General features: G+C 40.6%; 58 protein-coding genes, 2 tRNA genes and 1 pseudogene (2 of these 61 only partly in view). 54 read left to right on the top strand and 7 right to left on the bottom strand.

Annotated features, from left to right (window positions below):
- From F0Q01_RS05665 to F0Q01_RS05590, 18 genes are all read left to right on the top strand, one after another.
- Nucleotides 1-522 carry the final stretch of a DUF5692 family protein gene (locus tag F0Q01_RS05665; protein WP_090149224.1) on the top strand. Its footprint begins 591 nt before the window's first position, so only the last 522 of its 1113 coding nucleotides appear in the window; its start codon lies beyond the left edge, outside the window; the stop codon is at nt 520-522.
- A gap of 92 nt (nt 523-614) precedes the next feature.
- Nucleotides 615-1376, top strand: coding sequence for an MBL fold metallo-hydrolase (locus F0Q01_RS05660; protein ID WP_090487110.1), 762 nt, complete (start codon nt 615-617; stop codon nt 1374-1376).
- Nucleotide 1377: 1 nt separating this feature from the next.
- Nucleotides 1378-2217 carry a DNA-3-methyladenine glycosylase 2 gene (locus tag F0Q01_RS05655; protein ID WP_090487107.1) on the top strand — a complete coding sequence of 280 codons (840 nt, stop codon included), beginning with the start codon at nt 1378-1380 and terminating at the stop codon, nt 2215-2217.
- Nucleotides 2218-2219: 2 nt separating this feature from the next.
- Nucleotides 2220-2939 carry an adenosylcobinamide-GDP ribazoletransferase gene (locus tag F0Q01_RS05650; protein ID WP_090149232.1) on the top strand — a complete coding sequence of 240 codons (720 nt, stop codon included), beginning with the start codon at nt 2220-2222 and terminating at the stop codon, nt 2937-2939.
- A 17-nt stretch (nt 2940-2956) separates the two neighbouring features.
- Nucleotides 2957-3871 (top strand): cobalamin biosynthesis protein CobD/CbiB, encoded by a 915-nt coding sequence (locus F0Q01_RS05645; protein WP_090487104.1) that lies wholly within the window; start codon nt 2957-2959, stop codon nt 3869-3871.
- 82 nt (nt 3872-3953) lie between these two features.
- Complete coding sequence (locus F0Q01_RS13775) at nt 3954-4109, top strand: hypothetical protein (protein WP_177209271.1); 156 nt, start codon at nt 3954-3956, stop codon at nt 4107-4109.
- A gap of 19 nt (nt 4110-4128) precedes the next feature.
- Nucleotides 4129-6780, top strand: coding sequence for an alanine--tRNA ligase (alaS, locus tag F0Q01_RS05640; RefSeq protein ID WP_090487100.1), 2652 nt, complete (start codon nt 4129-4131; stop codon nt 6778-6780).
- Between the two features lie 35 nt (nt 6781-6815).
- Entirely contained in the window at nt 6816-6938 is a 123-nt protein-coding gene (locus F0Q01_RS13920; protein WP_279279509.1) for a hypothetical protein, read from the top strand.
- Between the two features lie 107 nt (nt 6939-7045).
- Nucleotides 7046-7219 (top strand): 30S ribosomal protein S21, encoded by a 174-nt coding sequence (gene rpsU / locus F0Q01_RS05635; RefSeq protein WP_015549455.1) that lies wholly within the window; start codon nt 7046-7048, stop codon nt 7217-7219.
- Nucleotides 7220-7442: 223 nt separating this feature from the next.
- Nucleotides 7443-9032, top strand: a complete 1590-nt coding sequence (locus F0Q01_RS05630) for a peptide chain release factor 3 (RefSeq protein WP_090149243.1) — start codon at nt 7443-7445, stop codon at nt 9030-9032.
- A gap of 172 nt (nt 9033-9204) precedes the next feature.
- Nucleotides 9205-10260: a recombinase RecA gene (gene recA / locus F0Q01_RS05625; RefSeq protein WP_090487098.1), complete on the top strand. Its 1056-nt coding sequence runs from the start codon at nt 9205-9207 to the stop codon at nt 10258-10260.
- Nucleotides 10261-10262: 2 nt separating this feature from the next.
- Complete coding sequence (locus F0Q01_RS05620) at nt 10263-10856, top strand: regulatory protein RecX (RefSeq protein ID WP_090487096.1); 594 nt, start codon at nt 10263-10265, stop codon at nt 10854-10856.
- Nucleotides 10857-11061: 205 nt separating this feature from the next.
- Nucleotides 11062-12612: a ribonuclease Y gene (rny, locus tag F0Q01_RS05615; RefSeq protein ID WP_330386029.1), complete on the top strand. Its 1551-nt coding sequence runs from the start codon at nt 11062-11064 to the stop codon at nt 12610-12612.
- 655 nt (nt 12613-13267) lie between these two features.
- Nucleotides 13268-15601 carry a DUF2339 domain-containing protein gene (locus F0Q01_RS05610; RefSeq protein WP_143096637.1) on the top strand — a complete coding sequence of 778 codons (2334 nt, stop codon included), beginning with the start codon at nt 13268-13270 and terminating at the stop codon, nt 15599-15601.
- A 28-nt stretch (nt 15602-15629) separates the two neighbouring features.
- Nucleotides 15630-16166 (top strand): NUDIX hydrolase, encoded by a 537-nt coding sequence (locus F0Q01_RS05605; RefSeq protein WP_090487092.1) that lies wholly within the window; start codon nt 15630-15632, stop codon nt 16164-16166.
- 15 nt (nt 16167-16181) lie between these two features.
- Nucleotides 16182-16541: a hypothetical protein gene (locus F0Q01_RS05600; RefSeq protein ID WP_090487090.1), complete on the top strand. Its 360-nt coding sequence runs from the start codon at nt 16182-16184 to the stop codon at nt 16539-16541.
- A gap of 12 nt (nt 16542-16553) precedes the next feature.
- On the top strand, nt 16554-17171 hold the full coding sequence (locus tag F0Q01_RS05595; protein ID WP_090487088.1) for a prolipoprotein diacylglyceryl transferase family protein: 618 nt from the start codon (nt 16554-16556) through the stop codon (nt 17169-17171).
- Nucleotides 17172-17177: 6 nt separating this feature from the next.
- Nucleotides 17178-17543, top strand: coding sequence for a hypothetical protein (locus tag F0Q01_RS05590; protein ID WP_090487086.1), 366 nt, complete (start codon nt 17178-17180; stop codon nt 17541-17543).
- A gap of 63 nt (nt 17544-17606) precedes the next feature.
- Here the strand turns inward: F0Q01_RS05590 and F0Q01_RS05585 are convergent, their stop codons facing one another.
- On the bottom strand, nt 17607-18638 hold the full coding sequence (locus F0Q01_RS05585) for a 3-deoxy-7-phosphoheptulonate synthase (protein ID WP_090487081.1): 1032 nt from the start codon (nt 18636-18638) through the stop codon (nt 17607-17609).
- A gap of 1 nt (nt 18639) precedes the next feature.
- Nucleotides 18640-19500, bottom strand: coding sequence for a shikimate dehydrogenase (locus F0Q01_RS05580; protein ID WP_090487078.1), 861 nt, complete (start codon nt 19498-19500; stop codon nt 18640-18642).
- A 145-nt stretch (nt 19501-19645) separates the two neighbouring features.
- Between F0Q01_RS05580 and aroD the strand changes: the two genes are divergently transcribed.
- From aroD to F0Q01_RS05410, 31 genes and pseudogenes are all read left to right on the top strand, one after another.
- Nucleotides 19646-20401, top strand: a complete 756-nt coding sequence (gene aroD, locus F0Q01_RS05575; RefSeq protein ID WP_090487075.1) for a type I 3-dehydroquinate dehydratase — start codon at nt 19646-19648, stop codon at nt 20399-20401.
- Between the two features lie 13 nt (nt 20402-20414).
- The gene (locus F0Q01_RS05570; RefSeq protein ID WP_090487072.1) at nt 20415-20933 is read left to right on the top strand and encodes a shikimate kinase; all 519 of its coding nucleotides are present in this window, start codon (nt 20415-20417) and stop codon (nt 20931-20933) included.
- A gap of 43 nt (nt 20934-20976) precedes the next feature.
- Nucleotides 20977-21050: transfer RNA gene (locus F0Q01_RS05565), tRNA-Arg, on the top strand.
- A 21-nt stretch (nt 21051-21071) separates the two neighbouring features.
- On the top strand, nt 21072-22349 hold the full coding sequence (locus F0Q01_RS05560; RefSeq protein WP_163927158.1) for an SH3 domain-containing protein: 1278 nt from the start codon (nt 21072-21074) through the stop codon (nt 22347-22349).
- Nucleotides 22350-22419: 70 nt separating this feature from the next.
- Nucleotides 22420-23142, top strand: coding sequence for a pseudouridine synthase (locus F0Q01_RS05555; protein ID WP_090487066.1), 723 nt, complete (start codon nt 22420-22422; stop codon nt 23140-23142).
- Between the two features lie 37 nt (nt 23143-23179).
- On the top strand, nt 23180-25183 hold the full coding sequence (gene ligA / locus F0Q01_RS05550) for an NAD-dependent DNA ligase LigA (RefSeq protein WP_090487063.1): 2004 nt from the start codon (nt 23180-23182) through the stop codon (nt 25181-25183).
- Nucleotides 25184-25220: 37 nt separating this feature from the next.
- Nucleotides 25221-26144 (top strand): homoserine O-acetyltransferase MetA, encoded by a 924-nt coding sequence (gene metA, locus F0Q01_RS05545; RefSeq protein ID WP_090487057.1) that lies wholly within the window; start codon nt 25221-25223, stop codon nt 26142-26144.
- Nucleotides 26145-26613: 469 nt separating this feature from the next.
- Nucleotides 26614-27043: pseudogene (locus F0Q01_RS05540) on the top strand (TraM recognition domain-containing protein); the annotation flags it as partial.
- 92 nt (nt 27044-27135) lie between these two features.
- Nucleotides 27136-28689: an AAA family ATPase gene (locus F0Q01_RS05535; RefSeq protein ID WP_163927156.1), complete on the top strand. Its 1554-nt coding sequence runs from the start codon at nt 27136-27138 to the stop codon at nt 28687-28689.
- Nucleotides 28686-29510, top strand: a complete 825-nt coding sequence (locus F0Q01_RS05530; protein WP_090487052.1) for an HNH endonuclease — start codon at nt 28686-28688, stop codon at nt 29508-29510. Before F0Q01_RS05535 ends, F0Q01_RS05530 begins: the two co-directional genes overlap by 4 nt.
- 186 nt (nt 29511-29696) lie before the next feature.
- A complete protein-coding gene (locus tag F0Q01_RS05525; protein ID WP_090487048.1) occupies nt 29697-29837 on the top strand; it encodes a Maff2 family mobile element protein in 141 nt (46 codons plus the stop codon).
- A 640-nt stretch (nt 29838-30477) separates the two neighbouring features.
- Complete coding sequence (tet(W), locus tag F0Q01_RS05520) at nt 30478-32397, top strand: tetracycline resistance ribosomal protection protein Tet(W) (protein WP_002586627.1); 1920 nt, start codon at nt 30478-30480, stop codon at nt 32395-32397.
- Nucleotides 32398-32447: 50 nt separating this feature from the next.
- Nucleotides 32448-33215 carry a class I SAM-dependent methyltransferase gene (locus tag F0Q01_RS05515; protein ID WP_002586626.1) on the top strand — a complete coding sequence of 256 codons (768 nt, stop codon included), beginning with the start codon at nt 32448-32450 and terminating at the stop codon, nt 33213-33215.
- A gap of 171 nt (nt 33216-33386) precedes the next feature.
- On the top strand, nt 33387-33809 hold the full coding sequence (locus F0Q01_RS05505; protein WP_002586616.1) for a sigma-70 family RNA polymerase sigma factor: 423 nt from the start codon (nt 33387-33389) through the stop codon (nt 33807-33809).
- Nucleotides 33802-34014, top strand: coding sequence for a helix-turn-helix domain-containing protein (locus F0Q01_RS05500; protein ID WP_002586615.1), 213 nt, complete (start codon nt 33802-33804; stop codon nt 34012-34014). The genes F0Q01_RS05505 and F0Q01_RS05500 overlap by 8 nt, the downstream gene beginning before the upstream one ends.
- A 521-nt stretch (nt 34015-34535) precedes the next feature.
- A complete protein-coding gene (locus F0Q01_RS05490; RefSeq protein WP_002584975.1) occupies nt 34536-34934 on the top strand; it encodes a plasmid mobilization protein in 399 nt (132 codons plus the stop codon).
- Entirely contained in the window at nt 34906-36531 is a 1626-nt protein-coding gene (locus F0Q01_RS05485; RefSeq protein ID WP_002584974.1) for a relaxase/mobilization nuclease domain-containing protein, read from the top strand. The genes F0Q01_RS05490 and F0Q01_RS05485 overlap by 29 nt, the downstream gene beginning before the upstream one ends.
- Entirely contained in the window at nt 36521-36907 is a 387-nt protein-coding gene (locus F0Q01_RS05480) for a cysteine-rich VLP domain-containing protein (RefSeq protein ID WP_090487044.1), read from the top strand. The genes F0Q01_RS05485 and F0Q01_RS05480 overlap by 11 nt, the downstream gene beginning before the upstream one ends.
- 112 nt (nt 36908-37019) lie before the next feature.
- On the top strand, nt 37020-37772 hold the full coding sequence (locus F0Q01_RS05470) for a phage replisome organizer N-terminal domain-containing protein (RefSeq protein WP_074754406.1): 753 nt from the start codon (nt 37020-37022) through the stop codon (nt 37770-37772).
- Nucleotides 37769-38611, top strand: a complete 843-nt coding sequence (locus tag F0Q01_RS05465; protein WP_074754404.1) for an ATP-binding protein — start codon at nt 37769-37771, stop codon at nt 38609-38611. Before F0Q01_RS05470 ends, F0Q01_RS05465 begins: the two co-directional genes overlap by 4 nt.
- A gap of 14 nt (nt 38612-38625) precedes the next feature.
- The gene (locus tag F0Q01_RS05460; protein WP_020995296.1) at nt 38626-38814 is read left to right on the top strand and encodes a transposon-encoded TnpW family protein; all 189 of its coding nucleotides are present in this window, start codon (nt 38626-38628) and stop codon (nt 38812-38814) included.
- A gap of 111 nt (nt 38815-38925) precedes the next feature.
- On the top strand, nt 38926-40545 hold the full coding sequence (locus F0Q01_RS05455; protein ID WP_074754402.1) for a recombinase family protein: 1620 nt from the start codon (nt 38926-38928) through the stop codon (nt 40543-40545).
- A 497-nt stretch (nt 40546-41042) separates the two neighbouring features.
- Nucleotides 41043-41717, top strand: a complete 675-nt coding sequence (locus F0Q01_RS05450; protein ID WP_090487041.1) for a DUF3800 domain-containing protein — start codon at nt 41043-41045, stop codon at nt 41715-41717.
- 282 nt (nt 41718-41999) lie between these two features.
- Complete coding sequence (locus tag F0Q01_RS05445) at nt 42000-42617, top strand: DUF6434 domain-containing protein (RefSeq protein WP_330584275.1); 618 nt, start codon at nt 42000-42002, stop codon at nt 42615-42617.
- A gap of 238 nt (nt 42618-42855) precedes the next feature.
- Nucleotides 42856-43218, top strand: a complete 363-nt coding sequence (locus tag F0Q01_RS05440) for a RidA family protein (RefSeq protein ID WP_090149284.1) — start codon at nt 42856-42858, stop codon at nt 43216-43218.
- Between the two features lie 278 nt (nt 43219-43496).
- The gene (locus F0Q01_RS05435) at nt 43497-44123 is read left to right on the top strand and encodes a GNAT family N-acetyltransferase (protein ID WP_090487034.1); all 627 of its coding nucleotides are present in this window, start codon (nt 43497-43499) and stop codon (nt 44121-44123) included.
- Nucleotides 44124-44349: 226 nt separating this feature from the next.
- Nucleotides 44350-44646: a hypothetical protein gene (locus F0Q01_RS05430; protein WP_090487031.1), complete on the top strand. Its 297-nt coding sequence runs from the start codon at nt 44350-44352 to the stop codon at nt 44644-44646.
- Nucleotides 44647-44653: 7 nt separating this feature from the next.
- Entirely contained in the window at nt 44654-45376 is a 723-nt protein-coding gene (locus F0Q01_RS05425) for a hypothetical protein (RefSeq protein WP_090487028.1), read from the top strand.
- 51 nt (nt 45377-45427) lie between these two features.
- On the top strand, nt 45428-46210 hold the full coding sequence (locus F0Q01_RS05420) for a hypothetical protein (RefSeq protein ID WP_090487025.1): 783 nt from the start codon (nt 45428-45430) through the stop codon (nt 46208-46210).
- A gap of 202 nt (nt 46211-46412) precedes the next feature.
- The gene (locus F0Q01_RS05415; RefSeq protein WP_090487022.1) at nt 46413-46595 is read left to right on the top strand and encodes a hypothetical protein; all 183 of its coding nucleotides are present in this window, start codon (nt 46413-46415) and stop codon (nt 46593-46595) included.
- A 100-nt stretch (nt 46596-46695) separates the two neighbouring features.
- Complete coding sequence (locus tag F0Q01_RS05410) at nt 46696-47166, top strand: flavin reductase (protein WP_090487017.1); 471 nt, start codon at nt 46696-46698, stop codon at nt 47164-47166.
- Between the two features lie 47 nt (nt 47167-47213).
- Here F0Q01_RS05410 and F0Q01_RS05405 read toward each other — a convergent pair whose 3' ends face one another.
- The 5 genes from F0Q01_RS05405 to F0Q01_RS05385 all read right to left on the bottom strand — a co-directional run bounded on the left by F0Q01_RS05405 (nt 47214) and on the right by F0Q01_RS05385 (nt 51086).
- Nucleotides 47214-48281 (bottom strand): ABC transporter substrate-binding protein, encoded by a 1068-nt coding sequence (locus F0Q01_RS05405; protein WP_090487014.1) that lies wholly within the window; start codon nt 48279-48281, stop codon nt 47214-47216.
- Complete coding sequence (locus tag F0Q01_RS05400; protein ID WP_090487011.1) at nt 48281-49069, bottom strand: ABC transporter permease; 789 nt, start codon at nt 49067-49069, stop codon at nt 48281-48283. Before F0Q01_RS05400 ends, F0Q01_RS05405 begins: the two co-directional genes overlap by 1 nt.
- Nucleotides 49066-49893 carry an ABC transporter permease gene (locus F0Q01_RS05395; RefSeq protein ID WP_090487008.1) on the bottom strand — a complete coding sequence of 276 codons (828 nt, stop codon included), beginning with the start codon at nt 49891-49893 and terminating at the stop codon, nt 49066-49068. Before F0Q01_RS05395 ends, F0Q01_RS05400 begins: the two co-directional genes overlap by 4 nt.
- Nucleotides 49886-50953, bottom strand: a complete 1068-nt coding sequence (locus tag F0Q01_RS05390; RefSeq protein ID WP_205467953.1) for an ABC transporter ATP-binding protein — start codon at nt 50951-50953, stop codon at nt 49886-49888. Before F0Q01_RS05390 ends, F0Q01_RS05395 begins: the two co-directional genes overlap by 8 nt.
- A 60-nt stretch (nt 50954-51013) precedes the next feature.
- Nucleotides 51014-51086, bottom strand: a tRNA-Thr gene (locus F0Q01_RS05385).
- Between the two features lie 201 nt (nt 51087-51287).
- Between F0Q01_RS05385 and F0Q01_RS05380 the strand changes: the two genes are divergently transcribed.
- From F0Q01_RS05380 to F0Q01_RS05360, 5 genes are all read left to right on the top strand, one after another.
- Complete coding sequence (locus F0Q01_RS05380; RefSeq protein WP_090487002.1) at nt 51288-51635, top strand: hypothetical protein; 348 nt, start codon at nt 51288-51290, stop codon at nt 51633-51635.
- Complete coding sequence (locus F0Q01_RS05375; protein WP_090486999.1) at nt 51635-52279, top strand: epoxyqueuosine reductase QueH; 645 nt, start codon at nt 51635-51637, stop codon at nt 52277-52279. Before F0Q01_RS05380 ends, F0Q01_RS05375 begins: the two co-directional genes overlap by 1 nt.
- Nucleotides 52280-52281: 2 nt before the next feature.
- Nucleotides 52282-53655: an argininosuccinate lyase gene (argH, locus tag F0Q01_RS05370; RefSeq protein WP_090149324.1), complete on the top strand. Its 1374-nt coding sequence runs from the start codon at nt 52282-52284 to the stop codon at nt 53653-53655.
- A gap of 157 nt (nt 53656-53812) precedes the next feature.
- A complete protein-coding gene (asd, locus tag F0Q01_RS05365) occupies nt 53813-54898 on the top strand; it encodes an aspartate-semialdehyde dehydrogenase (RefSeq protein WP_090149329.1) in 1086 nt (361 codons plus the stop codon).
- Between the two features lie 116 nt (nt 54899-55014).
- Nucleotides 55015-57671, top strand: the 5' portion of a protein-coding gene (locus F0Q01_RS05360) for a response regulator (RefSeq protein WP_242941831.1). Its footprint extends 313 nt past the window's final position; only the first 2657 of its 2970 coding nucleotides appear in the window; its start codon is at nt 55015-55017; its stop codon lies beyond the right edge, outside the window.

Genomic DNA, 57671 nt, shown 5'->3' with positions numbered 1-57671 from the left:
GCATATGATGTATGGAATTTCGAGTACACATACCTTAACCTTCCAACACATACATGGTACTGTGGTGTTGCACTTCTTCTTGCTCCTACATTTGCTAATGCACTTTGGAACAAGGGTGCTTGGATTCAGAACCGTGCAAATACACTTGCTATTTGGTGCATGTGGGCACAGGTAGTACCTCTTTTCCAGTTAAAGGGAACATTTGCAGCTGTTCTTCCTCGTGTATACGGTGGAGCAACAGAGGCTGGTATCACAACTATGGATCTCTATGAGAAGGCTATCGCTCTTTACAATGCTGGTCAGGGTAAGACAGCAGCTGCAGGCGATGCAATTGCAGCAATGGGTATCACAGCTGATCCTACAATGCAGGGCTTCGTTGCTATGGCAGCTCTTGCAGCTAACGTAATTTGTATTTCAGTAATTATCAGAAATGCAATCAGAATCGGTGGCAATCCATACTCTAACGAAGTATTCGTTGGAACAAGAGATTACGAAGAGGCACTTGCACGTGCAGCTAAATAGTCTATATTAGATTTTTATTGCTCAGGCAGTTTAACTGCCTGGGCTTTTTTGTTAAACTAGAACTATACAATATATAGTATGGGGATAGAATAATGATCAAAGTATATTACATAATGCATAGCTGCTTCATGGTGGAGCTGGATGATAGATACTTGCTTTTTGATTATTTTGATAAGAGTGTAGTAAGTGATGTGGTGGAGTTCTCTGGATGCTTGCCAGAGCTTGATCCAAATAAATATCTGTATGTATTCGCCAGCCACAGTCACAAGGACCACTGGTGTCTGGAGAATCTCAGGTGGGCTGATTCAAGAGATAATATTAAGTACATTTTGTCAAAGGATATTCGTCTTGGAAGAAATTATCTTATTCGAAATGGATTTGATTTATCTATAAAGAACAAAATTCAATTCGTTGGCTCTATGAAGACCTATAAGGTAGATGATATGGTAATTGAGACATTGCGTTCTACTGATGCAGGTGTGGCTTTTATTGTGCAGGTTAATGGACTTAATATTTACCATGCAGGAGATTTGAACTGGTGGAATGCAGAGGGCAAAGGCGAGCTTTATGGCGAGGTTTACGGAAGAGAGTACAAGAGAATGCTTAAGCCTATTATGAATCGTCATTTTGATTTAGGTTTTGTGGTAATGGATGCCAGAATGGGTGAGGATGGATATTTCCTTGGCATGGAATTTTTCGTTAAGAATATCGAATGTGACCACATTTTCCCAATGCATATGTGGGGTCAATATCAGTGGATTGAGAGATTTAAAAAGCGTCCTGGCATTGCCAATTTAAGAGATAGAATTATAGATATTGATAGAGAAAATGTTATTTTTGAAATAGAGGACTAAAATGGTTTTTAGCAAAAGCCTTTCGGCAGAAGAGTTTAACCCAGAGGTTATTATGAATTCTGGACAGGTTTTCAGAATGAAAAGAGAGACACCTGGGGCCCATGGCATGCCTGATACTTACAGCGCATGTTCTGGTGATAATGACGTATATTTTTATTTAAATAAAGATAATGACACTTGGGACTTTGTATGCGAAGATGCCCAGTGGGATTTCTGGCAGAGATATTTTGACTTTGAGACAGATTATGTTTCATTTAACGATAGTGTAAGGGCAAGCAGTGACAAGTTCCTGAAAGAGTCTCTAATGGACTCATTTGGCATGAGGATTTTGAGACAGGATTTGTGGGAAGTATTCATTTCTTACATTATTTCTCAAAACAATAATATTCCTAAGATTAAAAAGTCTATTCAGGTGCTTTGTGATAGATATTCGGATGGTATTCATTTTCCAAAGCAAGAGGTGCTGGCCTTTATACCAGAGGCTGAATTGATGGATGGTACAGCCCTTGGATACAGAGCTGATTATATTATTGGAGTTTCAAAAGGTGTACTAGATGGTTCCATTGATTTAGAGAAAATATCATCTCTTCCATATGACGAGGCTTACAATGCACTGATTAAGATAAAGGGAATTGGCCCCAAGGTGGCCAACTGTATCATGCTTTATGGCTTTCATTTTATGGAGAGTTATCCTATTGATACATGGATGAAAAAGATTATAACTGAGGACTATAGTTCATACTCTAAGGATGAGTATTTGAATTATATAAACGAAAGCTATAGTGGCTTTCAGGGGTATATTCAGCAGCTTCAATTCTATCATAAGAGAAAGAAGAAATAGGTATGATTAATTTTTTTAAGTCATTTGTAAATGCTTTTTCAGCTCATTCCTTTATTCCTCTTCCTTACTATGAGGATGAGGGGGATAAATACAAGGCGGCATTTGTGCCTTTAATTGGAGTGATTATTTACCATTTGCTTTATTGGTGGTCCATGCTTAGCTGGTACCGTTTTTATAATGACGTAGTAGAAGCCCTTGGTATGATTCTCATTGTGATAATTGTTACAGGGGGCAGACAGGCTCTTGGTTTTATTTCTTATGTGGATAGCATTCCTACCTACAAATATAGATTTAGAAGTTGGAGCGAGAGTAGAGATAGAGGGGTCCTTAGATTTCTTTTGGTGATAATCGTCTGGACCATCGCTATGGCTAATACCTACGATTATATTTTCCCACTTGTATGGTTTGGATTTATTGCTTCGAGAATTACAGTGGGGCTTCTTTCATCAATCTTTAATGAGAATTCTAACCAATCAAAGGTTACTATTGGGATTCTTGTGGTTGAATTTATTTACCTTGTTTACTACGTGTGTGATGAATATGAGACCCTTGCGATTTGTCCAATTATAGCAACAGTGATATTATTTTTATTGTTCATGAATAATTTCAGGAGAAGTACAGCAGAGAATCTTGATTTATTAGAGGATGATTATGTTGTTTCATTTGAGACGGCTTGGATTATGTCGGTAGCTATAATAAGTCTTATTAGGTCTATTGGATAAGGGAGCGTTTGAGAATAATGTTTAGATATCATATGATAGCACTTCTTTTGGCCACAATATTAGAAGTGTTTATTGGAAGGATTTATAGCATATGGAGTCCATTTGATTCGGTGAAAAAATGGATTAAGCATCTAGATAGAGCTCTACTGGGGGATGAATTGATTCTCCTAGAGCCTGCCAAGCAAAAGAGTTTTGGTATGTGGCTGGTTGTTTTGGTGCTTACACCGGTTTTTGTGCTTATTGTATTTTTTACTGTGCTAGCCTATGATATTTCTCCAATTATCGGAGTTATATTTGAGATAATTTGCAGCTACTTATGTTTAGATGCAAATTACAATTATTACACTTCAAGAGAGATAGTTTCTGCTTATTATGGAGATGGAATAGAAGAGGCTAGAAAAGAAGCTTCTACATTTTCAGGGGTGGATGCAAGCGATATGGATGAGAAGGAACTGTCAGAGCTTGTGACAACAAAAGTTGCAAACGAGGCGGCGGATTCATCTGTTTCCCCACTTTTTGTTATGTTCTTGTTTGGTCCTGTAGGAGGATTTTTGTATAGGACTATTGATTTGATGGATTCTATTGTGGGACATCACGACAAGAGATACGAGTATTTTGGATATTATCCAGCTAGGTTAAATCAGATAGTGGATTATATTCCTGGCAGATTTTCTGGAATGGTTGCTCTGTTTTGCGCACGTCATACATTTGGCGGATTTAATGGAAGAAATGCCAGATACATACATCTTAGAGATAAGTATAAGGCGATATCAGCTTTTGCTGGTGCGTTAGAAGTTTCTTTGAAAAATGGGACTATTGGAGACGATGATAAGACTATTGAGCCAAAGGATATTAAAAAGGCCGCTTGTCTCCATAGAAATATGTTCATAACTTGCCAAATTATTTTCATTATTTTATTAGTATTTTTCTGAAATACTGGTGGAATTTGGTTGGGCTTTGGATTATAATTTAAGCAAGTATGCAATAAAAATTTGGAAATTAGGAGGAATTGCCATGTCTGCATTTTTATCTAGTTTTGCAAGTTATTTAGTAAAGATGATCATACTCGTTGCCTTAGGCATCATGGGAGGCTTCATCGGAGTTAAGCTTCGTCAATCTAAGAACAGAAAAGAAGCTGATTCTGCATCAGAGGTTTCTTCCGAGGAATAATATTTGGAGGAATTTTGTTTTGAATAACGGTGTTAATGATTTAAGACGCGCCTACTTGGAGTTCTTTGAGAGCAAAGACCATCTTTGTCTCAACAGTTTTTCTCTTGTACCACACAATGATAACAGCTTATTGCTTATCAATGCTGGTATGGCACCATTAAAGCCATACTTCACAGGACAGGAGATTCCACCAAGAAAGCGCGTTACTACATGTCAAAAATGTGTTAGAACAGGTGATATTGATAATGTAGGTAAGACAGCTCGTCATCTTACATTCTTTGAGATGTTAGGTAACTTCTCATTTGGTGACTATTTCAAGCACGAGGCAATTGCATGGTCTTGGGAGTTCTTAACAGAAGTTCTTGGATTAGATCCTGATCGTCTTTATCCATCTATTTACGGTGAGGATGAAGAGGCATTTGAAATCTGGACTAAGGAAGTTGGAGTTGCGCCTGAGCGCATCACTAGATTCTACAGAGATCCAGAGACAGGTGAGTGTGATAATTTCTGGGAGCATGGTGCAGGTCCTTGCGGTCCTTGCTCTGAGATTTACTATGACCGTGGTGAAAAATATGGCTGTGGCAAGCCAGACTGTAAGGTAGGCTGTGATTGCGACCGTTACATGGAGGTTTGGAACAACGTATTTACTCAGTTCAATGGCGATGGTCATGGCGGTTATGAGGAGCTTGCTCAGAAGAATATCGATACAGGTATGGGACTTGAGCGTCTTGCTGTAGTTATGCAGGATGTGGACTCTGTATTTGATATTGATACTATGAAGGCTATTCGTGACAAGATTTGTGAGATGTCTGGTAAGCAGTATCAGGTTGATGCTCTTGATGATGTTTCTATTCGTCTTATCACTGATCATATTCGTTCATCTACTTTCCTTGTATCTGATGGTGTTACACCTTCTAACGAGGGTAGAGGATATGTTCTTCGTCGTCTTATTCGTCGTGCTGCTAAGCATGGTCGTGCACTTGGAATTAAGGGCACATTTATGGCTAAGCTTTCTGAGACAGTTATTAACGAATGTAAGGACGGCTATCCAGAGCTTTGGGAGAAGAGAGAGTTTATCTTCAAGACTCTCACAGCAGAGGAAGAGCAGTTTAACAAGACAATCGATAAGGGACTTGAGATTCTTGCAAAGATGGAAGAGGAGCTTGTGGCATCTGGTGCTAAGGAGCTTTCAGGCGAGAATACATTCAAGCTTTATGATACTTACGGATTCCCTGTTGATCTTACAGCAGAGATTCTTGAGGAAAAAGGATTCGGTTATGACGCTGAGGGCTTTGAGGCTTGCATGGAGAAGCAGCGTCAGACAGCACGTGCAGCTCGTAAAGAGACTAACTACATGGGTGCTGATGCATCAGTATATGATGACATCGATTTAGCTGTTACATCTGAGTTTGTTGGATATGACAAGACTACATCTGAGTCTACTGTTACTGTTCTTACAACAGAGACTGAGATAGTTGATACACTTGCTGAGGGCATGATTGGTACAATCATCGTTCCAGAGACTCCATTCTACGCTACTATGGGTGGTCAGATTGGTGATACAGGTGTGATTTCTACTGCTAATGGAGAGTTTGAGGTTAAGGATACAATCAAGCTTAAGGGTGGCAAGATTGGCCATGTTGGACAGATGGTATCTGGCATGATCAAGGTAGGAGAGAAAGTTACTCTTACTGTTGATGCTGCACGCAGAAGTCGTATCTGCAAGAACCACTCAGCTACTCACCTTATGCAGAAGGCTCTTCGCGAGGTACTTGGTACACACGTAGAGCAGAAGGGTTCATATCAGGATGCTGATAGAACACGTTTTGACTTTTCTCATTTCTCAGCAATGACTGCAGAGGAAATTGCTAAGGTTGAGAAGATGGTTAATGACAAGATTGCTGAGGGACTTGCAGTAGAGACAGCTATCATGTCAATTGACGAGGCTAAGAAGTCTGGAGCTATGGCTCTCTTCGGTGAGAAATATGGCGAGACAGTTCGCGTAGTTAAGATGGGAGATTTCTCAGTAGAGCTTTGTGGTGGTACTCACGTATCAAATACTTCTGAGATTTCTGCATTCAAGATTTTATCTGAGTCTGGTGTAGCTGCTGGTACACGTCGTATCGAGGCTATCACAGGACAGGCAGTATTTGAGTATTACGCAGATATAGAAGCTAAGCTTAATGCTGCAGCTGCTGCACTTAAGTGCCAGCCAGCTGATGTTGAAGAGAAGATCGCACATCTTCAGAAGCAGCTTAAGGAAGCTAACTCTGAGCTTGATTCATTAAAGGCTAAGGCAGCTCAGGCAGCCGTTGGTGATGTTATGGATTCAGTTGTAGAGGTTAAGGGCGTTAAGCTCCTTGCTACTTCAGTTGCTGGTGTAGATATGAATGGCCTTCGTGATCTTGGCGATGATCTTAAGGGCAAGCTCGGTGAGGGCGTTATTGTTCTTGCATCTGACTGCGATGGCAAGGTTAACCTTGTTGTTATGGCAACAGATGATGCTCAGGCTAAGGGCGCACACGCAGGTAATCTTGTTAAGGCTATCGCACCAAAGGTTGGCGGTGGCGGCGGCGGTCGTCCAAATATGGCTCAGGCCGGCGGCAAGAACCCAGCAGGTATTGCTGATGCATTAGCAGAAGCTAAGATAGTTCTCGAGGGAATGTTATAAGATATTTAAGCCTTAAAGCATAGCTTTAGGGCTTTTTGTTTAAACATATTTATTTTGAATGTAAAGATGGTGGAAAGACCTTATCGTTCAAGGTTTCTAATCCAGGTATTGCTATGCCGGGAGATAATTACGAATATATTGCTAGTTTTGAATTTTAATTAAATAGAAAGTAGTTGACAAATATTGATTATATGCTAAAATACACGTTAGTGCTTTTAGATTAATGAGTACAAGTCCCCAAATGGAGGGAGGTTAGGATTAGACTATGTCATATGTTACAGTTAAAGAAAACGAGTCATTAGACAGCGCTCTTCGTAGATTTAAGAGAAACTGTGCTAAGGCTGGCATCCAGCAGGAGATTCGTAAGCGTGAGCACTATGAGAAGCCTTCAGTAAAGCGTAAGAAGAAGTCTGAGGCTGCTAGAAAGCGTAAATACTAATCAGTTTTACAGCTTACAAACTATGAAGTTATGGCCTATATCGTCGCGGCGATATAGGCTATTTTTCGGTTTGTATGTGATAAATTTATTTTTGCATCTTAAAGTATTTTAATGAGCTTGTAACTATCAAACTCTGAGTGTTGCGGAAGTTCACATTTAGTGAACGTAAGCAATATCAGGCTTGAGAGTGTAACAAGCGGACTTAGGTTGTTTGGAGGTATAGATGGCTTATACAGTTGAGCAAGAGATAAAGAGACGTCGTACATTTGCGATTATTTCCCATCCCGATGCTGGTAAGACTACTCTTACAGAGAAGTTCCTATTGTACGGTGGACAGATTAATTTGGCTGGTTCTGTTAAGGGTAAGGCCACAGCTAGACATGCAGTTTCTGACTGGATGGAAATCGAGAAGGAGAGAGGTATTTCTGTTACTTCTTCGGTTCTTCAGTTTGAATATGACGGTTATTGCATCAATATTCTTGATACACCTGGACATCAGGATTTCTCAGAGGATACATATCGTACACTTATGGCTGCAGATTCTGCAGTAATGGTTATTGATGCATCTAAGGGTGTTGAGGCACAGACTAGAAAGCTTTTCAAGGTCTGCGTTATGAGACATATTCCTATTTTTACATTTATCAACAAGATGGATAGAGATGCTAATGATACATTTGAGCTTCTTGATGATATTGAAAATGAGCTTGGTATTGCTACTGTGCCTGTTAACTGGCCAATTGGTTCCGGCAAGGAATTCAAGGGTGTATACGACAGAAATGAGCGTACAGTTCGCATGTTCTCTGACACTCAGAAGGGTACAAAGCAGGGCGAAGAGCGTATCCTTTCAATCGATGATCCTGCTCTTAAGGAAGAAATCGGTGATGAGAAATACGAACAGTTAATGGAAGAGCTTGAGCTTTTAGATGGTGCTGGAGCTGAGTTTAATCAGGACCTTGTTACTAAGGGTGAGCTTTCACCTGTATTCTTTGGTTCGGCCCTTACTAACTTTGGTGTAGAGACTTTCCTTGAACATTTCCTTAAGATGACATATAGCCCACTTCCTCGTATGAGTGATGCAGGTGAGATTAGTCCATTTTCTGAGGATTTCTCTGCATTTGTATTTAAGATTCAGGCTAATATGAACAAGGCACACAGAGATAGAGTGGCATTTTTACGTATTTGTTCCGGTACATTTGATGCTACTAAGGAATACACTCATGTGCAGGGAGGCCGTAAGTCTAAGCTTTCTGCTCCACAGCAGATGATGGCTGATGAGCGCAAGATAGTAGACAAGGCTTATGCGGGAGATATTATTGGTGTGTTTGATCCAGGTCTTTACAGCATTGGTGATACATTTACTTCTGCTAAAAAGACATTCAAGTTCGAAGGAATTCCTACATTCGCTCCTGAGCATTTTGCACGTGTTCGACAGATTGATACTATGAAGCGTAAGCAGTTCATGAAGGGAATTACACAGATTGCACAGGAAGGTGCTATCCAGATTTTCCAAGAGTACAATACAGGTATGGAAGAGATTATTGTAGGTGTTGTTGGTGTGCTTCAGTTTGATGTGCTTAAGTACCGTCTTAACAATGAATACAATGTAGAGATAGGTCTTGAGAATCTTCCTTATGAGCATATTAGATGGATTGAGGGAGACTATGATATCAACAAGATTTCTGGTACCTCAGACATGAAGAAGATTAAAGATCTAAAGGATAGACCACTTCTTTTGTTTGTTAATTCTTGGTCAGTTGGTATGGTTCAGGATAGAAATGAAGGACTTGTTCTTTCTGAGTTTGGTCGAGACTAATTTAGACTTGACGATATTGATAATCACATGTATATTAATGGGCAGTGGCAGTCGCCACTGTCTTTTTTGTTTTTTTCTTATTTTTCCCAAAATTGTTGTTGACTTTTATTATGTGTTTATCTATTATTATATTTAAAGAACGAACAGTTGTTCCGAACGGAGGTTTTATAAAATGGCAAACGAAGATAAATTAAGAGCATTAGATGCGGCTATTTCACAGATTGAGAAGCAGTACGGTAAGGGTTCAGTTATGAAGCTCGGTGAGGGAGCTAATATTCAGGTAGAGACAGTTCCTACTGGTTCTATCAGCCTTGATATTGCTCTTGGTCAGGGTGGATTCCCTAAGGGCCGTATTATTGAGATATATGGACCAGAATCATCTGGTAAGACTACACTTGCACTTCATGCAGTAGCAGAGGTTCAGAAGGCAGGCGGTATTGCAGGTTTCATCGATGCTGAGCATGCCCTTGATCCTAAATACGCTAAGGCAATTGGTGTTAATATTGACGACTTATACATTTCACAGCCTGATAATGGTGAGCAGGCTCTTGAGATTACAGAGACTATGGTTCGTTCAGGAGCTATGGATATTATCGTAGTCGACTCAGTTGCAGCCCTTGTACCAAAGGCAGAGATTGATGGCGATATGGGTGATTCTCATGTTGGTCTTCATGCACGTCTTATGTCTCAGGCTATGAGAAAGCTTACAGGTATTGTAGCTAAGACTAACTGCGTAGTTATCTTTATCAACCAGCTTCGTGAGAAGGTAGGCGTTATGTTTGGTAATCCAGAGACTACAACTGGTGGTCGTGCTCTTAAGTTCTATGCTTCAGTACGTATCGATGTTCGTCGTATCGAGGCATTAAAGCAGGGTGGCGAGGTTATCGGTAATAGAACTCGTGCAAAGATTGTAAAGAACAAGATCGCACCTCCTTTCAGAGAGGCAGAGTTTGATATTATGTTTGGTGAGGGTATCTCTCGTGAGGGTGATATTCTTGATGTAGCTACTAATTTGGATATCGTTCAGAAGTCTGGCGCTTGGTATGCTTACCTTGGTGAGAAGATTGGCCAGGGCCGTGAGAATGCTAAGCTTTATCTCAAGCAGAATCCAGATGTATGCGAGGAGATTGCATCTGCTATTCGCGATCATTATGCTGAGGCAGATGAGACTGAAATCGGTTTAGTTGGTGGAGAAAAGGAAGATATTCCAGCAGAGGTTATTGAATAATCATGTATGTTAAGTCTCTTGTTAAGTTAACAAAGGGAAGAGCGAAAATCTGTCTCGATAGCGGGACAGATTTTGTTCTATATAAAAAAGAATATGAAAGTTATGGTATAGAGGAGGGGGCAGAGTTATCTTCATCAGATTATCAGCAGATATGTGCGGATATTTTGATACCTCGTTGTAAAAAGAGGGCTCTTCATCTTTTGGAAAAGCAGGATCGCTCTGAGAAGAACCTAAGAGACAAGCTGAGAGAGGGCGGATATCCTTCGGATATAATTGATATTGCCATAGCCTACATAGATGATTATGGCTATTTAGATGACTATAGGATGGCATGTAGTCATATTCGTTTTTATATGGATTCTCGCAGTAAGCGGCGTATACAGCAGGACTTGATGAATAAGGGCATTAAATCTGATGTAATAGAGCGGGCTCTTGAAGACGAATATACCTGTGATGAGACCGACCAGATTCAGCGCCTACTAGAGAAAAAGGAATACAATCCTGATGAGGCTACCTATGAACAGAAGGCAAAGATGTATCGCTTTTTAGCAGGACGAGGATACTCATCGGAGGCTATAAATAGAGCTTTAAATTAACTGTTGCTTTATGGACAAATACCCATAGTATATTACTTATTGTATGAAAGTATTGTAAAGCCCTTGCCTGACTACTATATCTAGTATACTAGTCTTGACAGACGTACTTTAGACAGTTAAACTAAATATGTTGAAGTTTATAAATGAGAGCATTATAGCTTTTATTTTATATTCCAATTAGAAAATTAAATAAGGAGGTGCTCCTGTGGACGTAGTAACGATTATTGTTGCAATTGTCGTTGCTGTTGTAGCAGTTGTGGGTACTCTTATTGTTTCTAATAATATTCACGAGAAACAAGGCCAAAGAAAGATTGGCTCGGCTGAGGAAAAGGCTCGTGAGATTATTGATGAGGCAGTTAAGAGCGCGGAGGCTAAAAAGAGAGAGGCCATGCTTGAGGCAAAAGAAGATGCCATGAGACAGAAGAACGATCTCGATAAGGAAATCCGTGAGCGCCGAGCAGAGATTCAGAGAAGTGAGCATAGAATTTCACAGAAGGAAGATAACCTTGAAAAGAAATTAGATGCATGCGAGAAAAAGGAAGCTGAATTTGCTCGTCAGGAACAGCAGCTTAACAAGCAGCGTGAAGAGGTTGCTAAGCTTAATCAACAGCGTATACAGGAACTAGAGAGAATCTCAGGACTTACCTCCGAACAAGCAAAAGAACAACTTTTAAAATCTGTAGAAGAAGACGTCAAATTAGACGCAGCAAAGCTTATTAAGGAAAGCCTTGCACAGGCAAAAGATGAAGCTGATAAAAAGGCACGTGACATTGTTGTTAGTGCTATTCAGAAATGTTCAGCAGATCATGTTGCAGAGACTACAATCTCTGTTGTGCAGCTTCCTAATGATGAGATGAAGGGACGTATCATTGGTCGTGAGGGACGAAATATTCGTACTTTAGAGACAATGACAGGTGTAGAGCTTATCATTGATGATACTCCTGAGGCAGTTATTTTATCAGCATTTGATCCAGTGAGACGTGAGATTGCACGTATCGCACTTGAAAAGCTCATTGTAGACGGACGAATTCATCCAGCTAGAATCGAGGAGACAGTAGAGAAGGCTAAGAAAGAAGTTGAGCAGCAAATTAGAGAAGAAGGCGATGCAGCCGCTCTTGAGGTTGGTGTTCAGGGTATTCACCCAGAGCTTCTTAGACTTTTAGGTAAGATGAAATTTAGAACCAGCTACGGACAGAATGTACTTAAGCATTCTATCGAGGTTGCTCAATTATCAGGCTTACTTGCAGCTGAGCTTGGACTTGATGTCCGCATGGCTAAGCGCGCCGGATTACTCCATGATATCGGTAAGGCTGTAGATAGAGAGCAAGAGGGTACTCATGTACAGCTTGGTGCTGATTTATGTCGCAAGTATAAGGAGTCACAGACAGTTATTAACGCTGTTGAGGCACATCATGGTGATGTTGAGCCAGAGACACTTATTGCTTGTATTGTACAGGCAGCTGATACTATTAGCGCAGCTAGACCTGGTGCTCGTCGCGAGGCGATGGAGACATATACTAACAGATTAAAAGAACTTGAAGAAATTTCAAACGGATTTAAGGGTGTTGAGAAATCTTTTGCTATTCAGGCAGGTAGAGAGATTCGAATCATGGTTGTTCCTGAACAGGTAACAGATGCCGATATGGTAATCATGGCTAGAGATATTTCAAAGCAGATTGAGTCACAGCTTGAATATCCTGGACAGATTAAGGTTAATGTTATTCGTGAGTCACGAGTTACTGATTACGCAAAGTAAAATTTAGCGGGTGGTTATCCACCCGCTTTTTTTGAACCCATTTTTAGGGAATTTTTACTGAGGCGGGCAAGTTTTTAGGAATGCTACTGCCTGTAAAGGATTTTTGGATTTAGGCAGTAGGGGAATCTGGGGAGGCTACTGCCTGAAATGAAATATGTGATATAGGCAGTAGTAAATTTGAGAAATGATACTGCTTAAATAGGAATACTCGATTTAAGCAGTAGGGATATTGGAAAATAATACTGCCTGAGCTGAAATATGTGATATAAGCAGTAGTAAACTTAAGAAATGTTACTGCTTAAATAGGATTGCTCGATTTAAGCAGTAGGGATATTGGAAAATAATACTGCCTGAGCTGAAATATGTGATATAGGCAGTAGAAAATTTAAAAAATGGTACTGCCTTATTTGGATTATTTAATATAAGCAGTAGTAGGCTATGACAATACTACTGCCTAGAGATAGATTTTAGTAATAAGCAGTAGAAATATTAAATATGGGTACTGCCAAATTTAGAAATAGTGAATTAAGCAGTAGTTAGAGGGGAGTTGAGACGGTTGTTGGTGGTTTTTAAGAAAGGACTTGCAATATAGCAATAGGAGTAGTAGAATACTACTTATATGAACGGTTGCATATAGTAAGAAAAGGGAGAAGCTATGATGGAACAGGTTAATCAGAGATTGGATGAAATGGAAGAAAGGATAGACGCTATTGTTAGAACGCTTTCTTCTGCAAGTATTGAGCTTTCAAATCTCAAGCAAGATATCAAGGTTATGAAAGCTAATGAGATAGAACGTTCAATTGATAATTCGTTAATAGAATCCAAAGAGGTTGAGCAATCAATTGCTAATTCGGATGATATGGCATTCACTAGTACGATAGCTGATAATACATTGAATCAAGCAATATCAGTTGAAGAACAGTTGGATGCACAGTCTCAGGTATTTACTTCAAATCCAAGTATTTCTCAGCCGGAAGTTAACAATGATGACCAGAATACAGTAGAATATAAAGCTGTAGATTCAACACAGAATGAAGAGGAGGTTTTTGATAATGCTGTAAATATGCATGAGTCAATTTCTCCTATCATACAGCAGGGGACAATTAAAATAGAGACAGTTGGTCAAGAACAGAAGGTTGTTGAGCCTGTTGTTAGTAAGAATCAGCAGCAGACTGGCAAGTTGGAGAGATTCATAGGTAAGAACACTATGGCTGCCGGAGCATCTGTTTTGATTTTTATTGCTCTTGCTATGTTTGCGACAGTTATTGTACCTGTGCTTACAGATGAGATTAAAATGGTAGCAATGTTCCTATTTAGTTTTGGGCTTATAGGAGTTGGAGAAAAGTTCACTGGTAAAAATAAAGGATTTATTGCACTGACTGCCTGCGGTGTTGGCTCACTTTTGATTTCTGCAATTATTTCCTATTCGTATTTTGAATTCTATAATTTCATAGTACTTTATATTCTTTTATTACTATGGGATATTTTTGTAAGTTATCTTGGCATTAAAAGATCCCTTATCTTTTCTGCTATAGGTCAAATAGGTATCTTAGTGTCTATGTGTCTTACAATCGATTTTCTGGGAAGCGACTTTAATTTAACTTTTATGATGATTCTGTTTCTGTTAACGGAATTGCCTTTTATCATTGCAAATTTTGTAAAAAAGCAGTATTACGGCTATTTTATTATGTGGTGTGGAGGAGTAGTTATTACTTCGATAATTACATTGTATGCTTTGATTGTTTATAAATTTTCTAATCTTGAATATTATCCAATGGGAATTGATTGGATTGGATTTATCCTTGCAATTTTCTTTGTTGTTTTCACTGGGGTGGTTGCAGATAGATTTGTTAAGACTGATAATGAAAAAGCTTTTTCGTTTGTGCAGTTACTGATTACAACATTTGTTGTAAATCATGTTTTATTAGCGCAGATTATTTGTAGGCATGAAGGTTTTCACCTGATGAAGGAAATGTGGATTCTTTCTATAGCTATAGATGTTTTTGCTATTGCGTTATTTGAAAAATATCTTCTGAGTTATAGTGATAAAACAATGGGGATAATTTTCCAGGTATTTTGTGTAGTAAGTATTTTGGGAACAATATTAATTAATAGCACTATAGAAGGATTTATTTTGGTTCCACTTATAGCGGCTGGATTATTATATTATGGTCGCAAATTACAGCATGTTCATTTTAGAATATTGGCCGGGGTTCTTGCATTGTACCCAGTTGTTAATTTTGATCGAGATTCTTGGCTTAGAATAATTTGTGAATTAGTATGTTATGGATTATTATTGGCGGATGTCATTTTTGAAAACAAGAAGGCTAAGGCAGTTAAGTACAATAATGTAGCCTATGCTATTGGATATCTTGTGTTAATTGATTTTATTAATGTTATAGATAGTAATGTTTGGTTGAATTATGATATTAAAAATATAATTATTCTTGGAATCAGTTTGGTGATTCAGCTGGTTGTTTTAAATAAAAAATGGACTAGTATTGATGAAGAGGATAATGTAGTTTTTTGGATTATAAATTCACTTTTGATGGTTGGAGCAATAGCTGCGCTTGGTGTTGCAGATGGCGCTGTTGAAACTACATTGTTATCTCTGATTCTGTTGGGTTTATTTGGAGTAAATACTACAAATCTTGTGAGAATAAATCCAGGTTTTGGATTGTATATTGTAATTAAATATACAGTGGCAGCGATTATAATTCTTGGAGTATGTTCGGCACCTGGATTTGTATTCTCCATTACATATTTATTGATTGCTATTACGTCAATTGTTATAGGCTTCAAAAAAGAAAATAAACCAATTCGTATATACGGGCTGGTGTTATCAATGTTTAGTATTGTAAAGCTTATCCTTTGGGATATTAGTTACAACAGCCTGCCTATTAGAGCCCTTGGCTTTTTGGTCTGTGGTATGCTTTGCTTTGCAATTAGTTTTATATATCACAAGCTGGATGTGAGTGATAAAGCATAAAATAAATAGAAGACGAGGAGAAAAGGACTTGAAAGAAATTAAAAGAATTAATAGGGAGCTAATCCATTCTGGAAATATTCTTGATATTTATGAGGATACTATGCAGCTTCCAAATGGAAAGACAGAAAAGTGGGATTTTGTAAGCCACAGAATGGGGGCGGCGTGTGTGCTCGCTGTCAAGCCTAATGGCAAAATCCTTATGGTACGTCAGTACAGAAATGCAATCGACAGGGAGACTTTAGAGGTACCTGCCGGTAAGCGAGATTCAGTGGATGAAGATACTAGAATTTGCGCAGAGCGCGAACTTGAGGAGGAGACAGGATATAGAGCAGGAAAGCTTGAAAAACTCTTATCTTTAAAATCTACAGTTGCTTTCTGTAATGAGTTCATTGATGTTTATTTGGCTACAGAGCTTGAAAAAGTAGGTGAGCAGCACCTGGATGAATCAGAAGAAATTGACATTGAAGAATGGGATTTAAAGGATCTTATGGATATGTGCTATGAAGGAAAGCTTCAGGATTCAAAGACAGTAGCTGCTATTATGGCTTACGCAGCTAGAAGATAAAAGGGAGGTATAACGATGTTAGAGGATAAAATGAAAAGTTCAAAGAGATGTTCAATTATTTCACTTGTTTTGTTAGTGGCGAATATAATTGGAATGGGTGTTATTTCGGGGATTCGGAACTCTTCAGGAATTCCTGAATCATTAAATGGATTGATAGGATTTATTTGGTTTGGATTATTTATTGCAGGTATAGTAACTATGATTATTGCCATGGTTTATAATCCTAAGAATCCAATTGCTATTGTAGCACTGGTTTTATATTCATTAATAGTATTATTGTTTATTATCGGGCTTCTTTATGCTATTTATATTATGCATATGATGGTAAGCACGTTAAATCAATGTGCGAGCGCGGGTGTGATGCTGTTATTTTAATTTAGGAAATTTATGTATTTATTATTAATTATTATTTCGTTATTAGTTGGATACATAGTCGTTGCAGTTGATTTGATATTGCACAAAGTAAAGGTAGAATATGTAATATATTTTCTAATGATCTTATTTATTTTGGTTCCTTGTGTAAGTCTAGGAATTCCTTTGGTGAAATCTGGATTTAAATCTATGGGATTTTATTCCCTTGGAGGTGTGTTAGGGGGCTATATCGCCTATGTGACAATGGGAAAAATAACACCAGAATACAAAAGAGAGTATTTAGAATCTATTGTAATAGCAGCACCAATTATGTATGGAATTGGTAAAATAGGATGTTCCATTGGAGGGTGCTGTGGTGGTAGATTAATTCATGGTGCTATTTTTCCAATTCAGAAGGTGGAAGCTGTATGTTTTATCATAGCTTTTTTAATATCTTGCATGTTTAGAATTAAAAATAAATATGATTTGTATGTGGCAATCATCGTATATACTTTATTGAAAATAGTATTGGATTTCTTTAGATTTACCCATAATGATAGCTTGATATCAATGAATCAAATATTGTGCGGGGTAATTATCGTAATTACGATGGCTTTCAGTAATATTAGATTTAAGAATACACGGAGTATGTAAAAAGTTATGGAAAATAATCAGATGAATGATTTAGAGAACGATTTGAACAACATGGGCACGTGCAAAGAACGAAAAATAATAAGTGTAAAAAACATTTTACTATTTGTGGGGATTGCAATTCTAGCATTAGGCATACTTACGGGCGATAATGTGGGGGATAATTTGACAATTGCTTGTATGATTGGATTGATTGTCATAACATTTAAACTTATGACAAAAAGTATGAGATGGGGTGCGCATAATACTTTTGGGAATAAGGTTTTAAGCATAGTTATTACAATATTTTTGTTTGTTATAAATATTTTTATGATAGCAATGGTAGCTATGTATTTTGTAATAGAATCAGTTTGTGGCAGTTTTGGCATCTTATAAAAGGTTATAAGATAAAAAATCCTCGAGCTTTGGGAAGCTCCCCAAAGCTCGAGGATTTTTGTATTAGTTTCGCTCTGCAATTGTGTAGAGTAAGTGTCTGGTATCTTCCCAACCAAGGCATGGATCTGTGATTGACTGACCGTATGTCTGGTGGTCTGAAATAGGCTGATTGCCCTCCACTAAGTAACTCTCTATCATGACACCCTTAACAAGGTTTTTGATATCGTCTGAATGGTTTCTGTTGTGCATTACCTCTTTTACGATTCGAATTTGTTCCTTGAACTGCTTGTTTGAATTTGAGTGGTTAGCATCGATGATGCAAGCTGGATTAACAAGGTCCATTTCCTCGTACATGTTATGAAGGCGAATAAGGTCCTCGTAGTGGTAGTTCTGAGTGCTGTTGCCGTGCTTTGAAACAGCGCCACGAAGAATAGTGTGAGCCAGTGGGTTACCGCTGGTCTTAACCTCGTAGCCAGAAAAAGTGAAGTGGTGTGGATGCTGAGCCGCATATACGGAATTAAGCATTACACTGAAATCTCCTGAAGTAGGATTCTTCATACCTGATGCAACATCAAATCCTGAAACTGTAAGGCGGTGATGCTGATCCTCAACAGAACGAGCACCAATTGCTACATATGAAAGTAAATCATCTACATAGCCCCAGTTCTCTGGGTAGAGCATCTCGTCAGCAGGTGTAAGCTCAGATTCAGTCATAGCGCGGATATGCATTTTTCTCATGGCAATAAGTCCTGCAACCATATCAGGTGCCTCGTTTGGATCTGGCTGAGAAGCAATGCCCTTATAGCCGCTGCCTGTAGTACGTGGCTTGTTAGTGTATATTCTAGGTACTACTAATACCTTATCTTTTATATCCTCGGCAACACGAGAAAGCTTATTGATATATTCGCATACAGCATCTTCATTGTCAGCTGAACAAGGTCCGATGATACATAAAAATCTGTCATCCTTTCCAGTGATGATATCAGCGATTTCCTTGTCGCGCTGCTTTTTAATCTCTTGAATCTTTTCAGAAACAGGAAGCTGTTCTTTGATTTCCTCAGGTGTTGGCATTTTCTTTAAGTAATTGAAGCTCATTTTATTCCTCCGCGAAGCATTTTTCTTTAATTAGGTCAATTGGCATGTCTTTTTGGGTCCAAAGCTTGAAAGCAGCAGCACCTTGATATAAAAGCATGTATTTTCCATTCATAACCTTGCATCCAACTTTTTGAGCGTCCTGTAATAGACGGGTGTAAGCTGGATGATAAATAACATCAGTAACAATTAATTCCTTGTAAAGGAACTCAGGTGGAATGAGAGAAGAGTCGTCATCACCCATTCCTACATTAGTGGCATTAATAAGAATGTCACTTTCTTGTAAGCAAAACTCAAGTGTGGTCATGTCTGCAATATCGAATACGAATACATCACAATCAGTAGCTCTAGTAATTCTGTCTGCAAAATCTACTACCTTGTCAAATGATGCATTTTTTCTCTTGAAAATATTGATTTTGCTAACACCGTCAATGGCAGCTTGAACAATGATAGATGTGGCAGCTCCACCTGCTCCAAGAACAGTAAGAACTTTTTCTTTATATTCAATTCCGCTGTCTATCATGGCTTGCAAAAATCCAATACCATCTGTGGTATGTCCAATTAATTTGCCATCTTCGATTACGCAGGTATTAACAGAGTGAGATAATCTAGCTGCCTCTGACATCTCATCCAAATATGGAATGACTGCAGTTTTTAAAGGCATAGTAAGATTAAAGCCTCTGCAATTGAAAAGGCGTAGTCCATCAACTGCTGTTTTAATATTTTCCTCAGAAACATCAAATACCATGTAGGTGTAATCTAGGCCTAGGGCATCAAATGCTGTATTGTGCATTGCAGGGGAAATACTATGGCTGACTGGACTGCCAAGAAGACATGTGAGTCGAGTAGTACCTGAAGGATTCATAACATTTTCCTCCTACTAAATAGTATGAAAACTTTGTATTATTGTATTTAATTAGAACGCTTTAGTCAACTAAACTATTGCTTATAATTTCCCCTTGAATTATACTTTTATATGTTAGTTTTTATGTTTTAACTGGGAGATTATAATGTCTAAAGAACTTATCATAAAGACACAGGAGCTTTCATCGCAGAAAGTTAGTATCTGTGTACCGGTGGTTGCATCCACTGTAGATTCAGTCCTTCAGCAAGTTAATAACTGTGTGGAGGCTAGTGTTCCAATGATTGAGCTTCGAGCTGATTATTTCGATTTCTTAGAAGATAGGGATGTGCTTGAAGACACTCTTAGGAGAGTAGCCGAGATTACAGATTCTACAATGGTTCTGTTTACTATCAGAACAGATGTAGAGGGTGGAGAGATAGCTATTGCAGAGGAACTATACCGTGATATTATTTCTTTTGTATCAACTACAGGATATGTTGATATAATTGATTTGGAGATTTCTCATGTTGATGATGCGGCGGATTTCATCAATATACTTCATAATAATGGAGCCTATGTATTGGCTTCTCATCATGATTTCCATGAGACACCAGAGCTTCTTGATATGATTGATTTATATGGTCAGATGCATAATACAGGAGCGGATATTTTAAAACTAGCGGTTATGCCAAATACTAGAGATGACGTGGTTCGTTCTTTGCAGGCGGCTAACATGGTTAATGAAGAGATTGAGGACGCTCTTATCTGTTCTATTTCCATGGGCTCCCTTGGCAAGGTTTCTAGAATTGCTGGTTCTTTGGTTGGGTCATGTATTTCATTTGCGGCTTTGGATGCTGCATCTGCACCAGGGCAGCTTAGCTATGATGATATGAATACTATCATCAAAATTTTAGAGAAATAATGGAGAATAATTTATGAATAACATATATTTGATTGGCTTCATGGGCACAGGTAAGTCCACTGTGGCAAAGAAGCTTCAGAGATTTTTAACTTTTCAGGTGGTAGAAATGGATGAAGCTATCGAGAGAGTTGAGGCTATGAGTATCCCTGAGATTTTTGAAAAAAAGGGAGAAGATGGCTTTAGAAATGCAGAAAGCCAGTTGTTATCAATAATAGCCAAGGAAAACAATCAAATCATTTCCTGTGGTGGTGGAATAGTTCTTCGGCAGGAGAATGTAGATACAATGAAAAATAGTGGCACCGTAGTTAGATTAGATGCGACTCCAGAGGTGATTTTCGATAGGGTCAACAGAAATGATAAGCGGCCACTGGTTAAGGGAAAGACTCTAGAGGATATTAAAAAGATGATTTCCGATAGAGAAGAAGCATATAAAAACGCAGCAGATATTACAGTTGATGCAAGCACTTTAAATGTGGATGAAGTTACTTCAGAAATCGTTAAACAGCTTGCTTTAGCGGGTCGCTTAAATTGACTTATTGCCGCGCCTTTGTTACAATAATTCGGCAAGTTAATTAGTAGGCGTAGCGTAGCTGGATAACGCATCGGACTCCGACTCCGAAGATCGCCGGTTCGAATCCGGCCGTCTACAGTAATTAAGTTTGGAGGGCACATGAATTTTCAAGATTTAAAAACAAAATTTAAAAATATAGTAGATATTTGCGTAGAGTTCGTAATTAAAAATAAAAGATATTTCTTGGCAGGTTGTATTTTTATAGCAATGGCATTGGTGTTATTTTTAGGAACTAGCCCATATACAGGCGATAACGGGACATCAGGTGTTTACAAGAAGTCCAAATCAAACAAGAATACAGAGCTAGATAAATTAATCAACGATTACTACACAGCTTTTGCTAGTGGTGATTTAGATACACTTAAGGCTATAGCAGTTCCTATGAGCGACAAGGAAGTTAGCTACACAGCATTGTATAGTCAGTACATTGATAGTTTCAATGATGTTAAGATTTACACTAAGCCAGGACTTACAAAGGACTCATATTTAGTTACTACTGAGGTCTCTTTGAAATATACCAATATCGATACACTTGTACCTGGACTTGATTTCTTCTATGTAGAGAAGAATGATCAAGGTAAGCTTTATATTAACAACACATACGGTACATTCAACCGCAACAACAATATATATGAGCTTGATCCAAAAGTTTCTGAGTTATATGAGCTTTACATCCGTCAGGATGATTTGCGAGATATGAGAAATGATGTCCAGGATAGCTATGATGAGGCTCTTAAAAAGGATCCTGCTCTTGCAACTCTTATGAATGAGACACTTCACGAGGCAATTGTTCAGTGGAACAAGGATTACGATGAGCAGGCCGCAGCAGCGGCAGAAGCTGAGGCACAGGCTGAGCAGGAAGCAGCAGAGGCCGCAGCAGCAGAAGCTGAGGAAGCAGAGGTTGAGGCAGCTGAAGAGGAAGCTCCAGCAGAGGAAGAGGCTAGCACATCTACAGGTAGAACAAATGCTAGAGCAAATGTTAGAGCAGAGGCTGATAAAGACAGCGAAAAGCTTGGTTCAGTAGAACAAGGTACAACAGTTACTATTTACGGTGAAGAGGGTGACTTCTACAAGTTCGATTACAACGGAACTCAGGCATATATCACAAAGTCAGCTATTGATCTTGATTCTGAAGCAGGTACTGATGATTCTGCTGATGAAGAGACTACAACAGGCGGAAGTGTTGCTGAGGGTACAGTTATTACTCTTACTTCTACTACTAATATTCGTGCTCAGATGGATCAGTCATCATCAAAGGTTGCAGTTGCTTATTCAGGTGAAAAGGTAACAGTTATTATGAGTTATGCTGAGGGCTGGACAAAGGTTAAATATGGCAACAAGGAAGGCTATATCAGAACTGATTTGTTACAGCAATAGAATAGATTTAATATGAGCTTTATGGAGACCATGTATTTGGTCTCCATTGTAGTATAAATGGAGGCTTTTTGTGGAAGAGCTTTATAGATTAAACAAGTATTTGTCTGACGCGGGAGTGTGTAGCCGTAGGGCTGCAGATGCTGCTATAGAGGCTGGAGAAGTGACAGTTAATGGAGAGCCGGCTGTCATGGGCATGAAAGTCACTGTGTCAGATGAGGTCCGCTACAAGGGGCAGATAGTTTCAAATGTTGGCAAAAAAAATATTCTTCTAGCATACAACAAGCCTGCAGGTATCGTATGTACTGCTGAGAAGCGTGAGAAGAATAATATTATAGAACATATCAATTATCCTGAGAGGATTTATCCAATTGGAAGGTTGGATAAGGACAGCACAGGACTTATCCTTTTGACTAATCAAGGTGATTTGGTTAACAAGATTATGAAGGCGGTAAACGCCCATGAAAAAGAATATATTGTCACTGTAGATAAGGATATTACAGCGGATTTTATCAAAGACATGTCTAGTGGTGTCTACCTAGAAGAGTTAGATGTGACCACTAGGAAATGTAGAGTGACTAAAACTGGACCCAGAGAGTTTAGGATTGTTTTGACCCAAGGGTTGAATCGCCAGATTCGACGTATGTGTCAGACTTTTGGATATAGGGTTAGGACGTTAAAAAGAGTTCGCATTATGAATATTGAATTAGGCAACCTTAAAGAGGATACCTATCGAGATGTAAATTCAAAAGAAATAAAAGAACTTATGAAGATGTTAGAAGGTTCTAAGAACTAGAATTTTTTTTATGAGTTTTAATGTATAAGGAGTAGTAATGTCATTAGAAGAATACAAGAAGCTAGTTGATACAATCGACTATCATATGGATAAATATTATAACGAGGATGAGCCAGAAATCAGCGACTTCGAGTATGACCAGTTGATGCAACAATTAAAGGCTGCTGAAAAGGAGCATCCTGAATGGGTTACACCTGATTCTCCAACTCAAAAAATAGGTGGAGTTGCGAAGCGTGAGGCAGGTGTGAAGGTGACACATGATGTCCCTATGCTTTCAATTGAGGATGTTTTTAACAAGGATGATGTGGTCGCATGGGTTGATAAAGTTAAATCAGTTCATCCCGATGCTAAATTTTCTGTGGAGGCAAAAATAGATGGCCTTAGTATGACTCTTCGATATGAGAAGGATTCGGCTGGCAAGCTAAAGATGACCCTTGCAGAGACTAGAGGAGATGGATTGATCGGTGAGGATGTTACGGTAAATGCGTTAGTTATTCCAGATGTTAACAAGTATCTTGATTTTCCATATGAATCACTTCAGCTTCGTGGAGAGGTTTATATGGCTCATGAAGATTTTGATAGATATAACGAGCAGCAGGAACTAAACGGTGGTAAGCTGGCTGCTAATCCTCGTAATTTGGCTGCAGGAACTCTTAGACAACTTGATGCTAGCATTACTAAGGAACGTGGTCTTAGGATGTTTGTATTTAATGTACAGCAGGGACCTGAGGAGCTTACTAATAGCCACTGCGCTGGAATGGATATTCTAGAGGCACATGGGGTACCTACAGCATTTCACAGGCTGTGCGTTAATGCAGATGAAATTATTGCAGCAATAGATGAGATTGGGGATAAGCGTGCGGATTTTGATTTTGATATAGACGGCGCTGTTGTGAAAATAGATCAGGTTTCCTACAGAGGTGATTTTTCAACTAGTGCTAAATATACTAGCGGTCATATCGCTTATAAGTATCCGCCAGAGGAAAAGGAGACAAAGCTTCTTGATATAGAGCTTTCTGTTGGTAGAACTGGAAGAGTGACTCCTACAGCTGTATTTGAGCCAATACGTCTATGCGGTACATCTGTAAGCCGTGCTACACTTCATAATCAGGATTTTATCAATGATTTGGATGTAGGCATAGGAGATACCATTGTAGTATATAAATCAGGCGAGATTATTCCAAAGGTCAAGGAAGTTAAGCATGATAAGAGACCAGCAGGTGTTAGCACTTTTGTGATTCCAAGTGTTTGTCCTGTGTGTGGTGGGCCTGTATCGAGAGATGCGGACACTGCTGATATGAAATGTACCAATCCTAGCTGTCCAGCCCAATTAGAGCGACATATTATCAATTTCGTTTCCAGAGATGCTATGGACATAAAGGGTTTTGGCGAAGTATATATTATCGACCTCGTTAGAAGGGGATATATTAAAGATATAGCAGATGTCTTTTCTTTGAAGGATAAGCGAGATGAGCTTATTAGCGAGGGCATTATCGGTAAGGAAAAAAATACAGATAAGCTTCTTGCAGCTATCGAGGCTTCAAAAGAAAATGATGCATTTAGAGTTTTTACAGGCTTTGGTATTCCAAATGTAGGAAAAGCTGCAGCAAAAGCGTTGCTTAGTCAGTTCAAAGATATCAAGAAAATAATGAATCTTACTGAAGAGGAGCTTGTTCAGGTTAATGATATTGGCGAAATAAGTGCAAAATCTATATACGATTATTTGCACGATAGTGTTAATATGGATATTATTAATCGACTTGCAGATGCAGGCGTTAATATGATAGAGCAAGAAAAGGAAGGGGCTTCTGATAAGCTGGCTGGGCTTACATTTGTTATTACAGGAACGCTTCCGACAATGGGAAGAAAAGAGGCGCAGGAGCTTATTGAGCTAAATGGAGGCAAATGTGCTGGCTCTGTTTCAAAGAAGACCAACTATCTAGTGGCTGGTGAAGCTGCTGGTAGCAAGCTAGACAAGGCAAATTCCCTTGGAGTTACAGTTCTCGATGAGGCTGGCTTGCTTGCACTTATTAACAATTAGAACTAGAGAAGAATGACGGATTGGATGGGAGATTGTTATGCCAATTAGAACACAAAATGATTTGCCTGCAAAGGCTATACTTGAACATGAAAATATATTTGTAATGGATGAGAATAGGTCAACACATCAGGATATCAGACCTATTAGTATCGGTATTTTAAATCTTATGCCACTGAAGGAGGCTACAGAGCTTCAGCTGTTGCGTTCCCTTTCAAATACTCCACTTCAGGTGGATGTGACATTCCTTACTGTAGGCAGTCACGAAAGTAAAAATACCAGCAAGACTCATTTGGATACATTCTACGAAAAGATTGAGGATGTATATGATAGATATTTTGATGGACTCATCATAACAGGTGCACCTCTTGAGCAGATGCCTTTTGAGGAAGTTGATTATTGGGATGAGCTCTGCAAGGTGTTCGAGTGGACTAAAACACATGTAACTTCTACGCTTCATTTGTGTTGGGGATGCCAGGCTGGCCTTTACTATCGCTATGGCATTAATAAATATGATTTGGATGCCAAGAAGTTTGGTGTGTTCCCACATCGAGTACAGAATCGTAAGATACCACTTGTCCGTGGATTTGATGATATTTTTTATGCTCCACACAGCCGTCATACAGGCGTTAGCACTGAGGCAATTGAAGCCTGCGAGGATTTGGTTGTATGTGCAAAAGGCGAAGAGGCTGGAGTATTCCTCTGCATGTCTAAGGATGGCAGCAATATTTTTGTCATGGGACATCCAGAGTATGACCGCTACACACTCGACAGCGAATACAAGCGCGATAGAGATAAGGGCCTTGAAATAGCTCTGCCTGTCAACTATTATCCAGAGGATGATCCAGAGCAGAGACCACTATTACAGTGGAGAAGCCACGGCAATATTTTGTATTCTAATTGGTTGAATTATTACGTATATCAGAACACACCTTATGAGTGGAATAAGATTTCGGAGAAATAGCCGGATGATTTTTAATGGAATAAGATAGAATTGTGCCGTCAATGACGGCACAACAATTTTGTTATGGAAGAGGTTGTCACAAAGTTTGCGGCGACCTCTTTTTATATTGATAGCGGTGGAGGGTTGCGTAAAATATTGCTGAAAATGCTCCAGTGGGCATAACTAAGGGTCTGTTTTAAAATTTTACGGGTATAGTTTGTGGAAATGTAAATATACCCTTAATTTTTGGATTTTTATGCTTGGTTTAGGTTCAGATATGGTGAGTATCTGATCAAAATATAATGAGTGTGTATTATCTTAGAGGAGATAATACACACTCATAGCATTTTACCAATATTTTTACGGGTAAATGAATGGATATTACATTGGTATCCGTAAAGTAAATTCAATAGAAGTTTTTATTTGCTTTTTTGTTATGGTAGCCACAATCTGATGTAGTGAGAGTAGAGTATATTTATTCTTATAGGTTAAATCACGGCTTAATGCTATCTACAAAGATCATTTCGAAACAATCATAGGAAATATGGATTCAGTTATTCATAGGTGGTTCTGAGCCTACAACCCTTAAGGGATCATGTAAGGCATTGGGAAAAGAAACTATAGATATGTACAACACAGGAGAGAGCCGAGGAGACAATCCTTCGTTTTCTACTAACTATCAAAAGACTGGCAAAGAGCTTATGACCATGGACGAGTTAACTGTTATGGATGGTGATAAATGTATTCTTCGGCTTCGTGGTGTGAGGCCATTTTTGTCGGACAAATATGAGGTCACTCAGCATCCTTTGTATCAGGAAACTGGGGAGTTTGATGATAGGAATAAGCTAGATATTGAGAAGTATTTGAAAGGTGGAATTAAGCTTAAGAAGGGGGAAGAATATTTTGTTGTAAAAAACTAAAAAAGTGCATCTCTTCAATTCGTAAATACGTTATAATTATTTGCGGTGCGAAGAGGTGCTGATATTAATAATTAGAGATGGAATATAAACAAATGAAGTTTAAAATTACAGAAGGATGGGGAAGCGGACACGCGAGAAATGTTATTTTATTATATGCAGATAATTGGGATGATTATGGTAATAAAACCACTTTCCATGCAAGTTATTGCGATAGCACTGGAGAGGAACATCAACTCGGCACGGTGAAAATTGGTATGGAATCTCCAGATTCAGATGACAATGATTTTATGGATTTTACAGGCCGAACGAGTGATTATTTGAATTCTGAATTTGAATCGCTTCCAGCAAACTTCTTTTCGTTATGGCAGTCTGCAGAAGCATATAAATTGGTATTAGAGTGTGAGAATAATTGTCATTTTAATATTTTAGAGGCGCTTAATGATATTTCTTATAATCCAAGTATATATGAAAAATATAAAAACGAGGATGCTATGGAAAATTCTCTTTTTCGCTCTGTATCATATTCTTTATATTTTAGGCAGTTTAGAAGAATAGCGCGTGGAGAGGCTGTTCTAACCTCGTATGACTTTTCTTATCTAATTAAGAATGATAATAGATTTGTTGAGGATTGTGAATTAACCTTTTCGGTTACGCCAGACGTTTTACCTCCGACGAATATACATGCTGTTATTGGAAGCAATGGTGTTGGCAAAACAACCTTAATTAAAAATATGGTTAAATCTATTTGTAAAAATGACAATACCAATGGAATGTTTAAGTATACGGATACTAGTGACGAGGATGAGGTTGGGAGTTTTGAAAATACGATATGTATTTCATTTAACCCATTTGATGATTATTCTGAAGTAGAGATGCTCAGCAAAAATTTTAATAATATAAGTATAAGAAAAGAGTTTGAGCCTGTTAGTGAAGATGCTTACGAAGACTGCTATGGCGAGTTAAGTGTATTGGATGATGTTCAAATGACATTTATGAGTAGCCTTAAAAATTGTCTTATGGATATGACAAAAAGGAAAGACCTTCGAGATACTCTTGATATGTTAGAGACAGAGTTTAATTTTATTTCGTCGAATTATGATTTTGATATAAATATTGATGCTTCGCTGGATGATATTTTGTGGTCAGCATCTGAAGCTTTTAATCAGCTTAGTGCTGGACATAAAGTTGTTTTATCAATCATAACCAGATGTATTGATGTTTTGGTAGAAAAATCAGTAGTTTTTATAGATGAACCAGAAAATCATCTTCATCCGCCACTTTTATCTTCATTGATAAGAGGTATATCTAGGATGCTTATTAAGCGAAATGGTGTAGCTATTATCTCAACTCATTCACCTATAGTGTTACAAGAAATACCCAAATCCTGTGTTTGGATTCTACGTAGAGACGGAAATATTATTAATGCTAGAAGACCAGAGATTGAGACGTTTGGAACAAATATTGGTAATTTAATGAATGAAATATTTGGATTTGAAATAAAGAGAACAGGATTTAATAGATTACTTCAAAATGCAGTTGATAGATGTGAGGATTATGAAAGCGTTTTAGAAGAATTTAATTATCAATTGGGTGATGAAGCAAAAAGCATAGTAAGAATGATGCTTAAGCAAAAAAATGCAGAATGAAGAATTTAGATATTCCATTAAAAAATGTTAGCAAAAGAGAAATATATGCAAAATGTGCGAGTGATATGGAGAATAAAACGGCGCTTGGCTATTTAGAATTAGCAGCAAAAAGTGCTGATGTTTATGAAAAATATGTTCCAAAAGATATTGCGAATTTCCCACAGTATGACATAAAAGATGGAGATGAGAAAGAAATAAAAAAAGTATATAAGTATAAATTTGCACGACAATGCTCTGTTGGCTACGATTATTATAAGGCAATTATGTCAAATGCAAATGGCTTGTGTCCAATATGTGGTGGAACTAAGTTGAAAAATTTAGATCATTATTTACCTAAAGCCAAATATCCCCTTTTATGTGTTACACCAGCTAATTTAGTACCATCTTGTAGAGATTGCAATATGGATAAAGGTGATGAGTTAGATACTGATTATTATTCTATTCCGTTTAATCCATATTTTGATGTGATGAAAGATGTATGGGTTGAATGTAATGCTGAATTTAAGACTGATAAGACCTTTGTTATAACGTTTTATAATGGATTTGATAAATCGAAAGACGAATTACTTTGGAACAAGTATGAGGTACATTTGGAAGCACACGATTTAAAAGCTACTTTTAGATCACGCGCACATGAACATTTAAATAATTGTAGAGGTTATTATCAAAGACTATTAAAAAAATGTGGAGAATTAGATGTGATTGAAGATTTAAGAGAACAAAGGTTAAGCTATGAGCAGAATGATAAAAATTCTTGGGGTTCTGCATTGTATAGGGAACTTGAGAGAAATGCCAAAACATTTTGTAAATGGTTAATATAGTTTTTACATAGACCAGCACCCTGGGGACGCCCAGCAGTACTGGTCTATTATTATGCCCAAAATCAGGCGCAGGGTTTTGGCATGAGACGAAACTATAAACATATTATAAGAAAGGAAAATCCGGAGGCTCACTGCTTCCGGATGAAGGTACGAGGATGATGGTGAGAGTCCGGACAAGGTACACAAATGGATTTTATTACTGAGGGAATAAAGGTATTAAGTGAGGTTGTTATGGCAGTAGGTGGAGGTCTTGCTGTTTGGGGAGGTGTAAACCTTCTTGAGGGCTTTGGAAACGATAATCCTGGTGCAAATGCTCATGTACGGTAAGGAAGCAAGCAACCGAAAACAAGAGATAGACCGCCAGCACTACACTATTCCGAACCAAAGACCAAAAGATAAGCATTGTGGGAAAATCTAAACTTTTGGATTTTCCTACAATGCCAACTACGGCGGAATCCCTCCCACTCCTTATATCTTTCTGTATACATTGAATTTGTATTTAGTAAAATGCAGACAACACCACGGATCGGCTTTTGGTTGGACAATTCCAACCAAACACCACAGCAGACAGCAGAAAACATTCTGAACGCTAGGAAGCCGGTATGATTGTTACATATAAGGGGAAGAAAAATTTCTTTTAGGTACTTGCTTTCCTAAAACTGATGTGATACAATGATTTAATCCAGAAAAGGAGTAAAAAATATGCGGCAAGGTATTCTTAAATAAAACTATAATCAAATAGTGGGAACAAAGGATTATGATAGCTCCTTTTGTAGGGGCTTAGTTTTTTGTACCCAATTTAAGAATACTTTTGCCTTATCAATTTTGACATATCCCCAAAAACAGCAATCACAAACAGGTGTATGCTGTATATGTGTATGTCCGCAACTTATAATCCCCAGTGGTAAAAGTATTTTACTGCTGGGGATTTTTATGCCCTTTGGGGCTGTAAAGGGAGGACAATCACATGAAAATAATCAATATTGGAATTCTTGCCCATGTAGACGCTGGAAAGACGACCTTGACGGAGAGCCTGCTATATGCCAGCGGAGCCATTTCAGAACCGGGGAGCGTCGAAAAAGGGACAACGAGGACGGACACCATGTTTTTGGAGCGGCAGCGTGGGATTACCATTCAAGCGGCAGTCACTTCCTTCCAGTGGCACAGATGTAAAGTTAACATTGTGGATACGCCCGGCCACATGGATTTTTTGGCGGAGGTGTACCGCTCTTTGGCTGTTTTAGATGGGGCCATCTTGGTGATCTCCGCTAAAGATGGCGTGCAGGCCCAGACCCGTATTCTGTTCCATGCCCTGCGGAAAATGAACATTCCCACCGTTATCTTTATCAACAAGATCGACCAGGCTGGCGTTGATTTGCAGAGCGTGGTTCAGTCTGTTCGGGATAAGCTCTCCGCCGATATTATCATCAAGCAGACGGTGTCGCTGTCCCCGGAAATAGTCCTGGAGGAAAATACCGACATAGAAGCATGGGATGCGGTCATCGAAAATAACGATGAATTATTGGAAAAGTATATCGCAGGAGAACCAATCAGCCGGGAAAAACTTGCGCGGGAGGAACAGCAGCGGGTTCAAGACGCCTCCCTGTTCCCAGTCTATCATGGCAGCGCCAAAAATGGCCTTGGCATTCAACCGTTGATGGATGCGGTGACAGGGCTGTTCCAACCGATTGGGGAACAGGGGGGCGCCGCCCTATGCGGCAGCGTTTTCAAGGTTGAGTACACCGATTGCGGCCAGCGGCGTGTCTATCTACGGTTATACAGCGGAACGCTGCGCCTGCGGGATACGGTGGCCCTGGCCGGGAGAGAAAAGCTGAAAATCACAGAGATGCGTATTCCATCCAAAGGGGAAATTGTTCGGACAGACACCGCTTATCAGGGTGAAATTGTTATCCTTCCCAGCGACAGCGTGAGGTTAAACGATGTATTAGGGGACCAAACCCGGCTCCCTCGTAAAAGGTGGCGCGAGGACCCCCTCCCCATGCTGCGGACGACGATTGCGCCGAAAACGGCAGCGCAAAGAGAACGGCTGCTGGACGCTCTTACGCAACTTGCGGATACTGACCCGCTTTTGCGTTGCGAAGTGGATTCCATCACCCATGAGATCATTCTTTCTTTTTTGGGCCGGGTGCAGTTGGAGGTTGTTTCCGCTTTGCTGTCGGAAAAATACAAGCTTGAAACAGTGGTAAAGGAACCCTCCGTCATTTATATGGAGCGGCCGCTCAAAGCAGCCAGCCACACCATCCATATCGAGGTGCCGCCCAACCCGTTTTGGGCATCCATAGGACTGTCTGTTACACCACTCTCGCTTGGCTCCGGTGTACAATACGAGAGCCGGGTTTCGCTGGGATACTTGAACCAGAGTTTTCAAAACGCTGTCAGGGATGGTATCCGTTACGGGCTGGAGCAGGGCTTGTTCGGCTGGAACGTAACGGACTGTAAGATTTGCTTTGAATACGGGCTTTATTACAGTCCGGTCAGCACGCCGGCGGACTTCCGCTCATTGGCCCCGATTGTATTGGAACAGGCATTGAAGGAATCGGGGACGCAGCTGCTGGAACCTTATCTCTCCTTCATCCTCTATGCGCCCCAGGAATACCTTTCCAGGGCTTATCATGATGCACCGAAATACTGTGCCACCATCGAAACGGCCCAGGTAAAAAAGGATGAAGTTGTCTTTACTGGCGAGATTCCCGCCCGCTGTATACAGGCATACCGTACTGATCTGGCCTTTTACACCAACGGGCGGAGCGTATGCCTTACAGAGCTGAAAGGATATCAGGCCGCTGTCGGTCAGCCGGTCATCCAGCCCCGCCGTCCAAACAGCCGCCTGGACAAGGTGCGCCATATGTTTCAGAAGGTAATGTAAAGATACATAATCGTCAAGACGGCAACAATCAGAAGTTATGGAGGGTAACAATGGAATATAGTAAGGAAGATTTAATGGAAGCAAAAAAGCAAATTTGGGGAGTGGGAGAGAACATGGGAACAGAGGAAAGTAAAAAAATCTGGGAGGAGAACGCACAATTTTGGGATAATGCAATGGGTGACGAATCTAATGAATTTCACAGAGAGGTAGTGCGTCCCAAAGTAACGGAACTTCTATCTCCTAATCCTGCGGATTACATTTTGGATATTGCGTGTGGCAATGGAAATTATTCTTCGTATCTTGCACAAAGAGGCGCTTCGGTTGTCGCTTTTGATTACAGCAAAAAAATGATAGAATTGGCTAAAAGACGGCAATCACAATATGCAAAACAAATTGAATTTTGTGTGGCGGATGCGACCGATAGAAAAAGTATATTAGAATTAAAAAGAAATCGAGCCTTTACGAAAGCAGTTTCTAATATGGCAATTATGGATATTACGGATATTGAACCACTTCTTATGGCTGTTTATGAACTGTTGCAGGAAAGCGGAATTTTTGTCTTTGCAACGCAACACCCTTGTTTTGTCACGTTGACTGAAAAATATATGACACCGCACAGTTACTATGATATAGCGATTGAAGGGCAACCGAAAGAGCAGATTTATTATCATCGTTCCATACAAGATATTTTTAACCTTTGTTTTAGAGCTGGATTTGTCATTGATGGATTTTATGAAGAATGTTTTAAAACCAACAAAGAAATTCCTATGGTAATGATAGTAAGGCTTAAGAAGGTAAAACGTGATAGCTTAAAATAAATTCAAGTTTGTCGGGTAAATAGCAAACCCAGCCGAGCCAGTCAACGGTCAAGATGAACGGCGCATATGCGCAGCCGTTGACAGCCCCGCCCGCCTTTGCTGGTAGGCAATCAAGGGGCGACAGCAAGAAGTGCCACCGCCCCGCACTATTATTCAGAAAGGGGAATTTCCATGACCGACCAGATAGCCTATCAAGAATATATCCAGCGCAGGTACAACGCCTTTTGCAAGACTGTTATCCGCTGTGCCGCCTTGGACAAGATTTTGAAGCTTAAACGGCAATGGGAACGGCAAGTTTCCCTTGACTATCTGATGAACGAGAAGTTTGTCCAGTTTGCCGCGTCGGAGCCGGACGAGGAATACCCATTTACCGTCTGCGGTCAGACCGTCCTGCTCTGCAACGCCGCCCTTGCCGACGCGATCTCTGTTTTGCCGGAGCAGACGCGGGAAGAAATCCTGCGCTATTACTTTCTGCGCCAGCCGCAGCGCGTGATCGGCGCGTGTATTGGCCGGTCACGCAGCACAGCGGGGCGGCATATCCAGCTTGCCTTGCAGCGGCTACGCGAAGAAATGGGGGTGAGCCGGTATGAGTAGACTTCTCCCCTATGAAACAATCCTCAAAGCCCGTGAGGGCGACCCAGAAGCCGTGAACGCTGTCCTGCTCCACTACGCCGGATATATCCGCTATTTCTCAAAAGTGAACGGGCAGGTCAACGCCGAGGTGGAGGACTATGTAAAGCAGCGGTTAATTGACTGTCAATTCAAGTTCCGGCTTGACGAACCACCGGACAAGTCATAAAAACTGAATACCAGCCGCCACCGACGCGGCCAGCGAAAGCAGTAAGTCTTGAAAAAGATTTACTGCTTTTTTTGTTGTCCGGCTCCGCTCCCGGCCATTTTGCCCCCTGCCGGTTGTAGTAGTAAGCGAGGAGGGAATTTTTCTGCCCTGGTGTTTGGCATTTGGAGCATTTACCCGTAGTAGAGGGCAAAGAGAAAGGATTTCTCCAACACCGGGTAGAAACCACTGCGTCCGGTGTCATTTTAGCGAAAGCGGGCAGGAATGCCCTTTACAGGATTAGTAGTAGCAGAAAAAGAGAAACAAACTTTTGTGGTTGCAGTTTTCCAAAAAAGTGGCGGACGGAAGTGAGAGAAAGTTTGCAGTCACGGAGAGCAAGTTTCTACCACGGTGCCAAAATCCGCAATTCTGCGGTTTTGCCCCTCGCGGGAAACTTGTTGGGGAGTGCCTTCCCCAAACCCTGCTATGCGGCTTGCGCCGCTTATCCCCGCCGCGCTCATGCGGCAAGAAAGGAGGTCACGACCATGCGAAAAAAATACAACACACCCCACCGCAGCCGCGTTGTGAAAACCCGGCTGACCGAAGATGAATACGCCGACTTCACAGCGCGGCTTGCGCCCTATGGTATCAGCCAGTCGGAATTTCTCCGGCAGGCGATCCGGCGTACCACCATACGCCCCGTACTCCATGTGTCGTCGGTCAATGACGAACTGCTCTCCGCTGTCGGGAAGCTCGCAGCCGAGTACGGCAGGATCGGCGGCAACCTCAACCAGATTGCCCGGTATCTGAACGAGTACGGCGCGCCCTATCATGCGTTGTCCGGCGAGGTACGCGCCGCCATAGCCGACCTTGCCGCCCTCAAGTATGAAGTCTTAAAGAAAGTAGGTGACGCGGTTGGCAACACTCAAACATATCAACTCTAAAAACGCCGACTACGGAGCCGCCGAACAATACCTGCTCTTTGAGCATGACGAATTTACCATGAAGCCCGTCCTTGATGAAACCGGCAGGCTTATCCCCCGCGAGGACTACCGGCTGTCTACGCTGAACTGCGGCGGGGAGGATTTTGCCGTTGCGTGTATGCGGGCCAATCTCCGCTATGAGAAAAACCAGCGGCGGGAAGATGTGAAAAGCCACCACTACATCATCAGCTTTGACCCGCGGGACGGGCCGGACAACGGCCTGACCGTAGACCGGGCGCAGGCGTTGGGGGAGCAATTCTGTAAAGAACATTTCCCCGGCCACCAAGCCCTTGTCTGCACCCACCCGGACGGGCATAACCACAGCGGCAACATTCATGTGCATATCGTCATAAACAGCCTGCGGATTGAGGAAGTGCCGTTCCTGCCCTACATGGACAGGCCAGCCGACACGAAAGCCGGCTGCAAGCACCGATGTACCGACGCTGCCCTGCGCTACTTCAAATCCGAAGTCATGGAGATGTGCCACCGGGAGGGGCTTTACCAAATCGACCTCTTGAACGGCAGCAAGAACCGCATCACCGACCGGGAGTATTGGGCGCAGAAAAAGGGACAAGCCGCGCTGGACAAGCAGAACGCCCCCATGATTGCCGATGGTATCACGCCCCGGCAGACCAAGTTTGAAACGAACAAGGAAAAGCTGCGGCAGACCATACGGAAAGCCCTTGCCACCGCCGCCAGCTTTGACGAGTTTTCCTCTCTGCTGCTGCGGGAGGGTGTGACCGTCAAGGAGAGCCGGGGGCGGCTGTCCTATCTCACGCCGGACAGGACAAAGCCCATCACCGCCCGGAAGCTGGGCGACGATTTTGACCGCACCGCCGTCCTTGCCGTTTTGGAGCAGAATGCCGCCAGAGCCATAGAAAAGGCCGCAGCCATACCTGAATACCCCTGGCAGGAGAAACGCGGCATACAGCCCGCAAAAGCCCCTCAAACCGCCCCCAAACAGGACGGAGTGCAGCGGCTTGTGGACATTGAGCAGAAAATGGCCGAGGGCAAAGGCCGGGGCTATGAACGCTGGGCGAAGATACACAATCTGAAGCAGGCCGCCAAAACGCTGTCCGTCTACCAGCAGTACGGCTTTACTTCCCCGGAGCAGTTAGAAGCCGCCGTTGATACCGCCTATGCGGAAATGCGCCAGACCAGCGGCGAACTGAAAGCACTGGAAACCAAGCTGCAAGGGAAAAAGGAGTTGCAGCGGCAGGTGTTGGCCTACGCCCAGACCAAGCCCGCCCGCGACGGGTTGAAAGCGCAGAAATCCGAGAAAGCCCGCGCCGCATACCGGCAGGCCCATGAGAGCGATTTTATCATAGCCGACGCAGCCGCCCGGTATTTCAAGGCGCATGGCATTACCAAGCTGCCCGCCCGGAAAGCGTTGCAGGCCGAGATCGAGCAGCTTATCTCCGAGAAAGACGGCCTGTATAACACCTATCACGAACAGAAGCAGCGGTTCAAGGAGTTGCAGACCGTCAAGCGGAATATCAACCAGATTTTGCGCCGGGACGAGCCGCACCGCAGAAAGGAGCAGAGCCATGAGCGATAACCTGCCCCGCATGGACTACCGCCAGCACCGGCGGGCGCGGCGGCTGGTACATGAGTGCTGTAACTACGACGAGGGGAACTGCCTGCTGTTAGACGACGGGGAGCCTTGCGTGTGCGTCCAGAGCATTTCCCTTTCCCTCATGTGCCGCTGGTTCCGTGTGGCTGTCCTGCCCCTTGACGAGGAGCTGTCCGCAGCCCTCTTATACCGGGGGAGCCGGAAACGGTGTGCCGTCTGCGGAGCGGCCTTTGTCCCCAAATCCAACCGGGGGAAATACTGCCCCGACTGCGCCGGGCGCATGAAGAAAATCCGCGCCGCCGAGAGAAAGCGGAAACAAAGGCAGAGATGTCACGCTTTAGAGCCTTTCAAACCCGCATAAATCAAGGCTTTTTTCGTGGGTGTCAAAGGGTACGCGATACATTTATCCTTTTCCCCCGGAAACGGCGTTCTAAATGCGTACAAACACCCCAAATCCACCCAAAGGAGGAACCATGTCAGACAACCGAAAATACTACTACCTCAAGCTGAAAGAGAATTACTTTGACGAGGACGCCATTGTGCTGCTGGAAAGTATGCAGGACGGTATCCTCTATTCCAACATCCTCTTGAAACTGTACCTGAAATCGCTGAAAAACGGCGGGAAGTTGCAGCTTGATGAAAATATCCCCTACACCGCGCAGATGATTGCCACCATTACCCGTCAGCAAGTCGGCACCGTAGAACGGGCCTTGCAGATTTTTATGAAGCTGGGGCTTGTGGAGCCGTTACAGAACGGCGCACTGTATATGAGCAACATTGAACTACTGATCGGCCAATCCTCTACCGAGGGGGAGCGAAAACGGCGGGCAAGGCTGGCTTTGCAGGAGCAGAAAGCCTTGCCAAAGGCCGGGGCGGACAAATGTCCACCATATCAAGCGGACATTTGTCCACCAGAGATAGAGATAGAGAAAGAGATAGAAAAAGAGAGAGAGCGAGAGTTAGATACGGGACAACCCGCCCGCGCCGCCTATGGCCGGTATGAAAATGTTTTTCTTTCGCAATCGGAACTGGACGGGCTGAAAGCAGACCTGCCCGGCAAATGGGACTATTACATTGACCGGCTATCCTGCCATATCGCGTCCAGCGGCAAGCGATACAAGAGCCATGCCGCCACCATCTACAAATGGGCGCAGGAGGACGCAACTAAGAAAGCCCCGAAAAAGGGCATACCAGACTACTCATGCAAGGAGGGCGAGAGTTTATGAAGAACGAAATCAACGCTGTTTTGGAGAATATGACGGCCACCACCCCGGAGCCGGAGGACTACACCGGCGAGGACGGTTTGCTGTACTGCGGCAAGTGCCGCAAGCCGAAAGAAGCCTATTTTGCGCCGGATAAGGCCGCTATCTTCGGGCGCGACCGCCACCCGGCAGAGTGCGACTGCCAGAAAACCGCCCGCGAGGAACGGGAAGCCGCCGAAAAGCGGCGCAGGCACCTTGACACCGTGGAAGAACTGAAACGCCGGGGCTTTACCGACCCCGCCATGCGGGACTGGACTTTCGAGAATGACAACGGCAGGAACCCGCAGGCCGGGCTTGCCCGCCGGTATGTGGAGCATTGGGAGGATATGCGGACAGACAATATCGGCTGCCTGTTCTGGGGCGGCGTAGGAACCGGGAAAAGCTACCTTGCGGGCTGTATCGCAAACGCCCTCATGGAGAAAGAAATCCCCGTCCACATGACGAACTTTGCCCTGATCCTCAATGACCTTGCCGCCAGCTTTGAGGGGCGCAACGAGTACATTTCCCGCCTTTGCCGCTATCCGCTGCTGATCCTTGACGACTTTGGCATGGAACGCGGCACCGACTACGGGCTGGAACAGGTTTTCAATGTGATTGACAGCCGTTACCGCAGCGGCAAGCCGCTGATCGTCACGACCAACCTCACGCTGGACGACCTGCGAAACCCGGAGGACACCGCCCATTCCCGGATTTATGACCGGCTGCTTTCCATGTGCGTCCCGGTACGCTTTACCGGCGACAACTTCCGGCAGGAAACCGCCAAGCGGAAAATGGAGAGCATGAAGAAACTGATTACCGACTGAAAGGAGTATTGCCTATGGCAGATAACAAGCAGCACGACACCCGCACCGCCCGCCGCCCCGACTGCGTGACGGAAATCCGCATGGGCAATTCCGTCCTTGTCGTGTCCGGCTATTTCAAGAAAGATACCACGACCACCGCCGCCGACAAAATGGCGCGGGTACTGGAAGCGGAAGCCGCTGCTACGCAAAAACCGGCAATTTGACCGACTGTAAAGAAGCAAATTTAACGCTTTTGCCGCTGTACAGCCCCCGCTGTTCCGTGGTACAATGAAACCACGGAATAGTGGGGCTGGCTGTCGGAAACGGAGGATTTTATGTTAAGACAAGCCACCCAAAACCTCATTACCGCCCTTTATCCGAGATTGTCCCATGAGGACGAGCTGCAAGGCGAGAGTAATTCCATATCGAACCAAAAAAGGATACTCGAAACCTACGCAAAACAGAACGGCTTTACCAATCTGCGCTGGTACACCGACGACGGTTATTCCGGCGCGAACTTCCAGCGGCCCGGATTTCAAGCCATGCTTGCGGACATTGAAGCCGGGAAAGTTGGTACGGTCATTGTCAAGGACATGAGCCGGTTAGGGCGAAACTACTTGCAGGTAGGGTTTTACACGGAAATGCTGTTCCCTCAAAAGGGCGTGCGTTTTATCGCTGTCAACGACAATGTGGACAGCGCAAACGGCGGCATGGACAATGATTTTACCCCTCTGCGAAATCTGTTCAACGAATGGCTGGTGAGAGATACGAGCAAGAAAATCAAGGCAGTTAAAAGAGCAAAAGGCATGAGCGGCAAGCCCGTTACCAGCAAGCCGGTGTATGGCTACCTCATGGACGAGGACGAGAACTATATCGTTGACGAGGAAACCGCGCCGGTTGTCCAGCAGATTTACCAGCTTTGCCTTGCGGGGAACGGCCCGACCAAGATTGCCCGTATGCTGACGGAACAGCAAATCCCCACGCCGGGGACGCTGGAATACCGCAGGACAGGCAGCACACGCCGCTACCACCCCGGCTATGAGTGTAAATGGGCGACGAACACCGTCGTTCATATCCTCGAAAACCGGGAGTACACCGGCTGTCTGGTAAACTTCAAGACGGAAAAGCCCTCTTACAAGACCAAGCACAGCGTAGAAAATCCCATTGAGAAGCAGGCCATTTTTGAGAACCACCATGAGCCGATTATTGACACGGAAACATGGGAGCGTGTGCAGGAGTTACGCAAGCAGCGCAAACGCCCGAACCGCTATGACGAAGTGGGGCTGTTCTCTGGTATGCTGTTCTGCGCCGACTGCGGCCATGTGATGTACCAGCAGCGGTATCAGAACAAGAACCGCAAGCAGGACTGTTACATCTGCGGCAGCTACAAGAAGCGCACCCGCGACTGTACGGCGCACTTTATCCGCACCGACCTGCTGACCGCCGGTGTCCTCTCCAATCTCCGGCAAGTGACGGAGTATGCTGCCAGGCACGAGAGCCGTTTTGTAAAGCTGCTGATCCAGCAGAACGAAATCGGCGGCAAGAGAAAGACCGCCGCAGCCACCAAGCAGCTTGAACAGGCGCAGGAGCGGATTGCCGAAGTGAGCCGCATTATCAAGCGGCTGTATGAGGACAATGTGAACGGCAAAATCAGCGACGAGCGTTTCATGGAACTGTCGGCAGACTATGAGCAGGAGCAGCGGGAACTGAAAGACCGCACCGCCGCATTGCAGGCGGAACTGGACAAGTCGCAGGCGGCCACCGTTAACGCCGAGAAATTCATGGGGATTGTCCGCAAGCACCTTGCCTTTGAGGAATTGACACCCACCCTCTTGCGGGAAATGATTGAGAAAATCGTCGTGCATGAGTGCAGCTATGACGAGAACGGCACCCGCAGGCAGGACATTGAGATTTATTACAGCTTTGTCGGCAAAATTGACTTGCCCGAAGCCTAACGCCCGACCTATCCGACACAATGGCCAAGTGCCGGATAGGAACGGCAAAATTTTTTACACTTCTATTACTTCTTTATCGCACATCAGCAAAGTCACAGGGAATGAAGCAGTTCATGCTTAAGTGCTAAACTAATTAACATAAAATGGCAACGTGGATGTGGTGTGATTTCGTCGCAGAGATATGGCTTGAACAATTGCCTAGTATGTACTTCTAGCAGCGTATTTTATGTACTTGAAAATGTGATTATATTTGTTATAATCAAGTTAACAGAGTTGCCAGGTGCTAATAACACTTGGGACCAAGCCGAGCGTTGAGCTTGGCTTTTTTACTTAGCTAAACAAGTTTTACGTGAAAATAAAATATTGAAATAGCTGTTTTAAGATGTTATCATATACTCAAGAAGAGGCAGTGATGCTTCTGGGCTGGTCGAAAGACCCGGGTCCACCAAAAAGCGGGTAAGACACCCGCTATTTTTTTATCTTAAAAAGGATGATTTATGAAAGAATTAAGTGTATTCGTAGACGAATCAGGTGATTTTGGTGAATATGATTATCATGCACCATTCTATATTATTTCAATGGTACTTCATGACCAAGAAAGTATTATTGATTCTGATTTAGAAAAACTGGAAAACGAAATGAAAAATATTGGTTGGCCTGAGCATTGTGTGCACGCGGGGCCAGTTATTAGATCAGAGCATGAATATAAGGAATATTCACTTGAAGAGCGTCAACAAATCCTTAAGCGACTTATGACTTTTGCTAGAAAGAGTGATATAAAATTCAAGTCAATTTATATTGAAAAGAAGCACATTGAAGATTCTATTGAGGCTACTGGAAAACTTAGCAAACAGCTCGCTATGTTTATTCGTGAAAACTTGGAATTTTTTATGAGCTATGATTGTGTGAAGATTTATTATGACAATGGGCAAGTTGAAGTAACTAGAATTTTATCATCAGTCTTTAATACACTATTAGATAATGTTGAATTTAAAAAAGTGATTCCTTCGGACTATAGATTGTTTCAAGTGGCAGATTTAGTTTGTACATTGAAGCTTACTGAGTTGAAAATGGAGACACATATTCTTTCTAAATCTGAAACATATTTCTTTAAAGATATAAGGACTTTTAAGAAGAATTATCTAAAGGCATTAAAGGATAAAGAGCTTTAGTGAATAATTAGCGTACCACCGTGGGATATAAAATATCAGTCATTTTAGCGGTGGTAACTCAGGAGTAAATGAAATCATACCACTGCACAAAGGCTGTATTTATGCGGGGGTGAAGATGTAGAGTCCGCCGTTACTACGTATATCAGAACACTCCATATGAGTGGAACAAGATTAGCGAGAAATAAAAGGAAACTTCTGTCTGAAACGACAGAAGTTTTTTATTATCACAAAAGAGAAAGTTTGTTCTGTTTTTATGATTATTAGTCTGTTATAATTAAATATATGAATAAGATGATTGAAAGACCAATACTTAACACAAAATTAGATAGCAAAACATTTAGAAGTTACTATTATTTGAAGGAAGAACTAGTAGAATTCTGCAGAGATAATGGAATTCCAACATCCGGAGGAAAGATAGAACTTACTGATAGAATTACTTATTTCCTTGATACTGGATTAGTTAAGAAGGTAACTAAAAACAAGAATAAAACTATTGATGTGGGACTTATCACTGAAGATACCATTATAGAGCAAAATATAGTTTGTTCGGAAAAGCATAGAGCTTTTTTCAAGGGAAAAATTGGTAAAACATTTTCTTTTAATGTACAGTTTCAGAAATGGTTAAAAGCAAATGTTGGCCAGACTTATGGCGCTGCCATAGAAGCTTACTATATGATTCTTGAAGAAAAGAAAAGGGGGAAAACAAAGATAGATAGGCAGTTTGAATATAATACTTATATTCGAGATTTTTTTGAAGCCAACAATGGTAGAAGCTTAGATGATGCAATCAAATGTTGGAAATATAAGAAGAGTTTACCAGGGCATAATCGTTATGAAGACTTTGATTTGGAAATATTGTGTGATAATAGCATAATGGGCAAGGAGAACAGCTATTTTTGATAAGCGTTCGCTTTATCGTTATGTAAAAATTTATCAAATATATCCTGAGATTGTGGGGACAGCAACCTCACAATCTGGTGAATATGCAACTATAGATAAGAATAGAAAGGTTCTTACGTGGTAACACTACGAACGATTGCTTCAGATAAAAACGCTGTTGAGTCAGAAATGAAGCAGATTGAAATGAGACTATTGATTTTTGGAAACTACATAAGACTTTATAAATAGGAGAATGAACATGTCAGAGATAAAAAGAATTGAAATAGATGAATTATGGGCAGATTCCACAGTTATTGAAGCTGGCGACTATATCTTTGTAGGATACTGTATGGGAAATGAGGGCAAGTCAATTGAAGAACAGATTCACGGAGCTATTGACGTATTGGAAAAGCGCTTGAAGATGGTTGGATTAACTTTGGAATGTGTCGTGAAAATGGATTGTCTTTTTAAGAACATTGAAGATTTGAACATTTTACCGAAAGTTTTAAAAGAAAGATTTGCAGGTAAATATCCAACAAGGAAAGCATATACATCTGATTTTATTCGAGAGGGAATTATATTTCAGATTGACGCTATAGCTTATAAAAATGCATGTGGCTGAAAATGTAATTAGTTTTTTTAGATTGGTTTTAACAGAGTTGCCAGCATTGATTATGTGAAAACTAGAAAATTGATGAAGTTTTTTTACTTTATGCCAAAATCTGTTATATTAATATCAAAGCTGAGGCTTGATTAGTATTTTTATTTTAAAGGAGTAGTGCTGTTTGACAAAGTACAACACACGAGAGATTGTCGGCTAACCGGGAGGTTTGTAGACAATCACACGAACCTCCCGCTGAAAAGCAACTTTTGGTCATAAGTTTTCAGGAGGAAAAAATAATGAATAAAAAGGACTATATTATTCGATTAGAAGAAAAGAAAGACTACAGAGAAGTAGAGAACTTAGTAAGAGAATCATTTTGGAATGTATATCGTCCGGGTTGCAGCGAGCACTACGTGATTCATGTGCTTAGAGATGATCCTGCTTTTATTCCAGAGCTTGATTTTGTCATGGAAAAAGATGGTACATTGATTGGACAAAATATGTTTATGAGAACCATCATTGAAGCAGATGATGGTAGAGTAATCGATGTTCTTACTATGGGACCAATTGGCATCACTCCAGGACTTAAGCGTAGAGGATATGGCAAGGCGATTCTGGATTATTCCCTTGAAAAGGCCACTAAGATGGGCTTCGGAGCAGTTTTGTTTGAAGGCAACATCGATTTCTATGGGAAGAGTGGCTTTGATTATGCTAACAAATTTGGCATCAGATATCATGATTTGCCTGATGGGGCTGATGCATCATTCTTTCTTGGTAAAGAGCTAATCCCAGGTTATTTGGATGGCATCACAGGTGTTTATCAGACGCCTACGGGATATTACGTTAGTGATGAAGACGTGGAAGAGTTTGATAAATTATTTCCACCAAAGGAGAAGCTAAAACTACCAGGCCAGATTTTCTAATTGAAGATAAAGAGACTTCTACCGACTCCGGCAGAAGTCTCTTTCTATTTTTGTGTATAGGTGGTTATAGTGGCAAAGAATAACCGAAGTCAAATTAAGTAAGAAAATTTATTGGTGGAATATGATTTCTGAGAAATCAGGGTTATGTATTCTATTACCAAGTGGGTTATAATGGAACAAGACATTTGATAGACTATTTTATTAAGACTATTTATGAGGTGACTAAATGGGATTTTTTTCAGAGATAGATGGTGAACTTAAGCCATCAGATGAATACTTATCAAGCCATCAACTGGAGGGGTATGAAGATGGAGATATGGAGCATGATGATTACGAGGTTGAGGATGATGAGGTTGCCATGTCCCTTATGAGAAAATGCAAGGACTGTGGCAAGGCATTTACCCTAGGAGGCGCGATAAAGGATTTTGATGCTTATTTTGATGGCGAGTTTTTTTACATGGAAGAATTTGTAGGTCAGATATGTGGTAAGTGCGCAATTACGGAGATGGAGGAAGAGTTTTAAAATTAGAATGAAAAGTTTCAAATGTGGAATTGTGTTAATAAGTTGCATAGTTCCAACTATGTTATTTAGTTGCGGTAAAAACGAAAAGTCAATTGAAGAGAATAATCTTGCAGAACAAGAAATACTAGAGAATTTGGATAACTCTTCAACAGTATCGAATGAAGAGGAGTCATTCAAAATCGATTGGCAGAAATATGAAAAACAAATGGATGAAGAGGAAAAGGAAGATTTTCAAGAATATATTGCGGTGTTGAATGATGAGAATACATTCTATTGCTTTAATTGGTTAGACAAAGACATATGTTTTTCGGAATATTTGGAATCTATAGAGTCAGAAGAACAACCTGAAATAGCAGGGGTTGCGTTGGTAGATTTAGATAACCAAAATGGAAAAGAATTAGTCATTCATTATTTTGAAGGTGGAGGCAATTATCTAATACTAACTCGTGATGATGGAAAGTTCTACGGGACAAATATGGGAGAAAGACTATTCGAAGAATTGCAAAATGATGGCAAGTATTTGGGTAGTGGAGGCGCCGGAGATTTATATTTCTATTCAATGTCAATCGATAGTGATGGGGTAATAGAAAATAAAATCGGAGAACTTCACTGGATAGAAAACGAAGATGGTTCTGTAACAGATGAGCTTGAGATAGATGGAAAAGTAACGCATAATGGTCAAGAATGGGTGGATGAAAACTATTCTGATCCAGTAAGTTGGATTGAGTAGGGACAGATGCTATTTATATTTACGAGAAGTTTTATTTCTGGGGGATAGGATATGCCAAATGAAAATGGGACATGGATTATGTATGGGGTTGCTTGGGATGATCCTGAGTGCCTACATACTGTGGATGAAGCAATTGACTATATCAATGAAATAGGTTTTTTGCCATTATTTAAGAATGACATTCCAGGATTTTCGCTGGAAGAAAGAACTGTTCCTGAGTATTGGTGGTCAGAGGATTCACTTCTTGACCCATGGGAGTGGAGAGAGATTATAGCTCGTCGTGGAGAAATTGCATACGGCAAGTTCTTTGATAAAAAAGCAGGGTTTATATCTAAGGAGTGGTTGCCGTATTTTGTTAACTACCGTAGAGATGGCTACGATTTTGATGCGCTCTGGGAGGATGGTAAAGCATCAGCTAGGCAAAAGAAAATCATGAATCTTTTTTCTGAGGAGCTAATGGATGAGGAGTATTATTCAAATGAGTTAAAGAAAAAAGCTGGCTTTGGAAAAGGCGGGGAAAAAGGCTTTGAGGGTACAATAACAGGTCTTCAGATGCAGATGTATATGTGTGTGCGAGACTTTCGTCAACGCAAGAATAAGAAGGGGGAAAATTATGGGTGGCCCTTAGCCGTTTATACAGTTCCTGAGCACTTATGGGGATACGATTATGTGACATCTGCTTATAAGGAAGATCCGGATGACTCTGCTAGAAGAATAGCGAATCATATTATGGAGGTGTATCCTATTGCAACTAATGAGCAGATAAAAAATGTGATTGGACTAAAGCCAGGAGAGCGTAAATTAAATAGAAAGACGCCCAGTGCTACCGAGTAGTCGGATTAACGTCATTCCTTTACCGTTAGGTCTTAGCAGGTGAAGGAATGGCATTTTTTGCTAAGTCTTTTTCTATAATTTCAGTTATCGTTTTTGTATTTATATTGAAAGATATATGCTAAAATTTATAGAAACAAAAAATGAAAGCAAACCGGATTAGAAGCTTTCATTTTTGAGGAGTATCTAATAAGGGGGAATAATAATGAATAAGAGAGATCAACTGGCAGTGGAGAATTTTGTGAGTACGGGCATGGATTTAGAGACCCTATATTCCTGTTTTCAGGATTTTTCAAGAGAAGAGATAGCAGAGATTTATAATAGCTATCAAGGCAATAAGCAGGGAGCAGGAGATACAAGTAATTCGATGAGTATTAATTGTTCTTAGCCAGATTTATTGCAAAACCATAGGCAATATCTTTATAATAGACAAAGATTGCACATGGCAATGGCATAGATGACAATCAATAATACTGGAGGATAATGAAATGGAATTTAATACAGATATTTTTGCCCAGTACAATAAAAAGTGGGCTTTGCTTACAGCAGGTGATAATGACAGCTTTAACACTATGACAATCAGCTGGGGTGGACTTGGTACTCTTTGGAACAAGCCAGTTGCTACAACTTATGTTAGAACCTCTCGTTATACACATGAGTTCTTGGATAATAATGATTACTTTACTGTTTCATTCTTCCCTGAGGAATACAAAAAGCAGCTTGGAGTTTTAGGTTCTAAATCAGGACGAGATATGGACAAGATACATGATTCAGGACTTACTCCTAAGTCTGTGGATGGCTCTGTTACATTTGAAGAGGCTGAGGTTACACTTTTATGTAAAAAGCTTATGAGACAGCGTCTCGAGCCATCTAGCATGAATCCAGAGATTGCAAAGCAGTTCTATGAAGGCGAGGCGGAGCATGACATGTATATTGGTGAAGTGGTAGAGATTCTTTAATACACTAGAAAAAATAGCCCAGATGGTTATCCATCTGGGCTTTAGTATTAGTAAGCTTTTAATTTTTTCCAAAGAGTAGTGGTGTAATCTAAGGTGTCATTGTCGTAGGCCTCGTAGAGCTTACAACGCTCTAAGGTCTCTTTGGTAGGAAATACTGTCTCGTCAGCGAGAGTCTCTTCATCCTCGTGCTTGGCGACTTCCATATTTGGAGTAGCATACCATACATACTCGAAATTCTCTGTGGCAGCTTCCTCCTCACACATGAAATCAATCCATTTCATGGCTGCATCGTAATGCTTGCAGGTGCGAGGTACAAACCAGGAATCAATCCAGAGATTGCCGCCTTCCTTAGGAACCGTATAGGCCAAATCCTCGTTGTATTCCATACCCATAGCAGCTTCGCCAGAGTAACATACAGCCATTGCTGCATCTTCTGAAATCATACACTCATAGGTCTCATCCTGAAGATACGCATATACGTATTGCTTTTCATCACACAACAGATTAAATGTATCATCTAACTGCTCTTTATTAGTGGTGTTGATATCGTATCCCAAAACTTCCTGAGCCACCATAAAAGCATCTCTTTGAGAGTTGATCATAACAATCTGATTCTTATATGCCGGATCCCAAAGTGATTTCCATGAGGAAACAGTTTCTTCATCCACCATTTTAGTATTATAAAGAATACCAACTGTGCCGTAGAAATATGGAACAGTGTATTTGTGGCTTGGGTCAAATGCTTCTGAAGCCTCAATTATAGCTGGGTCAATATTCTTATAATTTGGAAGAGAGTTGTAATCGATAGGAATAAGCTCTCCCTCATTACGCATGGTCTCTATCATGTAATCAGATGTGCAAATAACGTCATAATTGATAGAGCCTGCCTTGTACTTGGCATACATGTCCTCGACGGACTCGTATTCCTCGTATTTGACCTTGATGCCGGTTTCTTTTTCGAAACGCTTTAACACATCTGCCTCGATGTATTTACCATAGTTTAAAACAACGAGAGTATCTGTGCTTTCTGCATCACTACCACAGCCAGTTAAGAAGAAACAATTGGCAAGTAAAACTGTAAAAATATTTAAAAGGATAATCGCTTTCTTTTTCATTATTTCTCAGCCACCTCCTTTTTAGAATTGCCCTTGAAGTTGGTAGCCAAAAGCATCACAAAGGCAAGTAGGAAAAGGATAGTAGACAAAGCATAAAGCTCTGGCTGGATGCCCTTTCTAAGCTGGGTGTAAAGCATAGTTGAAAGGGTATTTACACCGGCACCCTTTGTAAAATATGTGATTGTAAAATCATCAAGCGACATAGTAAGCGCCATTAAAAATCCTGATAAAACGCCAGGGAATATTTCAGGCCAAACTACCTTGTAAAAAGCATACCAAGGTGTGGCACCTAAATCCATTGCAGCCTCAAAACAAGCCTCTGACAGGGACTGTAATCGTGGCAGCACATTGAAAATAACATAAGGTACTGAAAAAGCTATATGAGCAAGCACCACCGAGAATTCTCCTAGTGGAGTAAATCTTGTAAATAAAAGCATAAGTGAAATACCAGTTACAATATCTGCATTCAAAAGCGGGATATTGGTGGCACCAAGCATAATTGCCGCATGGCGCTTCTTCATGTAGTGGATACCAATAGCTGCTGATGTTCCAAGTATTGTGGCAAGTATTGATGAAGCAAGTGTAATTCTGATGGTAGTGCCTAAAGCATCCATAATGCTGTCATTGGAGGTTAAGTTGGCATACCATTTAAATGTAAATCCGCCCCAAATTGTTCTAGACATTGAGTCGTTAAAGGATAGCACAATGAGAACGAGGATTGGTGCATATAGGAATAAAAATATAAGCCCAAGATAGAGATAAGAGGCTGTGTCTTTAACTTTTTTCATACAAGCATACCTCCATTCTCCGAATCATCAAGTCTGTTCATGATTGACATAGAAACAAGTACGAAAATCATGAGAATAATTGAAAGACCTGAACCCAAATTCCAGTTTCTTGCAAGTGTAAATTCCTGCTCAATAACATTACCTATAAGGAGAACCTTACCGCCTCCCAAAAGGTTTGAAACAACGAATGATGACAGGGCAGGAACAAATACCATAATAATGCCTGAAAGAATGCCATCTCTTGAAAGTGGAATGGTAATTTTGGTAAATGTTGTCCACCAGTTGGCACCTAAATCAGCGGCAGCCTCGATGACTGAATCGTTGATTTTAGAAAGTGCATTATAAATAGGCAAAATCATATATGGCAAAAAGTCGTAAACCATTCCAAGTGTAACAGCAGCCTTGGTGTAAAGGATGTGAACTGTTGGAAGCCCAATAGCAGAAAGAATACTATTTAAGATTCCGTTGTTGGAAAGGATGATCTGCCATGCAAGTATTCGAAGCATAAAATTCATCCACATTGGAAGAATAAAAAGAAAAACTACAAAGCCCTTATTGCTGATTTTAAGGTTGTGCAAAATCAAAGCAACAGGGTACGCAAGTACTAGGCAAATAATTGTAGTTACAAAAGCAACCTTAATAGACAGCCATAAGGATGACAGATGAACTGGATCTGCAATGGCTGTAAGATTGCTTAAGGTGAAGCTTCCTTCGGGAGTAGTAATTGCGTAGCCTAGGATATAAAAAAGTGGAAGAATAGTGCAAATTAAAATCCAAACAGCATATGGTGTAGCCAGGAAGCTGGTTCTTAATCGATTAATCATCTTCCTTCATTACCTCCTCATCCTCTGATTCAGGCTTGTTCATAATCTGAATATTGAATGGAATAACATTAAGTGATACGTGCTGACCGATTTCAAAGTATTTTGTAGTATGTACAAGCCACTCATAGCCGCCGCATTGAACATCAAGCTCATAATGAACACCCTTGAAGAGACAATCGGTGATGACACCATCCATAAATCCCTTGCCTGGCGCTAAAAGCTCCACGTCCTCTGGACGAATAACTACGTCAACAGGCTTCATTGTACCGAATCCCTTATCAACACAAGGTACCTGAACTCCAAGGAATGAAACTAGCTCATCCTTAATCATAATACCCTCGATGATGTTACTTTCACCGATAAAGTCCGCTACAAAAGCATTTTCAGGCTCATTGTAGATATCCTCAGGAGTACCAATCTGCTGGATATAACCCTGGTTCATTACAACGATTGTATCAGACATGGTAAGAGCCTCTTCCTGGTCATGTGTAACATAAAGGAAAGTGATACCGAGCTCCTGCTTGATTTTCATAAGCTCATACTGCATGTTCTGGCGAAGCTTTAAATCTAGTGCTCCAAGTGGCTCATCTAATAAAAGAACCTTTGGCTCGTTGACAATGGCTCTGGCAATAGCGATACGCTGTTGCTGTCCACCGGATAATGAGTCGATAGAGCGCTTTTCAAAGCCATCAAGATTAACAAGCTTAAGTGCGTATTTAATCTTGTCGTTTATGTATTCTTTTGATTTCTTTTGAATGTTGAGACCAAAAGCGATATTTTCTTCAATTGTCATGTGTGGGAAAAGTGCGTACTTCTGAAAGACCGTATTAATAGGTCTTAAGTTGGCAGGTAATGCAGTGATGTCATTACCATTGAGATAGATTTTGCCAGAGTCAGGCTTTTCAAAACCTCCAAGAAGCCTAAGAGTAGTAGTCTTGCCGCAACCAGAAGGGCCAAGTAGGGTCACAAAGGTGTTCTCCTTGATGTAGAGATCAAGCTCGTCAAGAACTAGCTGCTTTTCATAGCTTTTTGACACGTGGTCAAATTGAATAAATTCCAATATATTTTCCTCCTTTTGATATAGCAACTGAAAAGTCAAATAACAGTTACATATAAGAAAAGCTCCGAATCAGACTCGAACTGACGACCCCCTCATTACGAGTGAGGTGCTCTACCAACTGAGCTATCGGAGCGTATATACCGGTTTTCTTGTGGTTATATAGTTTATTTCGCGAAGTTAAGTGTAATATATTGATAGGGAAAAATCAATTAAAATTGTTGAGAAATCCATAGGGTTTTATTATAATGACACATGTAAAAAGAAGGACTTATGAAGACGATTACATCCATGTCTGAGTGAGTTAGATTATATAATAGATAGTTAGGAGAAGTTTATGGCAGACAACAAGAGAAAAGCTGCACCAGCTTTCGATATTAGAGACTTATTTTCAAAGGAGAATTTACCACTTATTAGCCTTATTGTGCTTGGCATATTTGCGGTAGTATCTCTTATTGTTACAATTGCAGTATTTCACATTAATCCAATTATTGCTTGCGTTATGGTTATTTTAGAGGCGGCACTTGCAGCTTGCCTAAATCAGATTCCTATTTGGATTCATGGCCTTGTATTCATCGCTCAGATTGTAATTGGCATCATGGCTTCACAGGTTCCATTTATGATTTTCATGGCATTTATTTATGTCCTTGGCGTGGCATTTTTATATGTATGGGCTAATAGATAATGAATAAGATTAATTACCAAAGAGAATTGGATAAATTAATAGCTGATTTTGAAAAAGAAGGCCGTGTGCCTTCTTTATTGTTACATAGCTGTTGTGGGCCATGTAGCAGTTATTGTATAGAGTATTTATCTCAGTATTTCAATATTACTGTATTCTATTACAATCCCAATATCTATCCTGATGAGGAATATTATCATAGGGTTAAGGAGCAACAGCGCTTTATAAGCCAGTTTCCTGCAAAGCACAAGGTCTCTTTTATAGAGGGAGACTTTGATACTGACAGGTTCTATGAAATAGCGAAGGGACTTGAGAATGAACCTGAAAAGGGTGCTAGATGTCACAAGTGTTATGACCTTCGTTTGAGGCGCACGGCAGAGGTTGCTTTAGAAAAAGGGTTTGACTTTTTCACAACAACACTTACAATATCTCCAATGAAAGATTCTCAGATTCTTAATGAAATAGGATTAGCAATTGCTGATGAAATAGGAGTAAAATGGCTTCCTAGTGATTTCAAAAAGAGAGAGGGCTACAAGCGCTCAACGGAACTTTCTAGAGAATACAATATGTACAGACAAGATTATTGCGGTTGTGTTTATTCATATAGAGATAGGCAACAGCAAAAAGCACATGAAATGGAGGATTAGTTATGGCACAGTTGTGGGGAGGTAGATTTACAAAGTCTACCGATCAGATGGTTTATGATTTCAATGCATCAATTGGATTCGATCAAAAGCTTTTTGCACAGGACGTTAGAGGAAGTAGAGCACATGTTAAAATGCTTGCTTCTGTAGGCGTTATCACTGATGCAGAAAGAGATGAGATTCTTGCAGGGCTTGATAGCATCGAGGCAGATGTTAATTCAGGAAAGCTTGAAATCACTTCTGAATATGAGGATGTACACAGCTTTGTGGAGGCTAATCTTATTGATAGAATCGGCGATGCTGGTAAAAAGCTTCACACAGGTCGCAGTCGTAATGACCAGGTCGCTCTTGATATGAGACTTTATACAAGAGATGCTGTTGAGACTACAGCAGAGGATTTGAAGCACCTCCTTGGCACTATTTGCGGCATTATGGAAGAGCATATTGACACAATTATGCCTGGTTTTACTCATTTACAGAAGGCACAGCCTATTACACTTGCTCACCACATGGGAGCATATTTTGAAATGTTTAAGAGAGATGTTCTTCGCTTAAATGATATTAGAGAGCGTATGAATTATTGTCCGCTCGGCTCTGGAGCCCTTGCTGGCACTACATATCCACTTGATAGAAATATGACAGCCCAGCTTCTTGATTTCTACGGACCTACTTTGAATTCTATGGACGGTGTGTCAGATAGAGATTATTTGATTGAGTTCTTATCGGCTCTTTGCACTATTCAGATGCATCTTTCTCGTTTTTCTGAGGAAGTTATTATTTGGAACAGTAATGAGTACAGATTCGTTGAAATAGATGACGGATTTTCGACAGGTAGCTCTATTATGCCTCAGAAAAAGAACCCAGATATTGCTGAGCTTGTAAGAGGAAAGACTGGCCGTGTTTACGGTGCCCTTATGTCACTTCTTACAACAATGAAGGGTATTCCACTTGCATACAACAAGGATATGCAGGAGGATAAGGAAATGGCATTTGATGCTATGAAGACAGTTCAGGATTGTATTGTTTTATTTGATGGAATGCTTGCTACAATGACATTCAACAAGGATGTAATGGCAAACAGTGCTAAAAACGGATTTACAAATGCTACAGATGCTGCTGATTATCTTGTAAATCATGGTGTTCCATTTAGAGATGCTCACGGTATTATTGGCCAGGTTGTTCTTTACTGTATCGATAAGGGCATTGCCATTGATGATATGTCATTAGAAGAATTAAAAGCTATTTCTCCAGCTTTTGAAGAGGATATTTTTGATGCTATTTCAATGGAAACATGTGTAAATAAGCGACTTACAATTGGTGCTCCTGGACATGATGCCATGGTAAATGAAATCAAAGAATGTAAGGCATTTTTGGCTTAAAATAATTAATTGTAAATTTAATTCGAAAAAAAGCGAGGAGTTTGTGATAAATATTCAAAAACTGCTTGCTTTTTTTATTTATTTTTATTATAATGCCACTTAGTACACGGACAAATGTCCGCGAGAGAAAAACATGACAGAGAAGGAGTAGTTTGAAATGAGCGAGAAGTTAAAAGTCGGTATTCTTGGTGGAACAGGTATGGTAGGCCAGAGATTTATTTCTCTCCTTGAGAATCATCCATGGTTTGAGGTAACTACAATTGCTGCCAGCCCACGTTCAGCAGGACAGAAATATGTTGATGCTGTAGGTGATAGATGGAAGATGGATACTCCAATGCCTGAGGCCGTTAAAAATATTATTGTTAAGAATGTTAATGAAGTTGAGGAAGTAGCTTCTGAAGTTGATTTTGTATTCTCAGCAGTTGATATGTCTAAGGACGAGATTAAGGCTATCGAGGAGGCATACGCTAAGACAGAGACTCCAGTTGTTTCAAACAACTCAGCACATAGATGGACACCAGATGTACCTATGGTAGTGCCTGAAATCAATCCACAGCACATGCAGGTTATCGATTTCCAGAAGAAGAGACTTGGTACAACAAGAGGATTTGTTGCTGTTAAGCCTAACTGCTCAATTCAGTCTTATGCACCTGTTCTTACAGCTTGGAAAGAGTTTGAGCCATACGAGGTTGTTGTTACAACATACCAGGCTATTTCTGGTGCTGGTAAGACATTTAAGGATTGGCCAGAGATGGAGCACAACATCATCCCATTTATCTCAGGTGAGGAAGAGAAGTCTGAGAAGGAGCCACTTAGAATTTGGGGCGAGATTAAGGACGGCGTAATCGTACCTGCTGATGATGTTAAGATTACAAGCCAGTGTATCCGTGTTCCAGTTCTCAATGGACACACAGCAGCTGTATTTGTTAAGTTCAAGAAGCAGCCTACAAAGCAGCAGCTTATTGATGCAATTAACAATTTCTCAGGTGTTCCACAGGAGCTTAATCTTCCTTCTGCACCAAAGCAGTTTATCCGTTACATGGAAGAGGATAACAGACCTCAGGTATCACTTGATGTTGACTATGAGCACGGCATGGGCGTATCAGTTGGCCGTATCCGCGAGGATAGCATCTATGATTGGAAGTTTGTAGGACTTTCTCACAACACTGTTCGTGGTGCTGCAGGTGGTGCTGTACTTTGCGCAGAGCTTCTTAAGGCTCAGGGTTATATAACAAAGAAATAATGTTATTCAACACAAAGATATAACAGTTAGTTCATAAAATAGCTATGATTTGGCGTCTTTTCTTATGCTAGTATAAGAAGGGACGCTTTTTTATTTGTTAGTTTCGGGGGTAACTTATGAATAAAGTACAGGCGGAAAAATTAAAAAATAAACCAACCTGGAGAAATATTCTAAAGGCTGTTGTATTTTGTACTGTATTATTGGTGGCATCTGGCTTATTCTTTTATATTGCTGCCAATTATAATGGCACTAATATTTTTATTCCAGAAGATGGAGTTGTTTTAGGTCTTAGAATGGTTCCAATTCTTCTTATAGCTGGACTATACGGATATCTTGTATCCTCTATAGTCTTTAGCATCGCGTTTATCATATCCCTTATTTTTAAGATGGAATATTCATATACGATGATTATATATATGGCATCTATGGCATGTTTTTCTCTTTGTGCACAATTTCGCATGTTAGCAACGAAATTAAAATCATTTATTATGTGCACAGTTACAATACTGGCAATTCTGTTTAACGAATATCTTTGTTATGTAGTAGTAGATGGTCTTAGTTCAAGTGAGTTTTATTTTAAAGAAATTTCTTTTTTTAATTATAAAGTGATTTTTTCCGTTTATTTTGTAGGGATTATTCTGTATTTATATTTTAAGTATTCAAAGGATGAATATAAAAGCCCATTTCCAATTAGCTATTTATATACCGAGAGTTATGCCAAAGATTTGAAACTTAACAAGAAACATAAGCAAACTAAAATTAGTGCTAAAATCACAACTATTATTATACTTTTACTTTTTGTGTTGGGGGTATCAGTGGCATTTTTTATGATGGTGCTTTTTTCTGATATGAAAAAAATATTTGTTAATTATTCATTGGCTACAACTCCTTCATATGGAGGTTATCATGAGTACATACAGCAAGATGCAATAAATAATATTCGGAAGATGGAATATGTGGCGGATGATACCATGTTAGCCTTTGATTTAAAAATGATTATTCTTATGGTAAATGTAGGAATTCCTATTGCTGGAATAGCTACCTTTTACACTAAGATGACTATATGTGCGCCTGTTGGAACAATGTCGGATTTTATGGAGCATTATGCCACTGCAACAGATGAAGATAAAATTCTATATGGTCATAATATAGAAGATATTGAGGTGAAAACACATGATGAACTTCAAGTGCTATATGAAGCTATTAATGAAACTGTTTATGCAGTGGAGGCATATATCCAGAGAATAGAAGAAAAGCAGCGTCTTGAGGTTGATTTAGAGATTGCTAAAAAAGCTAGTGTGGCTAAATCTTCTTTTTTATCTAATATGTCTCATGAAATCAGGACTCCAATAAATGCTATTCTTGGTATGAATGAGATGATTTTAAGGGAATCAGAGGAGGAGAATACTAGAGAGTATGCTGTCAACATAAAGTCGGCTGGAAGCTCATTACTTAGTTTAGTTAATGATATTTTAGATTTCTCTAAAATCGAAGCAGGTAAAATGGAAATATTACCGGTTCAATATAATTTAGGCTCATTAATTAATGATTTGGTAAATATGGTTTCCTCTAGAGCAAAGGAAAAGGGACTTGAGCTGATAGTGGAGGTTGATAAGGAAATTCCAGCAAATCTAGTGGGGGATGAGATTCGGCTAAAGCAGGTGGTAACAAACCTTCTCACAAATTCTGTGAAATATACAGAGAAAGGAAAAGTAATTCTTTCTGTATCTTACGATATAGTTGATGAGGAAAATATTAAACTACGTTTTGAAGTGGCAGATACAGGTATGGGAATAAAAAATGAAGATTTGCGGAAGCTGTTTTCTCCTTTTGAGCGAATAGATGAAACCCGAAATAGAACTATTGAGGGAACTGGCCTTGGAATGAGCATTGTAAAGAAAACACTTGAAATGATGGACTCTAGTCTTGTGGTTGATAGTAAATATGGCTTTGGTTCTATCTTTACATTTGGCGTTAACCAAAAGGTGGTTTCTTGGAATCCAATTGGGGATTTTAAGGAAATGTATAGAGAATATATTGATAGCGTTGAAAGATATCATGAGAGCTTTACTGCGCCTGAAGCTGAAATTTTAGTTGTTGATGATACAGAAATGAATCTAACGGTCATTAAAAATCTTCTCAAGCGAACACAGATAAAAATTACCACATTAAACAGTGGCAGAGAGACTATAGATTTAGTTACTAAAAAAAGGTTTGATGTTATATTTTTAGATCATAGAATGCCAAATATGGATGGTATAGAGACATATGAGGTGATGAAGGTACTTCCAAACAATAAAAATAAAGATGTGCCAGTAATTGCATTAACAGCCAATGCAGTTTCAGGAGCTAGAGAAGAATATATGAAGCATGGCTTTACTGATTATTTGTCAAAACCAATTAATAGTATTCAGCTAGAAAATATGCTTTTACACTATTTGCCACCAGAAAAAATTCAATCCGTCTCTATTTCTAACGGCAAAGATGATTATGAACCACAATCCATGGCGGATATAGCAGGGGATAGTCTTTTGACAAGATTAAAAGATGTTGATTTAAAAGCTGGTATTAATAACTGCGGCGATGTTGATACATATACTCAAGTTGTAAAGGATTTTTATATATCTATTGATGGTAAGGCAGACGCAATTGAAGGGTTCCTAAAGGAAAAGGATTTAAGGAATTATACTGTGCTTGTACATGCTTTAAAAAGCTCAGCAAGGCTAATAGGAGCTTTGGATCTTTCAAAAATGGCTGAGGAGCTAGAAGAATT

This window comes from Pseudobutyrivibrio xylanivorans, assembly GCF_010906925.1.
Lineage (GTDB): Bacteria > Bacillota > Clostridia > Lachnospirales > Lachnospiraceae > Pseudobutyrivibrio.
This window is presented reverse-complemented; position numbering and strand designations above follow the sequence as displayed.

What these genes read in the sequence shown, in the direction of transcription:
- F0Q01_RS05655 (WP_090487107.1), top strand. Translation starts at nt 1,378, where the DNA reads ATGGTTTTTAGCAAAAGCCTTTCGGCAGAAGAGTTTAACCCAGAGGTT.
- F0Q01_RS05405 (WP_090487014.1), bottom strand. Translation starts at nt 48,281, where the DNA reads ATGAAAAAGAAAGCGATTATCCTTTTAAATATTTTTACAGTTTTACTT.
- F0Q01_RS05430 (WP_090487031.1), top strand. Translation starts at nt 44,350, where the DNA reads ATGGGATTTTTTTCAGAGATAGATGGTGAACTTAAGCCATCAGATGAA.
- F0Q01_RS05420 (WP_090487025.1), top strand. Translation starts at nt 45,428, where the DNA reads ATGCCAAATGAAAATGGGACATGGATTATGTATGGGGTTGCTTGGGAT.
- F0Q01_RS05570 (WP_090487072.1), top strand. Translation starts at nt 20,415, where the DNA reads ATGAATAACATATATTTGATTGGCTTCATGGGCACAGGTAAGTCCACT.
- F0Q01_RS05515 (WP_002586626.1), top strand. Translation starts at nt 32,448, where the DNA reads ATGGAATATAGTAAGGAAGATTTAATGGAAGCAAAAAAGCAAATTTGG.
- F0Q01_RS05435 (WP_090487034.1), top strand. Translation starts at nt 43,497, where the DNA reads ATGAATAAAAAGGACTATATTATTCGATTAGAAGAAAAGAAAGACTAC.
- asd (WP_090149329.1), top strand. Translation starts at nt 53,813, where the DNA reads ATGAGCGAGAAGTTAAAAGTCGGTATTCTTGGTGGAACAGGTATGGTA.
- F0Q01_RS05535 (WP_163927156.1), top strand. Translation starts at nt 27,136, where the DNA reads ATGAAGTTTAAAATTACAGAAGGATGGGGAAGCGGACACGCGAGAAAT.
- F0Q01_RS05650 (WP_090149232.1), top strand. Translation starts at nt 2,220, where the DNA reads ATGATTAATTTTTTTAAGTCATTTGTAAATGCTTTTTCAGCTCATTCC.
- F0Q01_RS05440 (WP_090149284.1), top strand. Translation starts at nt 42,856, where the DNA reads ATGTCAGAGATAAAAAGAATTGAAATAGATGAATTATGGGCAGATTCC.
- F0Q01_RS05375 (WP_090486999.1), top strand. Translation starts at nt 51,635, where the DNA reads ATGAATAAGATTAATTACCAAAGAGAATTGGATAAATTAATAGCTGAT.
- F0Q01_RS05445 (WP_330584275.1), top strand. Translation starts at nt 42,000, where the DNA reads ATGAATAAGATGATTGAAAGACCAATACTTAACACAAAATTAGATAGC.
- F0Q01_RS05400 (WP_090487011.1), bottom strand. Translation starts at nt 49,069, where the DNA reads ATGAAAAAAGTTAAAGACACAGCCTCTTATCTCTATCTTGGGCTTATA.
- F0Q01_RS05585 (WP_090487081.1), bottom strand. Translation starts at nt 18,638, where the DNA reads ATGAGCTTCAATTACTTAAAGAAAATGCCAACACCTGAGGAAATCAAA.
- rpsU (WP_015549455.1), top strand. Translation starts at nt 7,046, where the DNA reads ATGTCATATGTTACAGTTAAAGAAAACGAGTCATTAGACAGCGCTCTT.
- F0Q01_RS05620 (WP_090487096.1), top strand. Translation starts at nt 10,263, where the DNA reads ATGTATGTTAAGTCTCTTGTTAAGTTAACAAAGGGAAGAGCGAAAATC.
- recA (WP_090487098.1), top strand. Translation starts at nt 9,205, where the DNA reads ATGGCAAACGAAGATAAATTAAGAGCATTAGATGCGGCTATTTCACAG.
- F0Q01_RS05395 (WP_090487008.1), bottom strand. Translation starts at nt 49,893, where the DNA reads ATGATTAATCGATTAAGAACCAGCTTCCTGGCTACACCATATGCTGTT.
- F0Q01_RS05530 (WP_090487052.1), top strand. Translation starts at nt 28,686, where the DNA reads ATGAAGAATTTAGATATTCCATTAAAAAATGTTAGCAAAAGAGAAATA.
- F0Q01_RS05525 (WP_090487048.1), top strand. Translation starts at nt 29,697, where the DNA reads ATGGATTTTATTACTGAGGGAATAAAGGTATTAAGTGAGGTTGTTATG.
- F0Q01_RS05505 (WP_002586616.1), top strand. Translation starts at nt 33,387, where the DNA reads ATGACCGACCAGATAGCCTATCAAGAATATATCCAGCGCAGGTACAAC.
- F0Q01_RS05580 (WP_090487078.1), bottom strand. Translation starts at nt 19,500, where the DNA reads ATGAATCCTTCAGGTACTACTCGACTCACATGTCTTCTTGGCAGTCCA.
- metA (WP_090487057.1), top strand. Translation starts at nt 25,221, where the DNA reads ATGCCAATTAGAACACAAAATGATTTGCCTGCAAAGGCTATACTTGAA.
- F0Q01_RS05630 (WP_090149243.1), top strand. Translation starts at nt 7,443, where the DNA reads ATGGCTTATACAGTTGAGCAAGAGATAAAGAGACGTCGTACATTTGCG.
- F0Q01_RS05380 (WP_090487002.1), top strand. Translation starts at nt 51,288, where the DNA reads ATGGCAGACAACAAGAGAAAAGCTGCACCAGCTTTCGATATTAGAGAC.
- F0Q01_RS05600 (WP_090487090.1), top strand. Translation starts at nt 16,182, where the DNA reads ATGTTAGAGGATAAAATGAAAAGTTCAAAGAGATGTTCAATTATTTCA.
- F0Q01_RS05460 (WP_020995296.1), top strand. Translation starts at nt 38,626, where the DNA reads ATGGCAGATAACAAGCAGCACGACACCCGCACCGCCCGCCGCCCCGAC.
- F0Q01_RS05595 (WP_090487088.1), top strand. Translation starts at nt 16,554, where the DNA reads ATGTATTTATTATTAATTATTATTTCGTTATTAGTTGGATACATAGTC.
- F0Q01_RS05660 (WP_090487110.1), top strand. Translation starts at nt 615, where the DNA reads ATGATCAAAGTATATTACATAATGCATAGCTGCTTCATGGTGGAGCTG.
- F0Q01_RS05490 (WP_002584975.1), top strand. Translation starts at nt 34,536, where the DNA reads ATGCGAAAAAAATACAACACACCCCACCGCAGCCGCGTTGTGAAAACC.
- F0Q01_RS05590 (WP_090487086.1), top strand. Translation starts at nt 17,178, where the DNA reads ATGGAAAATAATCAGATGAATGATTTAGAGAACGATTTGAACAACATG.
- F0Q01_RS05560 (WP_163927158.1), top strand. Translation starts at nt 21,072, where the DNA reads ATGAATTTTCAAGATTTAAAAACAAAATTTAAAAATATAGTAGATATT.
- F0Q01_RS05465 (WP_074754404.1), top strand. Translation starts at nt 37,769, where the DNA reads ATGAAGAACGAAATCAACGCTGTTTTGGAGAATATGACGGCCACCACC.
- argH (WP_090149324.1), top strand. Translation starts at nt 52,282, where the DNA reads ATGGCACAGTTGTGGGGAGGTAGATTTACAAAGTCTACCGATCAGATG.
- F0Q01_RS05645 (WP_090487104.1), top strand. Translation starts at nt 2,957, where the DNA reads ATGTTTAGATATCATATGATAGCACTTCTTTTGGCCACAATATTAGAA.
- F0Q01_RS05425 (WP_090487028.1), top strand. Translation starts at nt 44,654, where the DNA reads ATGAAAAGTTTCAAATGTGGAATTGTGTTAATAAGTTGCATAGTTCCA.
- F0Q01_RS05410 (WP_090487017.1), top strand. Translation starts at nt 46,696, where the DNA reads ATGGAATTTAATACAGATATTTTTGCCCAGTACAATAAAAAGTGGGCT.
- F0Q01_RS05480 (WP_090487044.1), top strand. Translation starts at nt 36,521, where the DNA reads ATGAGCGATAACCTGCCCCGCATGGACTACCGCCAGCACCGGCGGGCG.
- F0Q01_RS13775 (WP_177209271.1), top strand. Translation starts at nt 3,954, where the DNA reads ATGTCTGCATTTTTATCTAGTTTTGCAAGTTATTTAGTAAAGATGATC.
- F0Q01_RS05455 (WP_074754402.1), top strand. Translation starts at nt 38,926, where the DNA reads ATGTTAAGACAAGCCACCCAAAACCTCATTACCGCCCTTTATCCGAGA.
- F0Q01_RS05415 (WP_090487022.1), top strand. Translation starts at nt 46,413, where the DNA reads ATGAATAAGAGAGATCAACTGGCAGTGGAGAATTTTGTGAGTACGGGC.
- aroD (WP_090487075.1), top strand. Translation starts at nt 19,646, where the DNA reads ATGTCTAAAGAACTTATCATAAAGACACAGGAGCTTTCATCGCAGAAA.
- F0Q01_RS05500 (WP_002586615.1), top strand. Translation starts at nt 33,802, where the DNA reads ATGAGTAGACTTCTCCCCTATGAAACAATCCTCAAAGCCCGTGAGGGC.
- ligA (WP_090487063.1), top strand. Translation starts at nt 23,180, where the DNA reads ATGTCATTAGAAGAATACAAGAAGCTAGTTGATACAATCGACTATCAT.
- F0Q01_RS05450 (WP_090487041.1), top strand. Translation starts at nt 41,043, where the DNA reads ATGAAAGAATTAAGTGTATTCGTAGACGAATCAGGTGATTTTGGTGAA.
- F0Q01_RS05610 (WP_143096637.1), top strand. Translation starts at nt 13,268, where the DNA reads ATGATGGAACAGGTTAATCAGAGATTGGATGAAATGGAAGAAAGGATA.
- F0Q01_RS05470 (WP_074754406.1), top strand. Translation starts at nt 37,020, where the DNA reads ATGTCAGACAACCGAAAATACTACTACCTCAAGCTGAAAGAGAATTAC.